Source organism: Streptomyces sp. NPDC051243 (assembly GCF_044455405.1).
In the GTDB taxonomy this organism is placed as follows: domain Bacteria; phylum Actinomycetota; class Actinomycetes; order Streptomycetales; family Streptomycetaceae; genus Streptomyces.
Genome location: NZ_JBITES010000007.1, coordinates 73303 through 130973 on the forward strand (window position 1 = coordinate 73303; position 57671 = coordinate 130973).

The window sequence follows — 57671 nt, forward strand, 5'->3', positions numbered from 1 at the left end:
TTTTTTTTTTTGTGCCCCCCCCCCCGGCGCCCCCCCCCCCGGCCCCCCCCCCCCGCGGGGGGGGGGGGGGCGGCGGCGGGCGCGGCCGCCCCCCCCCCCCCCCCCCCCCCCCCCCCCCCCCCCGCTGCCTCACCTCATGAACCGCCCCCCAAGAGTCCCGCCGCCCGCGCCCACCGGTACTTGGCGCCCAGCACGGCCACCGGCTTCTCCGTCGTGTACGGGTACGCCACGACCCCCCGCTCGTACAGGTACTGGCAGGCCTCCTCGACCTCGACGTCACCCGCGAGTGACGCGACCACGGGCTTTTCGATGCCGCGCTCCCGGAATTCGGCCACCACGCGCGCGGTGAGCTCCGCGAAGACCATCGGGGGAGTGACGATCGTGTGCCAGTAGCCCAGGACCAGTGCGTGGATGCGCGGATCCTCCAGACCGAGCCGGATCGTCGCCTCGTACGTCGACGGCGGCTCGCCACCGGTGATGTCGACCGGGTTGCCCGCCGCCCCGAAAGGCGGGATGAACGTCCGGAAGGCCTCGTCCAGGTCCGGCGGGATCTCCATCAGGGACAGACCGTTGTCGGTCACCGCGTCCGACAGCAGTACGCCGCTGCCGCCGGCCCCGGTGATGATCACGACGTTGTCGCCCTTGGGAGCCGGCAGCACCGGCAACGCGCGCGCGTACTCCAGCATTTCGTTCAGCCCGGGCGCCCTGATGACACCGGCCTGCTTGAGGATGTCGTCGTACACGGCGTCGTCGCCCGCGAGGGCTCCGGTGTGCGACCCGGCGGCCTTCGCGCCGGCGGCCGTACGACCCGCCTTGAGAACCACGACCGGTTTCTTCGGTACGGTCGCCCGCGCGGCCTCGACGAAGGCGCGCCCGTCCTTGAGGTCCTCCAGGTGCATCGCGATGCACTCGGTGTGCGGGTCCTCGCCGAACCAGGTCAGCAGGTCGTCCTCGTCCAGGTCCGACTTGTTGCCGAGGCCCACGATCGCCGACACGCCCGTCTTCGTGGTCCGCGCGAAGCCCAGGATGGCCATCCCGATGCCGCCGGACTGCGAGGTCAGCGCCACCCCGCCCTTGACGTCGTACGGCGTGCAGAACGTGGCGCACAGGTCCTGCCACGTCGAGTAGTAACCGTAGATGTTCGGCCCGAGGAGGCGTATGCCGTGCCGCTCGGCGACGGCCACGATCTCCGCCTGGAGTTCGTGCTCGCCGGTCTCCGCGAACCCGGAGGGGATCAGCACGGCGTTCGGGATCTTCTTGCGTCCCACCTCCTCCAGGGCCGAGGCCACGAACTTGGCGGGGATAGCGAAGACCGCCACATCCACCTCACCGGGAACGTCCGTGACACTCTTGTACGCCTTGCGGCCCAGAATGTCATCGGCCTTGGGGTTCACCGGGTGGATGTCCCCGGCGAAACCGCCGTCGATGAGGTTGCGCATGACCGAATTGCCGATCTTGCCCTGCTCGTTGGAGGCACCGATGACGGCGACCGACGACGGCTGCATCAGCCGGCGCATGGAGGTGAGGATCTCCTCGCGCGAGTAGCGGCGGCGCGGCTTCACCGGCGCTTCGGAGAGGATCACCCGGATGTCGGCCGCGACAGCCCCCTCCGCCGTCGCGATCACCGGATTGAGGTCCACCTCGGCGATCTCCGGGAAGTCCGCGACCAGTTGTGAGACCCGGCGGATCTGCTCGGCGATGGCCCACCGGTCCACGGCCGCCTGGCCGCGCACCCCGCGCAGGATCTCCGCCGACCGGATCGAGTCCAGCATGGACAGCGCCTCGTCGGCGCAGACGGGCGCGAGCCGGAAGGTGACGTCCTTGAGGACCTCGACGAGCACCCCGCCGAGCCCGAAGGCAACGACCTTCCCGAACGTCGGGTCGGTGACCGCTCCGACGATGACCTCCTGCCCCTTGGGGAGCAGTTCCTGGACCTGCACGCCCTCGATGCGCGCATCGGCGTTGTACGCACGGGCGTTGTCGACGATCTTGTGGAAGGCCGCCCGTACGTCCGTCGCGCCCTCGACGCCCACGATCACGCCGCCCGCGTCCGTCTTGTGCAGGATGTCCGGCGAGACGATCTTCATCACCACGGGCCCGCCGAGGCGCGCCGCGTACGCCACCGCCTCCTCGACGTCCGTCGCGAGTTCCTCGCCCGGTACGGCGATCCCGTACGCGTCGGCTACCACCTTGCCCTCGGGCGCGGTCAGCGCGGTGCGTCCCTCGGCCCGCACGGAGTCGAGGAGCGTCCGCACCCTCAGGACGCGGTCTTCGGCCATCACGTCAGATCACTCCGTTCGACTTGAGCAGGCGCAGCTCCTCGTCGCCGAGGCCGAGCTCGCCGATGTAGACCTCTTCGTTGTGCTCGCCGAGCAGCGGTGAACTGGTCACCTCGACGGGGGAGTCGGACAGCTTCAGCGGGCTGCCGACGGTGACGAACTCGCCCCGCTCGGGGTGCGGCACGGTGACGACCATCTCGTTGGCGACCAGCGAGGAGTCCTCGATGATCTCCTTCGTCGACAGGATCGGCCCGCACGGGATGTTGTGCGCGTTGAGCTTCTCCAGCACCTCCCACTTGGGCAGGGTCGAGGACCACTCCTCGATCAGCTGGAACATCTTGTTCAGCTTGGGCAGCCGGGCCTCCGGCGTCGCCCACTCCGGGTCGTCGGCGAGTTCGGGCCGGCCGATGAGCTCACTGATCGGCTGCCAGCCGACGGGCTGCACGATCACGTACACGTAGTCGTTCGGGCCGCCCGGCGCGCACTTGACCGCCCAGCCGGGCTGACCGCCGCCGGACGCGTTTCCCGAGCGGGGAACTTCGGTGCCGAAGTCCTCGTTCGGATATTCAGCGAGCGGCCCGTGTGCCAGGCGTTGCTGATCCCTCAGCTTCACCCGGCACAGGTTGAGTACAGCGTGCTGCATGGCCACGTTGACCCGCTGCCCACGCCCGGTGTTCTCGCGCTGGAACAGCGCCGCGAGGATCCCCGCCACGGCGTGCACCCCGGTCCCCGAGTCCCCGATCTGGGCTCCGGTCGCCAGCGGCGGCCCGTCCTCGAAACCCGTGGTCGACATCGACCCGCCCATGGCCTGCGCGACGACCTCGTACGCCTTGAAGTTGGTGTACGGGCCTTCGCCGAACCCCTTGATGGAGGCATAGACGATACGCGGATTGATCTCCTGGATGCGGTCCCAGGTGAAGCCCATGCGGTCGACCGCACCCGGTCCGAAGTTCTCGACCATGACGTCGGAGCGCCGGATCAGCTCGGTGAGGATCTCCTTGCCGCGCTCGGTCTTGGTGTTGAGGGTGATGCTCCGCTTGTTGCAGTTGAGCATCGTGAAGTAGAGGGAGTCGACGTCCGGGAGGTCACGCAGCTGCTTGCGCGTGATGTCACCGGTCGGCGCCTCCAGCTTGACGACGTCCGCGCCGAGCCAGGCGAGCAGCTGGGTCGCGGAGGGCCCGGACTGGACATGGGTCATGTCCAGGACGCGGATGCCTTCGAGAGCCTTGGTCGACGTACCAGTCATGAAGGCCTCCTCACTTGTACATGGTCTGGTTCATGGTTCCGGGGGCGTACGCGTCCGGGTCGACCCAGACGTTGATCAGCGACGGCTTCCCGGACTCGCGGGCGCGCCGCAGCGCTGGGCCGATGTCGGCGGGGTCACGAACCTCCTCGCCGTAACCGCCCAGCATCTGCGCGAACTTGTCGTAGTGGACGTCGCCGAGGGTGTTGCCGACCCGCTCGCGTTCCACGCCGTACTTCTGGGCCTGGCCGTAGCGGATCTGGTTCATCGAGGAGTTGTTGCCGACGATGCCGACGAAGGGAAGGTTGTAGCGGACCAAGGTCTCGAAGTCCCAGCCGGTGAGGGAGAACGCGCCGTCGCCGAAGAGCGCGACGACCTCCTTGTCGGGCCGCGCCTGCTTGGCCGCCAGCACGAACGGCACCCCGACGCCGAGCGTGCCGAGGGGACCCGGGTCCATCCAGTGCCCGGGCGACTTGGGCTGCACGACCTGCCCGGAGAAGGTGACGATGTCGCCGCCGTCGCCGATGTAGATCGAGTCCTCGGTGAGGAAGTCGTTGATCTCACTGACCAGCCGGTACGGGTGGATCGGTGAGGCGTCCGACTTCAGGCTGGGCAGCCGCTTGCCGAGGGCGGTCTGCTCGGCCGCGCGCAGCTCGTCGAGCCACTCCTTGCGCTTCGAGGCGCCGCCGTTGACGCGTCCGGAGGCGGCCTCGGTCACCGACTTCAGCACGAGCCCGGCGTCGCCGACGATGCCGAGGTCGATGTCGCGGTTCTTGCCGACGGTGCGGTAGTCGAGGTCGATCTGCACGACGGTCGCGGCCGGCGACAGCCGCTTGCCGTAGCCCATCCGGAAGTCGAAGGGCGTGCCGACGATGACGATGACATCGGCGTTCGAGAAGGCGTACCGCCGCGACAGCTGGAAGTGGTGGGGGTCGCCGGGCGGGAGTGTGCCGCGGCCGGCCCCGTTCATGTAGGCGGGGATGTTGAGGGTGCGCACCAGCTCGATGGCCGACTCGGTGCCGCGTGTCGTCCACACCTGGCTGCCGAGCAGGATGGCCGGCTTCTCCGCGTGAACCAGCAGGTCGGCGAGCTTCTCGACGGCCTCGGGGTCGCCGGCCGAGCGCGTGGAGGCGCGGTAGGCGCCCTGCTTGGGCACGCGTGCCTGGCTCGCCGGCACCTTGGCGTCGAGGACGTCGCGCGGGATCTCCAGGAAGGAGGGCCCGGGTGCGCCGTGGTAGCACTCGCGGAAGGCCATGGACACCATGTCGGCCGCGCGTGCCGTGTCCGGCACGGCCGCCGCGAACTTGGTGATCGGCGTCATCATGTCGACGTGCGGCAGGTCCTGCAGGGACCCCATCTTGTGCTGGGTGAGGGCGCCCTGGCCGCCGATGAGCAGCATCGGGGACTCGGCGCGGAAGGCGTTGGCGACACCGGTGACGGCATCGGTGGTGCCGGGCCCGGCGGTGACGACCGCACAGCCGGGCTTGCCGGTGATGCGTGCGTAGCCGTCGGCGGCGTGGGCGGCGACCTGTTCGTGGCGGACGTCGACGACCTCGATGCCCTCGTCGACGCAGCCGTCGTAGATGTCGATGATGTGGCCGCCGCACAAGGTGTAGATGCGGTCGACCCCCTCGGCCTTCAGCGCCTTGGCAACGAGATGACCACCGGAAATGACGTCCTGGGTGTCGTCGGGCATGGCGAAGTCCTGTCCCTTCGTAGGGGGTTGGGAACGCACTCAGCGGTATGTCGTCGGCCGTCGGCAGTACATTGCATACAGTCGACGAATACTGTATGAAGCTTGTTATCCCGCATCCGGTGGGTGGTGTCCAGGGGGCGTGCGGCACTTTTGAGTCAGGAGCCGGAATGGACCTGTACGAACACCAGGCAAGGGAACTCTTCGAGGAACACGGCATCTTGGTGCCGCGGGCAGAGGTGACGGACTCACCCAAGGAAGCCCGTGAGATCGCGCGCCGACTCGGCGGCCGCGTCGTGGTCAAGGCCCAGGTGAAGACCGGTGGCCGCGGCAAGGCGGGCGGCGTGAAGCTTGCCGCCGACCCGGCCGCCGCCGAGATCACGGCACGCCAGATCCTCGGCATGGACATCAAGGGGCACAGGGTCGGCAAGGTGATGCTGGCCCAACCTGCCGACATCGAGGCCGAGTTCTACGTGTCGTACGTCCTCGACCGAGCGGCGGGCGGGTTCCTCGCCATCGCCTCGGCCGAGGGCGGCATGGAGATCGAGGAGGTCGCCGCCGGCCGGCCCCAGGCCGTGGCGCGCATCCCCGTCGACCGGGCCGAGGGTGTCACCTCCGCGAAGGCCGGCGAGATCGCGGAGGCGGCCGGACTGCCCCCGCAGACCGTCGACGTCCTCGTACGGCTCTGGGAGGTGCTGGTCCGCGAGGACGCCCTCCTCGTCGAGGTGAACCCGCTCGTGCGCACACGGCAGGGACAGATCCTCGCCCTCGACGGCAAGGTCACCCTCGATGACAACGCCCGCTTCCGGCAGGCCCGTTGGGGTGCCGAGGGCATGGAGCACGACGACGCACTGGAGGCGGCGGCCGCCGCCAAGGGCCTCAACTACGTCAAGCTGGACGGCGAGGTCGGGATCATCGGCAACGGAGCCGGACTCGTCATGTCGACACTGGACGTGGTCGCGGGCTGCGGTGCCCGTCCCGCCAACTTCCTCGACATCGGCGGCGGCGCGTCGGCCCAGATCATGGCCGACGGTCTCTCCGTCATCCTCTCCGACCCCGCCGTGAAGTCGGTCTTCGTCAACGTCTTCGGCGGGATCACCGCGTGCGACGCGGTCGCCGACGGCATCGTGCAGGCCCTGGACAGCGTCCGGTTGACCAAGCCGCTCGTCGTCCGCCTCGACGGCAACAATGCCGCCCGTGGCCGCGCCATCCTCGACGGACGCGCCCACCCCCTGGTCGAGCAGGCCACCACCATGGACGGCGCCGCGCTGCGGGCCGCCCGACTCGCCGCCGCCACAGCCTGAGGAGACACGACGACATGGCGATCTACCTCACCAAGGAGAGCAAGGTCCTCGTCCAGGGCATGACCGGCGGCGAGGGCATGAAGCACACCCGGCGCATGCTCGCCGCGGGCACGAACGTCGTCGGCGGCGTCAACCCGCGCAAGGCCGGCCGCACCGTCGACTTCGACGAGCGTGCCGTCCCGGTCTTCGGGTCGGTTGCCGACGGTATACGGTCCACCGGCGCCGACGTGACCGTCGTGTTCGTGCCGCCCGCCTTCGCGAAGGCGGCCGTCGTCGAGGCCGCGGACGCCGGTATCGGGCTCGCGGTCGTGATCACGGAGGGCATCCCGGTCCACGACTCCGTGGCCTTCACGGCGTACGCCAAGGCGCGCGGCACCCGCATCGTCGGCCCCAACTGCCCCGGCCTGATCACCCCCGGCCAGTCCAACGCGGGCATCATCCCGGCCGACATCACCAAGCCCGGCCGCATCGGCCTGGTCTCCAAGTCCGGCACGCTCACCTACCAACTGATGTACGAGCTCCGCGACATCGGCTTCTCGACCTGCGTCGGCATCGGCGGCGACCCGGTCGTCGGCACGACCCACATCGACTGCCTCGCCGCCTTCCAGGACGACCCCGACACCGAACTCATCGTCCTCATCGGGGAGATCGGTGGCGACGCCGAGGAACGCGCGGCCGCTTACATCCGCGACCACGTCACCAAGCCGGTCGTCGGCTATATCGCCGGGTTCACCGCACCCGAGGGCAAGACGATGGGCCACGCGGGCGCGATCGTCTCCGGCTCGTCCGGTACGGCGGCGGCGAAGAAGGAGGCGCTGGAGGCAGTGGGAGTAGGGGTCGGCAGCACGCCCACCGAGACGGCGCGTCTGGTGCTGGACCGCCTGGGGGCGCGGGCGTGACGTCACTCCTGGCGGGAGCGAGGTCGTTTTCCGGAGGTTCCCGGCCTCGTCGGCTTCCGTCATAGCCCGGTACGACCGCCCACCCGTCTCCCATCACCGCCCACCCGTCTCCCATCACCGCCCACCCGTCTCCCATCACCGCCCACCCGTCTCCCATCACCACCCTCCCGTCTCCCATCACCACCCTTCCAAGGAAGGGGCCTACCGGTCCCTTTCCTCTCGACTGTGCACCGAGAGCGGAGACCCCGATGGCAACCACCCTCACCCTGAAATCCGGCACCTCCTGGTCCGACGCCTGGCAGCGCTGCCTCGCGGTCGCCCCCGAGGCCTTCCGGGACGACCGTGTCCTCAACCTCTGGAACTCCGACTGGCAGGCGGACGGCCGTGCGCTGCCCGCCACCAGCCCCGTCGACGGCAGCCCGATCGCCGGCCCGCCACGACTGGACCCGGCCACCGCCCACCAGGCCGTGCGCGCCTCGCTCGACCAGCACCGCGCATGGCGGCACATCCCACTGGACGAACGCCGGGCCCGCGTCGCCGCCACCCTCGACGCCCTGACCCAGCACCGGGAGCTGCTCGCCCTGCTGCTCGTGTGGGAGATCGGCAAGCCGTGGCGGCTCGCCCAGGCGGATGTCGACCGGGCCATCGACGGCGTGCGCTGGTACGTCGACGGCATCGAACCGATGGTCGCCGGCCGGGCTCCGCTGGACGGCCCGGTTTCCAACATCGCGAGCTGGAACTACCCGATGAGCGTGCTCGTTCACGCAGTGTTGGTACAAGCAATGGCAGGCAACGCGGTCATCGCCAAGACCCCGACCGACGGCGGTGTCGCTTGTCTGACGCTGGCCTGCGCGCTGGCCGCCCGCGAGGGAGTTCCCGTCACCCTCGTCAGCGGCAGTGGAGGCGAGCTGTCCCAGGCGCTGGTGCGGGCGCCCGAGATCGGCTGTGTCTCCTTCGTCGGCGGCCGCGACACCGGCGCCGCGGTGGCCACGGCCGTCGCCGACCTCGGCAAGCGACACATACTCGAACAGGAAGGACTCAACACCTGGGGCATCTGGAACTGCACGGACTGGGACTCGCTCACGGCGGTCATCCCGAAGCTCTTCGACTACGGCAAACAGCGCTGTACGGCGTATCCGCGCTTCGTCGTCCAGCGTGAGCTGTTCGACGAGTTCCTCGCGGCGTATCTCCCCGCGGTGCGCACGCTGAAGGTCGGCCACCCCTTGGCGGTCGAGAAGCGGGACGACCCCTACCCGCGACTGGACTTCGGGCCGTTGATCAACGCGGCCAAGGCCAAGGAGCTGCAGGACCAGGTCGCCGAGGCGATCGACCGCGGCGCCGTCCCGTTGCACCGGGGCAGTCTGTCCGGCGCCCGTTTCCTGCCCGGGCAGGAAACCTCGGCGTACGTCCAGCCGGTCACACTGCTGAACCCGCCGCCGTCCTCCCCGCTCCACCACGCGGAACCATTCGGCCCGGTCGACACGATCGTCCTGGTCGACACCGAGGCGGAGCTGCTGGCGGCGATGAACGCGTCCAACGGCGCGCTGGTCGCCACGCTCTCCACCGACGACCGGGCGACCTACGACCGTCTGGCACCGCAGATCCGCGCGTTCAAGGTCGGCCACGGAAAACCGCGCTCCCGCGGCGACCGCGACGAACTGTTCGGCGGCTTCGGCGCCTCCTGGCGCGGGGCCTTCGTCGGCGGAGAGCTGCTGGTACGCGCGGTCACGCTAGGGCCGGAGGGCGAGCGGCTCCCGGGGAACTTCCCTGACTACCACCTCATGCCGTGACGAGACCGGCCGGTGGCGCCCGACGGCTTCGGACAAAGCCGGCCGACACCGGGCGCTGCGTGACCAGCTGATCACGTGAGGTGAAGCCCTTCGAGTCGCCTGGTCTCTCGGCTCGCGTCGGCCGTCCGACGGGCGGATATGCAGGTGAAAGGCACTCCGAAACCTTGGTATTGTTGTCCATGTCGCCGCGGGGAACACCCCTGGCAAGGCGGCAGACACCTAGTCCGGGTGGCGGAATGGCAGACGCGCTAGCTTGAGGTGCTAGTGCCCTTTATCGGGCGTGGGGGTTCAAGTCCCCCCTCGGACACAGATCGTTTCCAGCTCATGCGGGTCGAGGACGCCTCGGCCCGCATAGCTGTTCTACGGACCCGGCCGCCGCCCGCGGACGTCGACCGAGCAGGCACCCCTCCCGGTCATGTCCGCGCTCACGCACCGATCCCCTTCCGTTGCCCTCCCGGCCGCCCGACGCCAGCCCGGAATACGCGACGAGACGACGGTCGCCCTCCGTGACCTCGCAGGCCGCCTCGTATACGGGCCTCAGCCGGTACCTCCCGTTCCTCCGACGCCTGACCACCAGGACCACGAGCAGCAGAAGCACCCCCGCCACCACACCGCCGATCAGCATCCGCCCTTCCCGGACTCACCGCAGCCGGGATCCCATCCTGCCGGGCGCGACGGGCGCGACGGGCGCGACTGGCGCGACGGGCGCGACGGGCGCGACGGGCGTTGACGATCGTGGAGTCGCGTAGATCGACTACCTGCTTTCCGTGGACGGGCCGTCGGGCGCCCGCAGCCCCGCCGGGCAGGCTGCGCCGCCCCTTGTCGGCGGCCGTTGTCAGTGGCGTACGGCAAGATTCACACCAAGCACCATCTTTCGGGGGGTACGCGCACATGACCACGGAACAGGCGCCGTTCGTCGGCCGGGAGGCCGAACTCGGGCGGCTGGAGCGGCTGCTGGCCGAGCTGCTGGAGGAGGGACACGACCGCCCGGTCGTGATCGACATCAGTGGCGAGGCGGGCATCGGCAAGAGCCGGCTGGTGCACGAGCTGGGTCTGCGCGCGGTGCGGCGCGGGGCGGCGGTGCTGCGTGGCCGTGCGACGGAGTACGAGTCCCACATCCCGTTCCAGCCGTTCACCGACGCCTTCGCCGACCTCGACCCGGTGACACTCGCGTCCTTCCCGGCGCTCGCCGAGGTCGCCCCCGTGCTCAGCGGCGTCCCCCGCCACGCGGACCGCTTCGACCTGCACCGCGCCACCGCCGCCCTGCTGACCCACGCCGCCGCCTCCCCGCTGGTGATGGTCCTGGACGACATGCACTGGGCGGACGCCGCCTCCCTGGAACTGCTCGACCATTTCGTACGACATCCCCCTCGCGCCCGTGTTCTCCTGGTCGTCGCCCGCCGCGACCGCCAGACCCCGGCCCCGCTCGCCGCGACCCTCGCCCGCGGCACGGACACCGGCGCGGTACGACGGACGGTCCTCGGCCCCCTCGGTGAACGCGAGTGCGTCGAACGGCTCAGCGCCGGCCTGGACGGCGACGAGGCCGCACGGCTCTTCAGGGCCAGCGAGGGCAACCCCCTGTATCTGCTGACCCTGCTCCAGGCGCACCGTGAGGGCGCCCCGGTCAGCCGGCTGTCCACGACCGGACTCGGCGCGCTGCTGCTCGACGAGCTGACCCCGCTGACTCCCGACCAGCGGCGCCTCGTCGAAGTCGTGGCCACACTCGGCGACCACGCCCGGCCGGCCCTGCTCGGCCCGGTGACCGGCTGCGAACCGGACCGACTGGCCGCTGACCTCGCCGTACTCACCCGCCGCGACCTGCTGCGCTCAACCCCTCAAGGACGGCCGGCGCTGCGCCACCCCGTGCTGCGCAGCCTCGTCCACGACGGCACCGACCCCTGGGTGCGCACCGAGATCCACCGGCTGGCGGCGGCCGAACTGGCCCGGTCGGGCGCCCCGTCGGCCGAGCGGGCACACCACGCCGAGCACTCGATGTCCGGCTGGGACCCGGAGGCGGCGGAAGTCCTGATCGAGGCCGCCGAGCAGGCCGCCCATACGGCGCCCGCGAGCTGTGCGCACTGGCTGGACGTGGTCCTCACCCACCTGCCGCACACGTCGGAACACGCGAGCCGCAGACGGGAGCTGATGCTGCGACGGGCCAGGGCGCTGGGAGTCTGCGGTCAACTGCGCGCGAGCCGCGACCTGCTGCACCAGGTGATCGCCATGCCCGACCCGGGCGACGGGACCGCGTCGCGCGCCTCGGCCGTGGTGCTGTGCGCCGTCATGGAGCGGCATCTGGGGCGCTACTCGGAGGCGGTGGCCCTGCTCCGCCGGGAACTGCACCGCACCGACCCGGCACCGTCGCCCGCCGACCAGGTGGCCCTGGGGCTGGAACTGGGTTCGTCGGCTCCGCACGACACGTCGTACCCGACCGTGCGCGAGGACGTGGCGCGGATCCTGGAGGTGGCGCGTTCCCTCGGCGACGAGGAGGGTGTCGCGGGCGCGCTGAGCGTCGCCGCGCTGGGAGAGGTGTACGAAGGGGAGACGGCCGCGGCCGGCGACTTCGCCCGCCGGGCGGCAGCGGTCGTGGACTCGCTGCCGGACGACGACCTCACCGGACTGTGCGAGCCGCTGGCCCGGCTGGGCTGGGCCGAGGCGTTCCTGGAGCGCTTCGCGGACGCCGAGCGGCACGCCGACCGGGGTCTGGCCATCGCCCGCCGCACCGGCCAGGTCTACCTCCTGCCTCATCTGCTGCTGTGCAAGACGCACGTCCGCATACAGACCTGCCGGGTGGCGTCCGCGGTGGAGCTGGCGGACGAGGCCGAGGACATGGCCCGGGGCATCGGCAGCGACGAGTTGCTCGCCTTCGTCCTCGCCACCAAGGCCCAGGCACTGATCGCCGCCTGCCCGCCCGGCGATCAACGGCCCCTGGCCACGGCGGAGGAGGCGGTGGCCGCCGCCGGCCTGGGCGCCAACTGGTGGGCGTCCATAGCCTGGACCGTGCTCGGGTACGCGGCGCTCATCAACGGCGACCCGGCCCGGGCCCGGGAGGCCGTCCTGCACGCGGGCGGTCCTCGGCTGCGGCGGCTCCAGCCCTCGATGCGGCCCTTGTTCCTGGAGATCCTGGTGACCGCAGCGGTCGCCACGGGCGATCCGGACGCGGCCCGCGAGTGGGCCGGGCGGGCGCGTGTCGAGGCCGAGCGGCTCGGCCTGCCGATCCAGCGGGCCTCGGCGCTGCGCAGCGGGGCGCACATACCCCTCGGCCGGGGCGACACCAGGGCCGCGGCCGACCTGTTCGCGGCCGCGGCGGCGGAGAGCGCGCGCGGTGGGGGAGCGTTCTGGGAGGCGTACTCCCTGCTCCTGCGCGCTTCCGTGCCGGGCGACGACGCGGACAGCGCCCGGAAGGGAGAGGCCGCCTGGCATCGCGGGCAGCAACTCGCCGCGACCGGAGGGTCCCGGATGCTGACCGAACTGGCGGAGATGGTCCGTCCGGCGGTGACCGACGCCGCCTTCGGCTCCGAGCGGCGGCTCGCCGAGCTGACCGTTCGCGAGCGCGAGATCGCCGACCTCGTCGCCGAGGGCCTCACCAGCCCCGCGATCGCCGAACGGCTCTGCCTGAGCCGCCGTACGGTCGAGACCCACGTGTCGCGGATCTACCGCAAGACGGGAGTCTCGTCACGGGCCGCCCTGGTGGCGCTGATGGCGGGGCGCACGGCGGCACGGTCGTTCAGCGGGTGAACCACCGGGCGGTGTGCCGTCGGCTTCGGATTGCCGTCGGCCGACGGGGAGTTGGGTGCCGTCCGCATTGGCCGTCGCCGAAGGCGGTGTGCCCTGCGGCGGCCATCGCGGTCACCGAGGATTCGTAGCCGATCCGCACAGGCAGATGGGTCCCGAGGGGAGGGGCCCGTGATCGTGTTCGACGTGCTCACCGTGGTGTTGCTCGTGGTGGTGGGGCTCGTCGTCCTCGTGGCCTGCTGCCTGATGGCGGCCATGTTCCAGGAACACGCCCGGCGCCGCCGCGTCGCCCGCCTGGGCGAGTGCGTTCGAGCCCGCTGCCTGGACTCCCGCCCGCCCGCCGACCCCCGGCCGGCGCGTTCGTCGGAGTGGAGACCTCCAGGCCTACGGGGAGGGCCGGTCCGGAGGCGAGATCTGGGTACTGCCGTGAAATTCGCGTGCCCCGACCTCGCCCGTTTCCCTAAACTCGCCACGCAATCACGCGCCGCCCTCAGCCCGGCGGCGCGTCACCGTGACGAGTCGAGGGGAGCCGCGCCGTGCGTGACCACACCGCTGTCGTCGTCTTCCCCTCCCGGCACGACCGGTACGACGTGATCCTCGTGTCCTCGTCCGCCCGGTGCCCGCTGCGCGGCCGGCACCGGATGCCCGTGACGAACACCTGAGTACCGGAGTACTCGGGTACATCAATTTCCTTGCCCTGCCTGGTCTCTGTCCACAGCGGCAGGTCGTCCTCGCGTGCGCAGACGCGTGCGCCTCGTCCGGGAATCGCGCTGACCCCTTTACCGCTTCCGGATCATCCGAAAGGCCAAGGGCCGTGCGCACCAACCTCAACACCCTCGCCGTCGTCCGCAACCTCGGCATCCTCGCCCACGTCGACGCCGGCAAGACCACCGTCACCGAACGGATCCTGTACGCCACCGGGACCACGCACAAGCGCGGCGAGGTCCACGACGGCACCACCGTCACCGACTTCGACCCGCAGGAGCGCGATCGCGGCATCACCATCTTCGCGGCGGCGGTCAGCTGCGATTGGGACGGTCACCGGATCAACCTGATCGATACCCCCGGGCACGTCGATTTCGCCGACGAGGTGGAGCGGTCGCTGCGCGTCCTCGACGGCGCGGTCGCGGTGTTCGACGCCGTGGCGGGCGTCGAGCCGCAGAGCGAGTCCGTGTGGCGCCAGGCCGACCGGCACGGCGTGCCGAGGATCGCGTTCGTCAACAAGCTGGACCGTGCCGGCGCCGACCTCGACACGGCGGTCGCGTCGATCCGGGAACGGTTGCACCCGGCGCCGCTGGTGGTGCAGTTGCCGATCGGTGCGCAGGACGGATTCCGCGGCGTCGTGGACCTCGTACGGATGCGGGCGCTGGTGTGGGCCGACGACGCCGAGACGGTCGTGGAGGAACCGGTGCCGCAGGACCTGCGCGAGGAGGCGCGACGGCGTCGGCGAGCCCTGGAGGAGGCCGTGGCCGAACTGCACGCCGAGGCGCTGGAGGAGTTCTGCGCACGGTCGACGGTCGCGCCGGAGACCCTCGACACCGCCCTGCGCGACCTGACCCGTAGCGGCGACGGTGTCGTCGTGCTGTGCGGCTCGGCCTACCGCAACCGGGGGATCGAGCCGCTGCTCGACGCGGTCGTGGCGTATCTGCCCTCGCCGCTCGACGTGCCGGCCGTTCGCGGCGCGGGCGACAGCGCCGACGAAGAGCGTCCCGCGGATCCGCGGGCCCCGTTCGCGGCGCTGGCGTTCAAGGTGAACGCGACTCCGACCGGGCGGCTGACCTATCTGCGGGTGTATTCGGGAACGATCGAGAAGGGAGGCACGGTGTACGACCCCGGCGCGCGGCGCACCGAGCGGATCGGGCGGATCCTGCGGGTCCAGGCGGACCGTCATGCCCAGGTGGACCGGGCGGTCGCCGGGGACATCGTGGCCGTGGTCGGGCTGAAGTCGGCCCGAGCGGGCTCCACGCTGTGCGCACCGGACGCCCCGCTGGTCCTCGAACCGCCCGGCGTGGCCGAGCCGGTGGTGTCCGCGGCGATCGAGGCTCGCAGGTCCACCGACACCGAGCGGCTCGCCTCCGCGCTGGGGCGGCTGGCCGAGGAGGACCCGTCGCTGGTGGTGCGGACCGACGCCGAGACCGGGCAGACGGTGCTGTCGGGCATGGGTGAACTGCATCTGGAGGTCGCGGTGGAGAAGCTCCGCCGGGACCACGGGCTGGCGGTCGACGTCGGCCGTCCGAGGGTGTCCTACCGGGAGACGGTCGGCCGCGGGGTGTCCGGCTTCGTCTTCCGGCACGTCAAACAGGACGGCGGGGCAGGGCAGTTCGCGCATGTCGTCCTCGACGTGGAGCCCGCGGAGTCGGAGTCCGGCTTCGAGTTCCGCTCGGCCGTCGTCGGCGGTCGCGTTCCGCAGGAGTACGTCCGTGCCGTCGAGGCCGGCTGCCGGGACGCCCTCGCCGACGGCCCGCTCGGCGGCCACCCGGTGACGGGGCTGCGCGTCACCCTCACCGACGGGGCGACGCATGTGAAGGACTCCTCCGACACGGCCTTCCGCACCGCCGGCCGCCTCGGCCTCCGCGAGGCCCTGCGCACCTGTGCGATGGTCCTCCTCGAGCCGGTCGTCGAGGTCACGGTCACCGTGCCCGAGGACGCGGTCGGCGCAGTGCTCGGCGACCTCGCGGCGCGACGGGGCCGCGTGACCGGCTCGGCCACGCGCGCGGGCGCCGCGGTCGTGACGGCGACCGTGCCACTGGCGGAACTGTTCGGCTACGCGACCCGGTTGCGCAGCCGGACACAGGGGCGCGGAGGCTTCACGGCCCGTCCGACCGGGTACGCACCGGCGCCGGCACAGACGCCGACGACGACGGCGTTGCGGTAGAGCTGGCGGGGCCCTGTTCCATCGAGGAACAGGGCCCTACGCCCTCCACGGGCGGCTGCTCCCCCTGACGGGGAGGAGCAACCCCTCTCGTGCCACCCGGTGATCCGCGGCGACGCCGAAGGGGTCACGGCGTCGCCGCGCGGAAGAGAGCCAGGAGGGCCTGAGCCGGCGCAGTGTCTGCATCGAAGAACTGCGTGGCCAACGCGGGCGGGACGGCTGCCCCGTGCATCCGGACCTCGTGGCAGCTGAAGCAGAACGCCGCTTCGAACAGGGCCAGATCGAGGGAGTCCTCGTAGGCACGAATGCTCCAGCCCGGTGCGAAGCCACAGCGGTGTTGTTTGCCGCCGGGCAGTGTCGCGATCAGGGTCAGGGCGTCGGCCGCTTCGGCCCCGGCCCAGTGGGCGACAGCCCTGCCGGGATACGGGGCGCCCCGCTTGACCGGGAGGGCGGAGATCCGTACGACCTCGATCAACGCGGTGGCGGCCACGGCTTCCTCGGGGAGCTGCATGAGCACAGTCTCCCCGTCGAACTCGGTGTGCCGGATCAGCAGTCCCGGAACTCCGGTGACTGGTTCAGCACCTGCGACCGCACCGAAGTGAACCGCGCGTACTTCTCCCCGTCCCGCGCCTCCGGCCGGAACGCCGCCACCCGGTGGCAGTTCTGGAAGGCGAGGGTCACTCCGAAGTGGCGCTCCAGGCTGCCGCGGATCGCGTCGCTGGCGAGGGCCCGCAGGAGTTGGCCGCGTTCCCGCTCGGACGGGGGAGGGGTCTGGTTGTCGGTGAACTCGGCCGTGCCGTCGCGGAGTTCGGCGGCGAGGGAGGCGATGAGGTCGTAGGCGTACGGCAGGGACGTGCGGACGGTGTCCACGAAGTCCTCCTCGCGGATGTCACCGTGTTCGGCTTCGGCGAGGAGCTTCGGGGAGACGTCGAGAGACATGTGGGTGTGTTCCTGTTCGGGGGAGGTGGTGCGGGGTGCTGAAGGGAGGTGGGGTCGTCGTCAGGCCAGTGCCGCCGGGCCCGGCACGAACTCCGGGTCCACCTGGGCTGCCAGGTCGTGGCCCGTCCTGTCGTCCGCCCAGGCGCGGGCGTTGCGCAGATGGAACTCGACGGCGTGGGCGTGGGTCGTGGGCCAGTCCTGGGGGTGGGCGTCCACCGCCTCGCGCAGGACGTTCAGGGCGTGCACGTTGTGGGATTCCAGCTCGCCCTGCTCCCTGCCCTGTTCGGCGGCGCGGACCCACGGGGAGTGGACCAGGTGGGTGAGGAGGTCGTCGCCCACCTCCTCCTTGAGGAAGAGCAGGTCGTCCTCGCCCGTGACCTTGTTGCCGACGACCGCGATACGGATCCCGAACTCCCTCGCGTGGTCCCGGTACTGGCGGTACACCGAGACACCCTTGCGCGTGGGCTCCGCCACCAGGAAGGTCATGTCGAAGCGGGTGAACAGGCCCGACGCGAAGGCGTCCGCGCCCGCCGTCATGTCGACCACCACGTACTCGCCGGGGCCGTCGACCAGGTGGCCGAGGTAGAGCTCCACCCCACCCAGCTTGGAGTGGTAGCAGGCCACCCCCAGGTCGCTCTCGTCGAACTCGCCCGTCACCATCAGCGGTACGTCGCCCACGCGCCGGACGTGCCGCGCGTGCACCTCGTCGTCGCCGAGGAGGCGCAGGAGACGGGAGCCGCGACCGGGTGGCGTGGTCTTGATCATGGCGTCGGCGGAGGGGATACGCGGGTTGGTGCCGCGCAGGTACTCCTTGATGTCCCGCACATGGGCGCCGAGCGGCGGGGCGTCCAGGGCGTCGCCCTCGTGGCCCAGAGCCTCGGCGAGGTGCTGGTTGATGTCGCCGTCGATGGCCAGCACTGGCGCGCCGGAGTGTGCCAGGTGGCGGGAGAAGAGCGCGGACAACGTCGTCTTGCCGCTGCCGCCCTTGCCGACGAATGCGATGCGCATCAGCAGCGTCCCGCCTTCGTGGCCGGGACAGCCTGCGGGATGACCTGCAGCATACCCTTGTTGAAAATGGATGTCATGTGAGTAGGGTGTCGGCGGCTCGCGATCACTGTCAAATCGTCTGGCCTGTAAGGGGGTTGTGGGGTCCGCGGAGGTCGTCGCGATCACCCCTTTCTCTTAATGCATATGATGTGCAAGTGCACAACTACAGCATCAGGGCGGCGAGCCCGGACGACCTCGACGGTGCGCGAGCCCTGATGCTCGACACCGTCTACCACGACCTCGGCACCGGCTACGTGCCCCGCTGGCACGCGGACATCATCGACCCGGCCGCCGCCTATCTCGCCCCGCCCCGCCACACCCTCCTCGTCGCCCTCGATCCGCGCGACGACGCTGTCGTGGCCACCGCGGCCCTCGACTCCCGCGGCCCGGCCCACCCGCCGAACCCGCGCCACCTCGCCGAGCGTTACCCCTCCGGCGAGACCGCGCAGCTGCGCCGCGTCTACGTCCGCCCCGAGCACCGCAGGCGCGGCCTGGCCCGGCGGCTGGTCGAGGAGCTGCTCGCCTTCGCCTCGGCGGACGGCGGCTACCGCGCCGTGTATCTGCACACCGACCCCGAGGTGTCCGGCGCCGAGGGCTTCTGGCGCTCGCTCGGCAAGGTCGTGCACGACGAACGCGAGCACAGCGGCGGCGCGAACGGCGTCGTCCACTTCGAGATACCGATGGAGCGATAGACCGTGCGACGCCGACTCCGCCCGCTCCTCGCCCTCGTGCTGGCCCCCGTACTCGCCGGCTGCTTCGCCTCCGGCGGCGACGCCGACTCCGCGGGTGACGCCCAGGACGGCTCCCGCCTGCGTGTCGCCCTCGCCTTCCCGCCCGCCGAGAACCTCTCGCCGTACGGCGCGGACGCCACCATCCTCAGCCGCCTCGGCGTCACCGAGGGCCTGACCGCGCTGGACGCCAACGGCGCCGCCGCCCCCGCCCTCGCCGCCTCCTGGCGCCAGGAGAACGACCGCACCTGGCTGTTCACCCTGCGCGAGGCCACCTTCCAGGACGGCTCGAAGGTCACCCCGGCCGCGGTCGCCGCCGCCCTCACCCACGCCACACAGGCCAAGCCCGCCCCGGCCGCCCTGTCCGGCGTCGGCCTCACCGCCGAGGCCGAGGGCGGCACCGGCGTACGGATCAGCACGGACGCCCCCGACCCGATCCTGCCGCTGCGACTGTCCAGCCCCTCCCTCGCCATCCTCGCCGACAAGGCGTACGGCAAGGATGACAGGGTCGACCCGGTCGGCACCGCCACCGGGCCCTTCGAGCTCACCAAGGTCATGGGCACCACCGCGGCCACCCTCGACCGCTACGACGACTACTGGGGCGGCCGCGCCCAGGCCGCGGGCATCGACGTGAAGTTCGTCGCCGACGGCACCGCCCGCGCGAGCGCCCTGCGCACCAACCAGGTCGACCTCGCCGAGGCGATCCCCGTCGCCCAGGCCGCCACCCTCGACAAGGCCACCCGCGAGGCGACCGCCACCACCCGCACCACGAGCCTGCTCCTCAACACCGAGAAGGGCCCCTTCAAGGACGCCGCGCTCCGGGCCGCCGCCCGGCAGTCCGTCGACACGTCCGTGCTGGCCAAGGACGTCTACGAGGGCTACGCCGACGCCGGCACCGGCATCTACGGGCCCGCCGTCACCTGGGCCGCCGGGAAGCGGACCGAGCCGGTCGGGCGGGCGAAGGCGGGCAGGGCCGACGGGACGCGGATCACCCTCGCCACCTACGACAACCGGCCCGAACTGCCGGAGGTCGCCCAGGTGCTGAAGCAGCAGCTGGAGAAGGCCGGGTTCGACGTCACGCTGGAGGTGCGCGAGTACTCCCGGCTGGAGAGCGACGCCCTGGCCGGCAAGTTCGACGCCTTCGTGCTCGCCCGCAACACCCTCGTCGACACCGCAGACCCCGTCTCCGTCCTCGCCGGCGACTACACCTGCGACGGCGGCTACAACATCGCCCAGCTCTGCGACAAGGACGTCGACCGGGCCGTGGCCAAGGCCGAGGACGCCGCCGACACCACCGAGCGGCAGGACGCGGCCATGGCCGCCGAGGCCCACATCCTCGGCACGGACGCCGTGGTGCCGCTGGTCCACCAGCGCATCATCACCGGCGTCGCGGCGTCCGTCCGGGGCGCCCTCCTCGACCCGTACGAGCGCACCCTCGTCGGCACCGGAACCCGGCGCTGAACCATGCGGAGTCAGGCAGTCACGCTCCTGTGGCGTGCGGGGATCGCGGCCGCCCTGGTGGGTGCCATCGGCGTACTGCCCTGGCTCTCGCACACCGACCCGGCGCTCACCGTCCTCAAGGCCCGCTCGGCGGACCGCGACCCCACCCCCGAGGTGCTGGCGGACATCCGCGCCCAACTGGGCCTGGACCACGGCCCGTTGCGACTGCTCGCAGACTGGCTGGGCGGGCTGTGGCGCGGGGACGCCGGCCGGTCGTGGATCTCCGGCAGCGAGGTCACGCCCGCCGTCCTCCAGGCCCTGGGCGTCTCCCTGCTGCTGATGGCGGTGGCCCTCGCGGTCGCCGCCGTCACCGCCGCCCTCATCTGCGCCCGCACCCTCTGGCTGGGCGCACAGCGGCGGCTCGACGGGCGGCGCGCCGGAGGCACCGGTTCCGCCGTCCTCGCCGCACTGCCCGAGTTCCTCACCGCGTCGGTGCTCGCCACCGTCGTCGGCGTGCAGTGGGGCTGGCTCCCGGCCCTCGGCTGGTACGGACCCCGGTGGACGATCCTGCCCGCCCTCGCCCTGGGTCTCCCGGCCGGCGCGGTCCTCGGTCGGCTCCTCGACGACCTGCTGCCCGGCGCCTTCGCCGAACCCTGGGCCCTGGCCGCCACCGCACGCGGGCTGCCCGGCCGCACGGTCGCCCGCCAGGCCCTGCGCCGCTGCCTTCCCGGACTGCTGCCCAACACCGCCCTGTTCGTCGTGGGCATCACCGGCGGAGCGGTCACCGTGGAGCAGGTCTTCGACATCCCCGGCCTCGGCCGCACCACCCTCCAGGCCGCCCTCGCCCAGGACCTGCCCGTCCTCCAGGCCGGCACCCTCGCCCTCGTCCTGCTCGCCGCGGCCGCCGCCGCACTGGCCCACCTCCTCACCCGCCTGCTGATCGGCCCGGCCCTGCGCGACGGCGCGCTGCCGACGCTGCACCGCCGGTCGACGCCCGCACCCAGGCTCCTGCCGATTGCATACGGTGGACTGCTGACCGCCGTCATCGCCCTCGGCCTGCCCCGCGACCCGCTGGCCCTCGACACCGCCGAGCGACTCACGGCCCCTTCCCTGTCGCACCCGTTCGGCACCGACGCCCTCGGCAGGGACATGCTGGCCCGCGTCGCGCACGGCGCACTCGACACACTGCTGCTCGCCTTCGCCATCACCGCCGTCACCCTGCTCACGGGAGTCGCACTGGGCCTGCTGCCCCGGCTGTCCGGCCCGCTCGTCGACACCGTCACCGCGCTGCCGCCGGTCCTCGTCGCCCTGCTCGTCACCGCGGTCGCCGGCAGCGGAACCGCCACACCCGCGCTCGCCGTGGCAGCCGTCGCGTGGGCGCCCCTCGCGGCCCACACCTGCGCGCTGCTCCGGCAGGAGCGTGCCGCCCTCCACCTGACCGCGACCCGCGCCCTGGGCGCCGGCGACCGGTACCTCCTGCGCCACGAACTGCTGCCCGCAGTCCTCCCGCCCGTCACCCGGCACGCCCTGCTCCGCCTTCCCGGCATCGCCCTCGCGCTCGCCTCGCTCGCCTTCCTCGGCCTGGGCGCCCAGCCGCCCGCCCCGGAATGGGGCCTGCTCCTCGCCGAGAACCAGCCCTACGCCGAGCGCGCACCCTGGGCGGTCCTCGCCCCCGCTGCCGTACTCGCCCTGCTGGGTGCGCTGGCGGTGACGGCTGCTGGAGGAGTGCGACGCGGTCGGCGTCGCAGCCGTCAAACGGAGGCCACCGCGCCCGTACTCGACAAGCAACCCGACACAAGGGAGTTGGTGGCCACCCGATGACGGCGCCCCTGATACTCGGCTTCCGCGGGACGGCTCCGGCCCGCCCCCGCCTGTCCCCCCTCCTCCGCCTCCTCATCTTCACCCAGCTCGCCTTCAACGTCGGCTTCTTCGCCGTCCTGCCCTTCCTCGCCGAGCACCTGGGGCAGGCCGTCGGGATGGCGGGGTGGCTGGTCGGGTTCGTGCTGGGGCTGCGGACCTTCAGCCAGCAGGGGCTGTTCGTGGTGGGCGGGGCGCTGGCCGACCGCTATGGGATCCGGCCGGTCGTGCTCACGGGGTGCGTGCTGCGGATCGCCGGGTTCGCCTGGCTGGGATACGCACAGCAGACCTGGGCGGTCATCGGAGCGGTGCTGCTGATCGGCTTCGCGGCCGCGCTGTTCTCGCCCGCCGTGGAGTCCGAGGTGGCCCGGCAGGCCGTGGCGTGGGAGGAGTCGGGCGGCGGCTCACGCACCCACGTCCTCGCGCTGCTCACCGTGGCGGGACAGGCGGGCGCGTTCGTCGGCCCGCTGCTGGGCGCGCTGCTGCTCTCGGTGGACTTCCGTACGGTCTGCCTGGCCGGCGCCGGCATCTTCGTCCTCGTCCTCGCCGGGCACGCGTGGCTGCTGCCGCAGCACATACCCGGGCGCGGCGGCGTCGCCTTCCGCGGCGGCATGGGGAAGATGCTGCGCAACCGCCGCTTCCTCGCGCTGTGCGGTGCGTACGGCGCCTACCTCCTCGCCTACAACCAGCTCTACCTCGCCCTCCCCGACGAGGTGGAGCGCGCCACCGGCTCCCAGACGGCACTGGCCTGGCTGTTCGCCCTGTCCTCGCTGCTGGTGGTGATCGCCCAGCTGCCCGTCACCCGGTGGGTGGGGGAGCGGCTCACCCTGCGCCGGTCCATGGCGGCCGGACTGCTGCTGATCGCCGTGGGCTTCGCGCTCGTGGCGGCGGCACGGCCCGCGGACTGGACCGGTACGGCGGGCCTGTTGCCCGCGGCCGGCTTCGTCGTCCTGCTCACCCTCGGCCAGATGCTGGTCGCCCCGGTCGCCCGGGCCTGGGTCCCCGACCTCGCCGAGGAGGGCCGACTCGGCCTGTACACCGGCGCGTTGTCCTCGGTCTCCGGCCTGATCGTCCTGCTCGGCAGCTCGGCGACCGGAACGCTCCTGGACGCCGGCCTGCCGGCGGCTGTGCCGTGGCTGGTGCTGGCGGTTGTGCCGGTTGCGGCGATCGGGGTGCTGCCGCGCAGGTAGAGACGGTGCACGTCCAGCGGTGACGCAGCAGCGACCGTTTCCGAGGACAGCTGCCTGTCCGCAGCCAAAGCGCAGGGGCGTGTACCCCACTGGACGGCGACGGGCCGCCGCGGGCTACCCACCGCAACCACCGCCTCCCGTTCGACGACCGACCCCTCAGGACGCCACCAGCTCCCGAACCTCCACCACCCGGACCTCCGCCGTGCGCGACGTCCGGTAAAGCCACAGGACATCCCGGCCGAACGACCACACCAGCGCCCCCAGCGCCACCCCGGTGACCGCGAACGTCGCCGCGTACGGGAGGTAGCCGGACGCGGCCAGCAGCAGGAACACTCCCTGCATCGCGGCGACCGTCTTGCGGGCCATGCTCGGCGGGAGCGGGGCGTTCAGCCAGGGCCGGACGCGGGCGGCGGCGACGAAGGCGTAGCGCATGGTGCCGATGAGGAGGACCCAGGGGCCCAGCGAGATCGAGACGTACACGCTCAGGACGAGGATCAGGAACGCGTCGACCTCCATGTCGAACCGCGCGCCCAGGGGAGTCGACGTGCCGGTGCGCCGGGCCACCTTGCCGTCGACGCCGTCGAGGATCAGCGCGACCGCCGTGAGACCGACGAAGAGCGTGACGGGCGGGGAACTCTGGAAGAAGGAGTCCGCCACCAGCGCCGTGACGCCACCGACCAGCGTCGCGCGGCCGAGGGTGACCCGGTTGGCCGGCCCGAACGAGCGGAGCCCGGAACGGTGCAGGGCCGTCGCGAGCAGCGCCCAGGTCGCGATCGCGAAGACGAGGCCGGTCAGCCAGCCCGCCGGCCCCAGGCCGATCGCCGAACCGAGCAGGGCCAGCAACAGGATCTGCACGCCCGCTCCCACAGCGGTCTCCTGCTGGACCAGCCTCGCGTCGTAAGTGTTGTTCAGGGCCACCGCACATTCCTCCGGCCAGGTGACAGAGTCGATCAAGGCCGCGTACTGTGCGCGACCTGTGCACACCTCGGTACGTGCACAGCTTCACGATCGTTCAGGAGGTTTCCGATGAACCGCACCGCACGTGCGTTCTGGCTCAGCTCTCCGGGTGAGGGAGAGCTCCGGGAGGTAGCCCTTCCGGAACCGGGCGAGGACGATGTGCTGGTGCGGTCGCTGTACTCCGGGGTCAGCCGGGGCACGGAGACACTCGTGTTCCGCGGCGGCGTTCCGCGGAGCCAGTACGCGGCCATGCGAGCCCCGTTCCAGGAGGGCGAGTTCCCCGCCCCGGTGAAGTATGGCTACCTCAGCGTCGGGGTGGTGGAGGAGGGGCCGGCAGCACTCGTCGGCCGTACTGTCTTCAGCCTGTATCCGCATCAGACGCGGTACGTCGTCCCCGCGAGCGCGGTCACCGTCGTACCGGACACCGTGCCCGCCGCCCGGGCCGTCCTCGCCGGCACCGTCGAGACCGCGGTCAACGCCCTGTGGGACGCCGCGCCCCTGGTCGGCGACCGGATCGCGGTGGTCGGCGGCGGCATGGTCGGCTGCTCGGTGGCCGCCCTGCTGGCCCGCTTCCCCGGCGTACGGCTCCAGTTGGTGGACGCCGATCCGGGCCGGGCCGAGGTCGCCGGGGCCCTCGGCGTCGAGTTCGCCTCGCCCGAGGAGGCGCTCGGCGAGTGCGACCTGGTCGTCCACGCCAGCGCCACCGAGCAGGGCCTGGCCCGCTCCCTGGAACTGCTCACCGCCGAGGGCACCGTCCTCGAACTGAGCTGGTACGGCGACCGGCAGATCGGCCTCCCCCTCGGCGAGGCCTTCCACTCCCGGCGCCTGGTCATCCGCAGCAGCCAGGTCGGCACCGTCTCCCCGGCCCGCCGCGCCAGCCGCACCTACGCCGACCGGCTCGCCCTCGCCCTGGAACTGCTCGCCGATCCGGCCCTCGACGCGCTCGTCACCGGGGAGAGCGCTTTCGCGGAGCTGCCCGACGTGATGCCCAAGCTCGCCTCCGGGGAGATCCCGGCCCTCTGTCACCGCGTCAGGTACGCGGACACGCCTTGACGGACTCGTTCAATCCGGGACGACAAGAGCGCCTGACCTGAGAAAAGAGTGAGAGAGGGCTGAACAACGGGAAGCGAAGAGCCGTACTACACGACATCCCCGGCAGCCATCAGCGGGGATGAGGAGCGCACCGCACCTGGAGGGTCGTCCGTTGTTCAGCATCACCGTCCGCGATCACATCATGATCGCCCACAGCTTTCGCGGCGAGGTCTTCGGACCCGCGCAGCGCCTGCATGGAGCGACGTTCCTGGTGGACGCCACGTTCCGGCGCGAGCAGCTGGACGACGACAACATCGTCGTCGACATCGGACTGGCCACGCGCGAACTGGGCGCGGTCGTAGGTGAACTGAACTACAGAAACCTCGACAACGAGCCCGACTTCGCCGGGATCAACACCTCCACCGAGTTCCTGGCCAAGGTCATCGCGGACCGGCTGGCCGAGCGGATCGAGAAGGGCGCGCTGGGCGAGGGCGCCAAGGGGCTCGCGGGGCTCACCGTCACGCTGCACGAGTCGCATGTCGCGTGGGCGAGTTACGAGCGTGCGCTGTGACCGACACCGTCGTGGAAAAGCCCGAAACGGCGGGTGGCCCGGGTGAGTCGGGCAAGCCGGTTGGGTCCGGTGGGCCGGGTAAGTCGGAGCAGGTCACCCTCGGCTATGTGCCCGTGCAGCACTCCGTCCTGAAGAACGCCGAGATCATCCCCATGTCCCTGAGCTCCGTGCACTTCGTCATGCCGGGCGGCGTCGACGACGCGGCCGCGCCGAGCGGCGGCAACGCCTATGACCGGCGGGTCAGTCTGGACCTGCCCGGCTTCGGCTGGCAGGTGCACAAGCACGCGGTCGCCGGCAGCTGGCCCAGGCCCGGCGCGGCGGCCCGCGCGGAACTCGCCCGTACCCTGCGCGAGTTCCCGGACGGCACCGTCGTCCTGCTGGACGGCCTGGTCGCCTGCGGTGTCCCCGAGATCATCGTCCCGGAGGCGGAACGGCTGCGCCTCGCCGTTCTCGTCCATCTCCCGCTCGGCGACGAGACCGGACTGGAGCCGGCCGTCGCCGCGGAACTGGACGCCCGGGAGCGCGCGGTGCTGCGCGCCGTCCCCGCGGTCATCGCCACCAGCGACTGGGCGGTGCGCCGCCTCGTCTCCCATCACGGCCTCGCCCCCGACCGGGTCCATGCCGCGGCCCCCGGCGCCGACATCGCGCCCCTCGCCTCCGGCACGGACGGCGTGTCGCGGCTGCTGTGCGTGGCCGCCGTGACCCCGCGCAAGGGACAGCACCGGCTGGTGGAGGCACTGGCGGCGGTGACCGACCTGCCCTGGAGCTGCGTCTGCGTGGGCGGCCTGAGCCAGGACCCCGAGTACGTGGCCGGGTTGCGGTCCCTGATAGCGAAGCACGGCCTCCAGGACCGGCTGATCCTGGCGGGCCCGCAGGCCGGCGCCGAACTCGACGCCAGCTACAACGCCGCCGACCTCATGGTGCTCACCTCCTACGCCGAGACGTACGGCATGGCGGTGACGGAGGCCCTCGCGCGCGGGATCCCCGTGCTGGCGTCGGACGTCGGCGGCCTCCCGGAGGCGGTCGGCGTGGCTCCCGACGGCGGCGTCCCCGGCATCCTCGTCCCGCCGGAGAACCCTGCCGCGATCGCCGCCGAACTGCGCGGCTGGTTCGGCGAGGCGGACGTACGACGCCGGCTCAAGGCGGCGGCCCGGGGACGCCGGGCCGCCCTGAACGGCTGGGCCGGCACGGCCCGCAGCCTGGCCGCGGTACTGGGCCGACTGCCGAACGAACCCCGGAGGGCGGCATGAGGAAGACAGCGACGGCACGGAGCGGGGGGACGATTCCGGCGCAGCCCGGACCGAGCGAGGTTGCCGACGGGGAGGTGGCCTTGCAGCGCGGGATCGTTTCAGCAGGGAGTGACATGAACGGCGTATCCCTACCCGCCGAGTCCGAGTCCGAGTCCGAGTCCGAGTCCGACGCCGTGATCCTCGGCGCCGGGCCCGGCTTCCGTCCCGGGGAACGGGCCACCGTACGGCTGAGGGACGCCGGGCCCGACGACCCGCCCCGGTACGCCCCCGAGTGGCTGGAGCTGCGTGAGGGCGCCGATGCGGCCGCGCGGCCGCACGAGTTGCTCGACCCGCTGCGGATCCGGCTCGCCAACCTGCCGGGACGGGCCGGCGGCCTGGTCATCCACGACGTGGGCTGCGGCACCGGTTCCATGGGCCGCTGGCTCGCGCCCCACCTGGACGGAGCCCAGCACTGGGTCCTGCACGACCGCGACCCGTACCTGCTGCACTTCGCCGCCGTGGCCTCCCCGCGCTCCGCCGCCGACGGCAGCCGCGTCACGGTCGAGACACGCCGCGGCGACATCGGCCGCCTCACCCCGGACGCCCTCCACGGCGCCTCGCTGGTGACGGCCTCCGCACTGCTCGACGTCCTCACCCGCGAGGAGGTCGACACCCTCGCCGCCGCCTGCGCGGGCGCGGGCTGCCCGGCGCTGCTCACGCTCTCCGTCGCCGGCCGCGTCGAACTCACCCCGTCCGACCCGCTGGACGCGGAGATCGCCGAGGCGTTCAACGCCCACCAGCGGCGCTCGGGGCTGCTCGGACCGGACGCGGTCACCGCGGCGGCCGAGGCCTTCTCCGAGCACGGCGCTACCGTCCAGGTGCACCCGAGCCCGTGGCGCCTCGGTCCCGGCGAGTCGGCGCTCACGGCCCAGTGGCTGCGCGGCTGGGTCGGCGCGGCGATCGAACAACGACCCGGACTCCGCGAGCGCGCGGACCGGTACCTGAGCGAGCGCCTCGCCGCCTGCCAGGCCGGCGAGCTGCGGGTCGTGGTCCACCACAGCGACCTGCTGGCACTGTCCCGGCCGACGGGCGGAGCGTCATGAGCGTGGAGACGGTGGCACGGTCACGCCGCGGGCGGCGGGGCACCAAGCCGCGGGACCGGCGAGCGGACCGCGCGGGCGTCGCGGTGGCCGACAGCGCGGGCGCACGCACGGACGCGCCGGTACATATGGACGCCCCTGTGCCTACGCACGCCCTCCTGCCTACGGATGCCCCCGTACGTACGGATGCCCCCGTCTCCCACACCTCCGCCGTGATCAAGGCCCCGGCCGCCCCCGCAGGCGCACCCGCGCCCAAGTCCGAAGCCGTGGCCCCGTCCCGCATCGGCGTCATCGCCACCGAGCCCCGCCCGGAGGCGGACACCCCCCAGTCCCCTCGTAGCCGTCTGCGTACCGTTCTCTCCCGCCTCAACACCCCCGCCGTCCGCACCCACCTGGGCACGGTCGTCGGCGTCGCCATCCTCGTGGTGCTGTTCTGGCGGCTCGGTACCGGCGTCTTCCTCGACGGGCTGCGGCGGATCGACGCGGCGGCGCTGTTCGGGGCGCTCGGGATCGGGGCCGTCACGACCGTGTTCAGCGCGTGGCGCTGGCAGTTGGTGGCGCGCGGGCTGCGGATCAGGCTGCCGCTCGGGCCGGCCGTCGCCGACTACTACCGCGCCCTGTTCCTCAACGCGGCCCTGCCCGGCGGCGTCCTCGGCGATGTGCACCGGGCGGTGCGGCACGGGCAGAGCGCCGGCGATCTGGGGCGCGGCGTACGCGCGGTGGTACTGGAGCGGACGGCCGGTCAGCTCGTGCTCGCGGCCGTCGGCGCCGTCGTCCTGCTGACCATGCCGTCACCGGTACTCGACGAGGCCCGCGACCTCACGCCCGTCCTGCTGTTCGCGGCGGTGGGGGCGTTCGCCGTGGTGGCCGCCGTGCGGATGAACCGCGCGCCGTCCCGCCGTGACCGGTCGAACCCGACGGCTGCGCGCACCACGCTCACCGAGGCGCGGGAAGCCCTGCTGTCGCGGCGCAACGGGCCCGGTGTCGCCGTCTCCTCCGTCATCGTCCTCGCCGGCCACATCGCGACGTTCGTGCTCGCCGCACACATCGCGGGCACCACGGCGTCCGTGGCCGTCCTGCTGCCGCTCGCCGTCCTCGCCCTGCTCGCCATGGGCCTGCCCCTGAACGTCGGCGGCTTCGGCCCCCGCGAGGGCGTCACCGCCTGGGCGTTCGCCGCGGCGGGGCTGGGCGCGGACACCGGACTGGCCGTCGCCGTCGTGTACGGCGTGCTCAGCTTCGTCGCCGCCCTGCCCGGCGCCCTCGTCCTCGTCGCCCGCTGGTACCTGGGCCTGCACACGGGTTCCGGGACCGCCGCCGAGGCGGACCCGGAACCCGGCCGCTACGCCCTTGCGTCTCCCGTGTCCCGTACGGAATCGTCCGCGGAGGTCAGCAGTGACACATACGCGCCGAAGGAATCCGCGAGGCTCGCCAACAGCCGCTTCCCCTTTTCCGCGGAACCCAGCGAAGGACGCCCTATGACACCCGAATCGGTATAGGCGGACATACCGAGGGACAGGAGATGACGGCGGTCGTCCGCCACGAAATCGGAAGTCTCATAACCGGGTCGGATCAATTCGGGATGAGTGTGCAGAAGGATGGAGGTCTCAATTTCCCCCGCGTGCATGTCGGTGAGCAGCGAGGTCTCCACCTGCGCCCGCTCCCGTGCCGCCTCCCAGTCCTCCGGGGCCGGGAACAGCGCCATCCGTTCGCCGCGCGCGGAGGACTCCTGAACGACATTGCCCAGTACGTAGTTGCCGCCGTGCCCGTTGACCAGCACCAGGACGTCGACGCCGGACCGGCGGAGCGAAGCCGCTATGTCCCGTATCACCGCATGAAGGGTCACGGAGGAGATGCTGACGGTCCCCGGCCAGGCCGCGTGCTCGTGCGAGCAGGAGATCGTCACGGGCGGAAGGAGGTGCACGGGGTGCACTGCGGCGATCTCGCGCGCGATGGCGCAGGCCACGAGCGTGTCGGTGGCCAGGGGCAGGAACGGGCCGTGCTGCTCGAAGCTCCCGACGGGAAGGACCGCGACCTGTCGTGAGACGCCCGCTCCTCGCGTCCGTACGTCCTCGGTGGTGTCCGCCGGCACCAGCGAGTGGACCGCCGGCCGCGTCTGCGAATCACTCATCTTTTTCCGGCCTTTCGTCTCTGCTTAGGAACTGAAGAATCATGACAGAAAAAATTGGTGTCCTCGGCAAGAAGTCCGCACAGCGGACGCAGCGTTCCGGAGCGGAACGCGTGGTGAATGCCCCCCTGCCCACCGTCTACGGGGAATTCCGCGCGGTCGGTTACCTCGACCACGACCGCGGTGACGAGCAAGTCGCCCTCGTCTACGGCGAGATCGGCACGGAGGACGTGCTCACCCGGCTGCACTCCGAGTGCCTCACCGGCGACGCTTTCGGTTCCCAGCACTGCGAGTGCGGCGACCAGCTCGCCTCGGCGCTGCGCGCGGTCGTCGCCGAAGGCAGCGGCATCGTCGTCTACCTGCGGGGCCACGAGGGCCGCGGCATCGGACTGCTCGCCAAGCTGCGCGCGATGGCCCTGCAGGCGGAGGGCCTGGACACCGTCGAGGCCAACCTCGCGCTCGGCCTGCCGGTGGACGCCCGAGACTACGGTGTGGCCGCGGAGATCCTGCACGACCTGGGCGTCAACTCCGTCCGGCTGATGTCCAACAACCCGCGCAAGCGGGAGGCGCTTGTGGAGCACGGCATCAAGGTGGCCGAGCAGGTTCCGCTGCTGATACCGCCGTGCGAGAACAACATCACGTATCTGCGTACGAAGCGGGAGCGGCTCGACCATCACCTGCCTCATCTGGATGCGGTGGCGCATCTGTCCTGACGAGGCGCTCCGCCCGGTGGGGTCGCGAGAGAAAGCGCCGAGGAGTGCCGTCGGTCGTCTGCGCCTCCGTCGTGGCTGGTCCCGCCCACGCGGCGGAGCCGCATATCGATACCGCCCCGCGCCCCTTCGGGGCGCGGCACCACCGACGAGGCCAGGAAGGTGGGTCTGTGCATACACACGCGAGCGTCGTCGTCATCGGAGGCGGCGTGATGGGCACCAGCATCGCCTACCACCTCGCCCGTGCCGGCGTGCGGGACGTCCTCCTCGTCGAGCGGGACGAACTCGCCTCCGGGTCCACCTCGAAGGCGGCCGGCGGGGTGCGGGCGCAGTTCTCCGACGAGCTCAACATCCAGCTCGGGGCGCGCAGTCTGGAGGCGTTCGGCAGGTTCGAGGAGGAGACCGGGTACGACATCGGGCTGCGCCGCGTCGGCTATCTGTTCCTCCTCTCGAACCCCGAGGACGTCGCCGGTTTCGAGGCCAGCGTCCGGCTGCAGAACTCCCTCGGAGTGCCGAGCCGGATGATCGACCCCGCCGAGGCGCAGCGGCTCTCCCCGCTGATCACCACCGACGGCCTGCTCGCGGCCGCGTTCTCGCCGGACGACGGCCACTGCACCCCCGAATCCGTCGTCCACGGCTACGCGTCCGCCGCCCGCCGGTACGGCGCGCGGATCTTACGTCACACCGACGTCACCGGCATCGAAGTGCACGGCGACCGCATCACCGCCGTCACGACGACCCTCGGCCGTATCGCCACCGACACGGTGATCTGCGCGGCCGGCGCCTGGTCGCGGGCCGTCGGCGCGATGGCCGGCGTGGACCTGCCGGTGGTGCCGCTGCGCCGTCAGATCGCGGTCACCGAACCGGTCGAGCACCTGCCGGAGCACCTGCCGATGACCATCGACTTCAACACCAGCCTCTACTTCCACGGCGAGGGCCCCGGGCTCCTGCTCGGCATGTCCGACCCCGACGAGCGGCCCGGTTTCGCCACCGACACCCACGACCGCTGGATCCCTCGTCTGGCCGCGGCCATGGAGCACCGCGCCCCCGCCCTGCTCGAGCTGCGCCGCACGGCAGGATGGGCGGGCCTGTACGAGGTCACCCCGGACCACAACGCGCTGATCGGCGAGGCCACTTCCGTGTCCCGTTTCCTGTATGCGACAGGTTTCTCCGGCCATGGCTTTCTGCAGGGACCGGCCGTCGGCGAGGTCGTCCGCGACCTGTACCTCGGCCGCGTACCCTTCGTGGACGTCAGCCCCTTGAGCGCCGGCCGGTTCGCTGCCGACGCCCCCCGCCCGGAGGCCAACCGCGTATGACCGATCTCCACCTGTGGCTGCGCCACGAGGTCCGTTCCACCGAGCGACGCACCCCGATCGTGCCGTCCGACGCGCGCCGGCTCGTCGAGAGCGGGGTGACGCTGACCGTCGAGGAGTCACCGCAACGGATCTTCCCGGTCGAGGAGTACGCGGCGGCCGGCTGCCGGATCGCGCCGGCCGGCTCGTGGGTGTCGGCGCCTGCGGACGCCGTGATCCTCGGCCTGAAGGAACTCCCGGACGACCCGGCGGAGCTGACGCACCGGCACATCTACTTCGGGCACGCCTACAAGCAGCAGCCCGGCGCCGAGAACCTGCTGCGGCGGTTCACGGCCGGGGGAGGAGTGCTGCTCGACCTGGAGTACCTGGTCGACGACAGCGGCCGCCGACTCGCCGCCTTCGGCTTCTGGGCCGGCTACCTGGGTGCCGCCCTGGCCGTCCTCCAGCACCGCGGGAAGCTCGTCGCGCCGCTCACCCCCACGTCGAAGGAGGAGCTGGACCAGCTCCTGCGACCGGCAGCGCAGGGCGAGGGTTTCACCGCGCTCGTGACAGGAGCTCTGGGCCGCAGCGGCCGGGGCGCCCGCCTCGCGTTCCTGACCGCCGGGGTCGAGGCGACACCCTGGGACCTCGCCGAGACCCGCGACCTGGACCGCGCGGCCCTGCTCGCGCACGACGTGATGGTCAACGCCGTCCTCGCCACCACCCCCGTCCCGCCCTTCCTGCGCGAGGAGGACCTCGACGCCCCGGCCCGCCGCCTGCGCACCCTCTGCGACGTCACCGTCGACGTCGGCTCCCCGCTGAACGTCCTGCCGATCTACGACCGCACCACCGAGTGGACCGACCCGGTGCGCCGCCTGCGCAAGGAACCCCCGCTCGATCTGATCGCGATCGACAACCTGCCCTCCCTGCTGCCCCGCGAGTCCAGCACCGACTTCTCGTCGGCGCTGCTGCCCCGGCTGCTGGAGTTCGAGACCGGCGGGCCGTGGGGGCGCTGCCTCGACCGGTTCCGCCAGGCCTGCCGTGAACTCGGCATCGTGGGAGGGGAGATCCGAAATGGCTGAGAACGCCGGCAGGGTTCCCGCGAGCGGTACCGTCCACTGGGTGGGTGCCGGGCTGTCCACGGGCAGTGGTCTGACCCGGCTGTGCGAGACGGCCGACCGCGTACGGCTGTGGCACCGCACCGAGGACCGCGCCGCCGACGCCCTGGCCCGGCTCGGCCTCACCGGGCGCGCCGAGCCCCGCGCGTACACGCTCCCCGCGCTCACGGCCGAACTGGTGCCCGGCGACATCGTCGTATCGATGCTGCCCGCGCCGGAGCACGCCGGGATCCTGGCGGCCTGCATCCGGCAGCGGGCGCACTTCGCCTGCTCCAGCTATGTGTCGGAGGCGGTCCTCGACCAGGTGCCCGCGGCTGCCGCGGCCGGGGTCGTGGTCCTCACCGAGGCCGGCCTGGACCCGGGCATCGACCACCTCTTCGCCCACTGCCTCGTCGGTCGCGCCCGGGAGAGCATCGGCGGCGACACGGCGGCCTCGTACAGCCTCACCTCGTACTGCGGCGGGGTCCCCGCGATCCCGAACAGCTTCCGGTACCGGTTCAGCTGGGCACCCGCCGGAGTGCTGGGCGCCCTGCGCTCACCGGCGCGTTACCTGACGGACGGCGCCGAGACCGTCGCCGAGCGGCCCTGGGAGGCGACCCGGCGGCATGTCGTCGACGGCGAGACGTTCGAGGTCTACCCGAACCGCGACAGCGTGCCGTTCGTCGAGCAGTACGGGCTGCCGCCCGCCTGGAAGCCGCGGACCTTCGTACGCGGCACCCTGCGCCTGGAGGGCTGGCTGCGCGCCTGGGACGCCGTCTTCGAGGAGCTGAAGACCGGCGACGACGCGCGGATCGCCGCGCTGGCGGAGGAGTTGGCGGCCGCCTACCCCACCACGGACACCGACCGCGACCGCGTCGTCCTCGCCGTGTCGCTGGACGTGCGCGGCGGGGCGGGGCAGTCGTGGTCCGGCAGTTACCTCCTGGACCTGGTGGGGGACAGGGAGGAGAGCGCGATGGCCCGCTGTGTCTCCCGCCCCCTAGCGCTCGGCGTCCGCCACATCCTGGACGGCTCCCTGCCGGCGGGCCTGAACCGAGCCGCCGAGACGGCGGCCCGCTCGGAGGAGTGGCTGCGCGAACTCGCGCTGGAGGGACTGGAGTTCACCCTGCGCGTGGACCAGTAGCGAAGGCTCAGGCCCCGGTGTCGGCCTCGTGCACGAGCCGCTTCAGGTCCTGGAACATCGTGTGCGAGGTCCTCGGCCGCACCTGCGTCATGAACTGCACCGTCAGGTCGCGGCCCGGGTCGACGAAGAACGTCGTGGTCGCCACCCCGCTCCAGCCGTAGGTGCCGAGGCCGGCCGGGGCCTTGGTGCGGGCCGGGTCGATCACCACGGAGACGCCGAGGCCGAAGCCCAGGCCGTCGTTGCCCGGTTCGTCATGGGCGGGACGGCTGCCGAAGGCGCGCAGGTCGGCGCCGCCCGGGAGCTGGTTGGACGTCATCAGGTCCACGGTCTCGGGGGACAGCAGGCGGGTGCCGTCGAGTTCGCCGCGGCGGCGCAGCAGCTCCATGAAGCGGTGGACGTCGTGCGCGCAGGCAGCCATGCCGCCGCTGCCGGACAGGAAGCGGGGCCTGCCGCGCAACGGAAGCCCGGGGATCGGCTCGATGCCGCCGCCCTCGGTCTCGCCGTACAACTCCGCCAGCCTGCCCGCCTGTTCGTCGCTCACGCAGAAACCGGCGTCGGTCATCCCGAGCGGCCCGAAGATCCGCTCCGCGAAGAACTCGTCGAGCGGCTGCCCGGACACGACCTCGATGACCCGGCCCAGGACATTGGTGGCGACCGAGTAGTTCCACTGCGTCCCCGGCTCGAACTGCAGCGGCAGGCTCGCGTACACGTCGACCGTCTCGGCCAGGTCGGAGCCCGGCAGCACCGCGGCCTCCAGGTTGGCGTCACGGTAGAGGGCGTCCACGGGGTGCGTGTGGTAGAAGGCGAAGGTCAGTCCGGCGGTGTGGGTCATCAGGTGCCGGACGGTTATCGGCCCGTCGGCGGGACGGGTCACGGTGTCCGAGCCGGACCCGCTGACGTACACCCGGGGCTCGGCGAACGCGGGCAGATGGCGGTCGACCGGGTCGTCGAGGGACAGCTTGCCCTCCTCCACCAGCAGTAGCGCGGCGACCGAGGTGACCGGCTTGGTCATGGAGTAGATCCGCCACAGCGTGTCCGCCTCGACGGGCAGCCCGGCCGCGCGGTCGCGCCGGCCGTGCGTGGTGAGGTGGGCGACGCGTCCACCGCGTGCGACGGACACCAGGAAGCCGGGCAGCCGTCCCTCGTCGACGTAGTGGGCGAAGTACTGGTCGAGGCGGTCCAGCGCCTTCGTGTCCAGCCCGACCTCGCCCGGGTCGACCTCTTGTGTCAGCAGTGCCATCGCTCTCCTCCGCATGCTTACGACGAGGGTGCGCTCCGGCATACCCCGTGGGAACGCCCTCTGACCTCATCGTCCCGCAGGAACACGTGTACGGTCCTTCGATTGGCCATGATCGTCGATTGTCCCGCCGGTCGGTCCCGGCAGGCGACGGCCCAGGGCCGCACCGGCCAGGGCGAGCCCGGCGAGCACGCCGAGCGCCGGCTCGGGGTCACCGCCCGCTCCCATCAGCGCGGTCGCGGCGGCCACGCCCAGCGCCGGCCCGACGTTCATCGCGGTCTGCTGGAGCCCGCCCGCCACCCCGGCCGAAGCTGCGTCGGCCTCCCGTACGACGACATGGGTCGCCGCCGCCATCACCGTGCCGAACCCCGCTCCCACCAGGGCGAACGCCAGGCACAGGACCGGTGTCGCCGACGCGCGGGAGAGGACGAGGATCCCGAGCGCGAGCACCGCCATCGCGGCCGCGGTCGTCCGCCGGGCACCGACCCGGCGCAGCAGCACCGCGCACGTGGGCGCCGAGAGCACCATCAGGGCGGCCAGCGGCAGGCTGACCAGGGCGCTCCGGAGCGGGGCCAGGGCGAGCGCGCCCTGCAGCAGGAACGTGCCGGCGAAGAGGCTGCCGGACAGCGCCGCCGAGGCCGCCACCAGCATGCCGAGCGCCGAACCCACCGCCGGTGACTCGATGACGTCCGGTGGCAGGAGGGGGCTCGCGCTACGGCGTACGTGCCGGACGAAAGCGGCGCCGGTGACCGTCGTGATCGCGGCGGCCCAGACCCACCCCGGCCGCCCGACGAGTGCGTGGACCAGACAGGCCAGGGACACCGCGAGAAGGAGGGCGCCGGGGATGTCCAGCCGGGCGGGGGACGCCGCGCGCGGGGGCCGTACGGCGAGGGCGAGCAGGCCGAAGACGACGGCGGGCACGACGTTCAGCAGGAACACCACGCGCCAGCCCGGCCCCGCCACCAGCGCCCCGCCCACGACCGGCCCGGCAGCCGCCGCCACCCCGATCGCGGCCGTCCGTACGGCGATCGGCGTCCGCAGCCGGTCGGCCGGGAACGCGGCCCGCAGCATCCCGAGCGTGGCCGGCTGCAACAGCGCCCCGAACACGCCCTGCGCGACCCGCAGCCCGATCACCCACCCGATACCCGGCGCCAGCGCTACGCCCGCCGACGCGACCCCGAAGCCGAGCATGCCCGTACCGAAGATCCGATGGTGCCCGTACCGGTCGCCGAGCCGCCCGGCGAACACCAACAGGGCGGCCACCGCGATGAGATAGCCGGTACTGGTCCACTGGACCTGCTCGAAGGACGCGCCGAGTTCGTGTCGCAGGGTGGGCTGGGCGACCGTCAGCACGGTGCCGTCGAAGGCGACGATCACGGCCCCGGCGACGCTCCCGGCGAGGGTGAGCCGTGGGTTCACCTGTCCTGCGGCCCGAGGTGGGCGTCCAGGGCCGAACGCAGCAGCGGTGCGAAGTCGTCGGCCCCGGTGGCGAGTTGGAGGCTGCCCCAGCCCCACAGCTGGGCGATGCCGTGCAGGTTGGCCCACAGCGCGCCCGCGACGAGCCGGGCGTCGGCGTCGGGGCGCGCCCGGCCGACCAGGTCCACCAGACGGCTGAAGAGGGGAAGGCTGGTGTCGCGCAGGCCCAAGTGCCCGCTCGCCAGCAGGTCATGGCGGAACATCAGCTCGTACATGCCGCGGTTGCCGAGCGCGAACTCCAGGTAGGCCCGCCCCAGCGCGCCCAGCCGGGCACGCGGATCGGCCGCTGCACCGCCGTCGCCGTCGTCTTCCTCGGCGGCCGCCGCCCGACGGGCCAGGTCCTCGAAGCCGCGGCGCGCGATGGCCGAGAGCAGTTCCAGGTGGGTGGGGAAGTGGCGACGCGGGGCGCCGTGCGAGACGCCTGCCCGGCGGGCGATCTCCCGCAGGGTGAGCGCCTGGGCGCCCTCCCGGGCGACGAGGTCCACGCCGACGTCGACCAGCCGGGCCCGCAGCCCCGTATCGGATGCACGCAAAGGCATGGACACTGTCTACCATGATCGAGTAGACAGTGTCTACGCCGGAATGCGCGGCCCGCCGCCACGGTTGATCCAGGTATGACTGAGGACGCCACCCAGAACGCGTTGCTTGCACTGCTCTCCGAGGGGCACGGCGGGGTGCTGGTCACCCTCAAGCGCGACGGCCGGCCGCAGCTGTCGAACGTCAGCCACGCCTACTACCCCGACGAGCGGACCATCCGCGTCTCGATCACCGACGACCGCGCCAAGACCCGCAACCTGCGCCGGGACCCCAGGGCGTCGTACCACGTCACGAGCCCCGACCGGAGCGCCTACGTCGTGGCCGAGGGCACGGCCGACCTCACGCCGGTCGCGAAGGACCCGTACGACGCCACGGTCGACGAACTCGTCCGCCTCTACCGGGACGTCCTCGGCGAGCACCCCGACTGGGAGGACTTCCGGGCGGCGATGGTCCGGGACGGGCGGCTGGTGCTGCGGTTGCGCGTCGAGCGGGCGTACGGGATCCCGAAGGGCGCCAACCGCGGCTGAGTGACCGTCACCTTCCCTTCCTCCCGCTAGGGTTGATCCACTGCGGGCGACGCGAAGTCTGGGACGGGGGAGTGCGCGGCATGGTGGATCCGATCTCGCTGGGCGCGATCGCGGCGGTCCTCGGCGCGGTCGGATCGGGCCTGGCCAACGAAGCCGGCAAGTGGGCCTGGGAGACGGCCGGCGGGCTCGTACGCCGTATCGCGGGACGCGAGGTCGCCGCGCCCACGACACCGGGCGAACTGGACGACGTGGCCCGCCTGGTGCACGAACGTGTCCGGGCGGATCCCCAACTCGCCGCATCATGGGCGCAGTTCGCCCGAGGTGTACGGCTTCCCGGAACGCCCGGCTCGCTGGACCGCCCGTGTCTGCCCACCGCGCCACGCTTCTTCACGGACCGTCAGCAGGCCCTGAAACTCCTCGACAAGGAGGCCTCCCGGCCCTTCGAGGGGCGCCCGAGACTCGCCCTCCTCCACGGACCCCAGGGCATCGGCACCAGCACGCTCGCCCTCCACTGGGGCTGGCGGCAGACCGCCCGCTTCCCCGACGGCCAGCTGTACGCCGACCTGGGCACCCTCACCCCCGACGCGGCCCTCGGCACGCTGCTGCGCCGACTCGGGCTGCCGGACGAGGAGATACCCCCGGCCGCCACCGACCGCACCGACCTCTTCCGGCGCTGCCTGGCCGGCCGGCGCCTGCTCCTCGTCCTCGACCACGTCCGGTCCGCCACACAGGTGCGGCCGCTGCTGACCTCGTCGCCCGACGTGTTCACGATCGTCGTCGCCCGCCAGCTCCTCACCGGCTTCGACGCCCTGCGGATTCCCGTCGGCCCGCTGGCCCGGCGCGACGCCACGCGGCTGCTCACCGAACTGGTCGGCAAACCGGCGGTCGGCGCGGCCCGCGCCACCCTGCCCGCCGTCCTCGACCGTTGCGCCGGCTCGCCCTACGCCCTGCGCGCGGCCGCACCCCGTCTTTCCTCCCCGCCCGAGCGCCAGGAGGCCCCCGCCGTGCCCGGCACCGACCCGGTCCAGGCCGCCGCCGACGACGCCTACCGCGCGCTCGCACCGGCCGCGGCCCGCCTCTACCGACTCGCCGGCCTGCGCGACTGGCCCGCCCTCGACGCCAGGGCCGCCGCGCGAGCCGCGGACTTCGACGAGACAACGGCCGCCGGGCTCCTGGAGGACCTCGCCGACGCGCTGCTCCTGGAACGCACCGAAACCGGCCGCTACCGCTACCGTCCCTCGGTCCGCGCCCACGCCGAGCGCATGGCGGCCGGCGTCGACGGCATAGCGGCCTGCTCGGCGGCGGTCGCCCGGGTCGTCGAGGGCTACCGCGACCTGGCCGTCGGCGCGGCCCGCGCCGCACTGCCGGAGAGCTGGCGGGTGCCGTCCGCCGACTCACCGGTCACCTACCCGGACCGGGGCGCCGCCGTCGCCGCCCTCACCGCGCAGGCACCCGGCCTGGTCGAGGCCGTGCACGCGGCCGAGGAGTTCCGTGACCGGGACACCGCGCTGCTGATCTGCCAGTCCCTGTGGCCGCTCCAGCTGAAGGCAGGCCACCACGAGATCCTGCTGCCCGCCCTCAGGGCCGGCGCGCGCGTCGCCGACGAGCAGGCCCCCGGCACCCGTACGGCCGGTGCCCTGCACGCCCAACTGGCCCACACCCTCACCGAATTGCGCCGCTGGGACGAGGCCGAACCCGAGGCGCTCGCCGCCGCCCGCGACGAACGCTCCGCCGGACATGTCCGCGGCCACGCCTCCGCCGTCGAGTTCCTCGGCCTGCTGCGGCTGCGGCAGTGGCGGTTCGCCGAGGCGTACGCCTGCTTCGAGGAGGCGTACGGCATCCTCGACGCCATCGGCCCCGGCGACGAGGGCGCGGCCGACCTCCCGCGCGCCCGCGCCCTGCTGGAACGCCACCGCGGCCGTGCCCTGCGCGGCCTCGGACGCCGGGCAGAGGCGACCGAACGCCTGGAGCGCGCCCTGCGCTTCTTCCGGTACAGCGGCGAGGCCTACAACACCGCCCGCACCCTCACCGACCTCGCCGAGACCCTCCTCGACGGGGGAGAGTCCGACGCCGCGCTGCCCCTGATCGACGAGGCGCTCGCGGCGCTCGGACGGGAGAACGCCGCGTATCACGTGGCGCGGCTGCGGGTGCTGCGGGAGCGGTGCGTCACGCCGGGGTGACCCTCACATCCGCGAGATGTCCACGGGGTGGGCCGTCGCCCCTGTCCGGACGACCAGCCCCCGCCCGAACACCTCCTGCGGCGCCTTGCCCGCCCCCAGCCACGCATGCAGCGCCGAGGCGTACACCGCCGGGTCGGCGTCCGCGCCGGGCCCGGCGACCAGCCGCAGCAGCGTCCCGGCGCGCGTGCGAACGACGCAGGCCCGGGGCCCGGTGACGTATGCGGCGAGGGCGCAGTGCGGATGGCGGTCGAGGACCTCCGCCGTCCAGTCGGCCGGGGACCCGAAGCGTGGGTCGTCGGCGGACCCGTACCTGAACACCACGTCGGCGATGGCGAGCCGGTCGACCTCACGGGTGTCCTCGTTGACGGCCGTGTGCGCCGCCTCGCCGGTGGCGTACGGAGCCGGGTGCGGGCCGGCGTAGCGGGTGACCGCGACCTCGCGGGAGCCCGGGAACCGGGTGAGCACCGACAGCGGCACCGAGTGCGCGGCGGGCTCGTAGAGAGGCAACAGGAGGGGTTCGAGGCGGGCCGGGCCGTCGGGTTCGGGGATGCCGATCAGGTCGTAGAAGAGGTGCCGCAGCCGGGTTGCCGCCTCGCCGGGGACGGAGCTGACGAAGTCGGCCGGTTCGGGCGAGGGGCGGTGGCGGGTGAGGAGTTGCTCGATCTGCGGGCGCAGGGGAAGTGAGGGGTCGAGGCGGGGTGCCGTGCGGACGAAGGCGTGGACCGGGGCCTCGGGGGCGAGGCCGGCCAGGGGTGCGGCGCCCAGCAGGACCGGTGTGCCGAGGGCGGCGGCGTAGTAGGTGACGGAGCCGTGGTCGCCGATCACTGCGTCGGCGGCGATCAGCGCCTGCCGCCAGCCCTCCAGGGGGTCGATCAGGGCGAGGCCCGCGCGCCGGGCGCGGTCGAGCCAGGCGCGGAGCTGGCCGGGGCCGTGTCCGTGCCAGATGTTGGGGTGCAGCACGGCGGCGAGACGGTACTCGTCGGCCGGGAACTCCGAGGTCAGGCGGGGCAGCAGGGAGGGCAGTACGTCGTCGCCGTCGCCGTCGCCGAACAGCGACTCCGGGTTCCAGGTGGAGTTGAGGACGAGCAGGCGTTGCCCTCGGCCCACACCCAGGGCCCGGCGGTAGCGCTCGCGGAACGGGCGGGCCGCCAGCAGGCGGTCCCAGCAGGGGTCCCCGGCGAGCACGGCGGCGGGTGCGGCCTCGGGACAGGCCGTGCGCAGCCGCTCGTACTGCTCGGGGTGGGAGAGGACGAGGGCGTCGACGATCGGTTTGCCGGTCTCGTCGAGGAGCCACTCCGGTGACAGCCCGAAGACCGGATCCGACCGCGTCCGCCGCTCGCCGACCGTCGGGTGTCGGGTGTCGGGTGTCGCCAGCCTCTTAGTGTATCCGGCCCCGTGCGACAGGACGGCCAATACACCGGAAAACGCCCGGAGTTGACCGCCGAAGCTCGCCGAGACCGCCAACGCGACCGGTGTCCCGATCGCCTGCTCCCACGGCACCACGGGCACGCCGGTGTCCGCCAGCAACTCCGCGATCCCCGCCCGGAACGCGGACGATCCGGGGCAGGTGGCGAGCAGCTGCACCCGGAGGTCGTCGTGGAACAGCGGGAGCACATCCAGCAGCCGGGTCGCCGCGGTCACGTTGTGGACGATCAGCAGCACCTTCCGGGTCCGCCCCCGCGTGGCCCACCGTGCCGCGTCGTCCCCGACCGGCACCCGTATCCATCCGGCCCCCGCCACGCCCTCGCCCGCCTCTCGCACCCGCTCATGTGATCGGGCAACGATAGTCACGGTCCGCTCCGCGCGTGCCGGCCGCCCCTGAAACCGGCCGGTACGCGCGAAGCTCCCCGTCTGCGGCTAGCGCAGCGCGCGGAGCGCCAGATCCGCCCCCTGCGCACGGAGGTTCACGAAGGCGGGTGTGACGGCGAGCGAGGTGGCGTACGACTCGAGGGTCGTCGGGCCCTTGATCGTCCTGCCGCGGTTGACGTCGTACCACGTCCCGGGCGGCAGACGGATGTCCCGCGACGGCGCCTGGGTGAGGTTGGGCGCGGCGAGCACCGCCGGGCCGAGCATCCACTGGTCGGCGACGGTGTAACCCGCCCTGTCCTGCGGGAAGTCGAAGAACAGCGGCCGGACGATCGGATCGCCGGTGCTGAGTGTGTGCCGCACCTGCTCCCAGATGTAGGGCGCGAGCCGCTCATGCCGGGCGATCGCCTCGCGGTACAGGGCGACGGTCTCCTCGTCGTAGTCGACCTTCTGACCGGTCGTCGCGTCGATCGTGTCCACGGGGGACGTCGAGGCGTACATCAGCGGCATGTACGACGCCGACTGCGCCCAGCGCACCAGCACCTCCTTCGTCGGCGGGGGCTGGCCGAGGGAGCCGCCGATCATGTCGGTCCCGACGAAGGGGTAGCCGATGGTGGACAGAGCGAGGTTCTGCGTCACGGACGCCTTGAGGGAGTCCCAGCCGGTGGCCTTGTCGATCTGCCGGGTGACGAAGCCGGCCTCGTGCGCCGCCCTGCCCCAGTGCACGCGGATTCCGGCGCCCTGGAGGTCGTAGGCGTCGGCGAGTTCGGAAGCGAGGCGCTGGTAGTCGGTGCGGGTGTGCCCGCCACGGCCGGCGCAGGAGTCGTCGAAGAAGCGGGTGTCGAACTTGAGGCCGTCGACCCGGTAGGTGTCCATGAGCTCGCGCAGCTTGGACCGGTACCAGGCCTTCGCCTCGGGATTGGCGAGGTCGACGATGCCCGCCGTGCCGTTCCACCAGGTCACCGTGCAGGGCTTGGTGGGGTCGGCGGCGTCCCGCAGGAGGTAGTCGTGGTCGGCGGCGTACCGGTAGTTCGTCGAGTCGAGGTTGATCCAGAGGGTGACCCAGAGGCCGAAGTCGTAGCCGAGGTCGTGGATCCGGTCCGACATGGCCCTGGGGTCGGGGTAGGCCTTCGGGTCGAAGGTCATGTTGCCGTAGTTCGACTCCCACTTGTCGTCGAGCTGGACGGTGTGGCCGTCAACTCCGTTGTCGTGCAGGTCGGTGGCGTAGTCGAGGAGCTTGTCCTGGTCGACCTCGGTGTAGAACTGCGCCCAGGAGTTCCACAGCGGCTCGGCGTACTGCTCGTAGGTCGCGTCGCTCTGGCGGGGCTTGCCCACGATGCCGATGTAATCGCGGTAGACGGCGCGCGGGGTCGGCTCCACGAAGACGGTCGCCCGGTACGTCGCCCCCGACTCGACGGTGAAGCGCCCGAGTCCGTCGCCGCCGGCGTTGAGGGACACGTCCATCGTGTCGCCCGTGTCGACGTACAGGCCGGCCGAACTCGCCGTGAACCAGAAGGGGTCGACCATCTGGTACGACGCCGCGCTGAAGTCCTCCTGCTCGACCCGCCCGGAGTCCAGCGGCCAGGGCTGGTCGGTGTACGGGCCGCCGGAGGGGGTGGCGGTCTCGCCGTGGCCGTACCAGTGGCCGGCGGAGGACAGGTCGTAGGTGAGGCCGAGTTCGGTGGCCTTGGTGCCGGTGACGTCCCAGTCGAGCTGGTAGCGGTCGGGGCCGGGGGTGAGGCGTGCCTCGACGTGTGCGCCCGGGAGCGTCGTGTCGGCGGTCACCGTGAGAACGCCGTTCTGCCAGCGCCAGTCGGTGATCCGCGTGGCGTGCTGCCAGGTGCCGCCGCTCAGGAAACGGAGGGCGGTGGGGCCGGTGGCGAGCACCGTGCGGCCCGATCTTCGTGTGGTCAGGGCGAGGTGGCCGTCGGTGCGGACGGTGACGGAGTAGGCATCGGCGTCGAGGCTCACCGCGTCGGCCGACGCGGAGACTTCGGCGATGGCGCTCGGCTCGGTCGTGCCGTGTGCCCCGGAGGGCAGGAGTGTGGCCGCCAGCGCGGCGGCCGGCAGCCAGACGGACTTGCGGGAAAGGATGCGCACACTCACGTCCTTCGGCGGGAGACGGGGGAGCCATGGGGAGCGCTGTGCCGCAGTGCTGTTCTTTTGTGCTCGTTCTGGCCGATGTTCTTGCGTGAAACGTCACCTGTCAACGGGGGCATGGGGCGGCGCGCCGGGCCTGGGACGCTGGGCCCAAGGCGGACGGCCGATGGCCGCCGCGCAGGCGAGCTGCCTAGGCTGCGGAACGGATCGACGCAGCTCGGAAGGACACTTGGAGGAGCATCATGCCGGTCGACGGCCGCAGCCACATCCGCATCGCCCGCCCGTCCCGGAATCTCGCCGCGGCGGAGCGCTTCTGGGTCGAGGGGCTCGGACTCGGCGTCGTATGGCGATCGGACGGCGGCCCGGAACCCGGCGAGCACGACCTGCTGATGCTGGGCTGGCCCGACGCCGACTGGCATCTGGAACTCGTCCACGAGCCCGCCCGCCCCGTCGAGCCCCGGCCCACCGAGGAGGACCTCCTCGTCGTCTATGTGGACGGTCCCGTGCCGGACGACCTGGTGGCCAGGCTGGAGGAGAGCGGCGGCAAGCGGGTGTCGTCGCCCAACCCGTACTGGAACGAGTGGGGCGTCACGATCGAGGACCCGGACGGGTACCGGCTGGTGCTGTGCCGGAGGGGCTGGTCCAACGCCTAAAAGGTCGGGCGCCTGGCGGGTCGGGCCGTACACGTGGTCAGGCCGTACGAGCCGCGCCGCCCGCGACCGTCGCAGCGGTATCGGCGTCGGCCGCCGAACCTGACGCCTCCTTCACCCAGGCCTCCAGGCACATCACGAACTCGGCCGCCCGGTCGGCCCAGTTGAGGTCGGCGAGTGCCGCCTCCCAGCCGCGGGCGGCCGCGCGCAGGCGTGTCTGCGGGTCGGAGCGCAGGCGCCGCACGGCGTCCGCGGCCGTGGCCGGGTCCTCGTACGGCACGACGAGACCGCAGCCGTAGCGCTCGACCAGGTCGGCCGCGAGCGGGGTCGGTGTGGTGACGAGGGGAACGCCGTGGGCCATGTACTCCACGACCTTGGTGGGGCGTGAGTGGCGGTAGTTGGGCTGGTCGTGCAGGAGGGAGAGGCCGGCCAGGGCGCCGGAGAGCCGGTCGAGGGCGCGGTCGTTGGGCAGATAACCGTGCCAGCGCAGCACACCGTCCCGGTCGGCCTCGGTGAGCGCGCCCCGCACCTCGGGGTCCGCCGCGCCGATCACCTCGACGTGGACGTCGGGCGCCAGCAGCCGTGCCGTCTCGATGAGGTCCAGCGCGCCGCGCGCCCGGGAGAGGTGCCCGAGGTAGACGACCCGGTCGTCGCCCGGCGGCTCGGGCCGCTCGGGCGACACCGCCGTGAGGTTGGCCACCACGGGATGCGGGCGGCGGAAACGCCGCTGGTAGGCGTCCTCGGCGAGCAGCAGCCGCAGGTGCCGCTCCGCGAGCCGTTCGGCCGCCCGCACGGCCAGCCGCAGCGGCGGCCGCAGCGGTCGTGGCAGCCAGCGCTTCATCTCCAGTGCCGCCGCCGTGTCCTCGTGCACGTCCCACACGGTGACGGGGCTGCGTCCCGCGCGCCGCCAACGGCGCAGCGTACCGGGCAGGGCGAGCAGCAGTTCCGGGTCGTGCAGCAGGACGACGTCCGCCCGCGGTCCCCGCTCGGCCAGCAGGGCGCGGGCCGCGCGCAGTGCCGCCCGGCGGTCCCGGCCGGCGGCCCTCGGCAGGTCCACGCCCTCGACGTACGGCCTTGGCGTGACCTGATGGGCCGCGAACGGCGCGGCGTGGACGACGCGGTGACCGTGCTCCCGCAGCGCGGCGATCTCCCGGTGCAGGATCCGGGCGTCCTCGGGGTGGTGGACGACGGTGACGACGAGTATTCGCATCAGAGCACGTACCTTTCGACTGCCCCGAGAACGACGGAACCGAAGAGGGCCGGCTAGAGCACTTCCACGTCCGGCCGGAAGATCCGACCCCGGGTGTCGAACAGCAGCCGGGCCGCGTCTCCGAGGGCCGGCAGGTCGTAGGCCGAATGGTCCTGGAGCAGGATCGTCAGGTCCTGCTCGCGCACCGCCGCCATGACGTCGTCGACCCGCGGCACGCTCGCCCCGTCCACCGACCAGAGCCGTACATGCGGGTCGTGGAAGGAGACCTCGGCCTCCCGCTCCCGCAGTAGCCGCGCCACCGGCACCGCGGGCGACTCCCGCTGGTCCGCCACGTCCGCCTTGTAGGTGACCCCGAGCAGCAGCACCCGGGAACCGCGCAGCGGCCGGCCGGCGGTGTTGAGGAGGTCCTGGGCCCGGCGCACCACGTACTCGGGCATCCGCCGGTTGATCTCCTGGGCGAGTTCGACGAACCGGAACTCGTAGCCGAGCGACGAACGCACCTTGTACGACAGGTAGTTGGGGTCGATCGGGATGCAGTGTCCGCCCACCCCGGGACTCGGCCGGAACGCCTGGAAGCCGAAGGGCTTCGTGCCGGCGCAGCGGATCGCGTCCCACAGGTCGACGTGCAACTCGTGGCTGATCACGGCGAGTTCGTTGACCAGGGCGATGTTCACATGCCGGTAGGTGTTCTCCAGCAGCTTGGCCATCTCGGCCTCGCGGGTGCCCTTCGCCTGGACGACGGTGTCGACGAGCTTGCCGTAGAAGGCGACCGCGCGCGCCGCGCAGGACGGGGTGCAGCCGCCGACCACCTTGGGTGTGGTGCGCAGCCCGTGTGTGGTGTTGCCCGGGTCGATGCGCTCGGGTGAGAAGGCCAGCGCGAAGTCGACGCCGGCACGCAGCCCCGACTCCTCCAGGAGCGGCCGTACGACTTCCTCGGTGGTTCCCGGATAGGTGGTCGACTCCAGCACGACCAGCTGCCCGGGCCGCAACCGCCCCGCCACCGTGCGCACCGCGGCCCTGACGGCGCTCAGATCCGGGCCGCCGTCCTCGCTGAGCGGGGTCGGCACACAGATGACCACGGTCTGCGCACGCGCCAGACAGGCGTCGTCCGTGTACGCCGTGAAACCGGCCGCCCGCATCCGGCGGACGTCCTCGTCGGAGACGTCGTCGACATGGGAGTGCCCGGTGTTGAGCGCCTCCACGACTCGGGGGTCGCGATCGAGGCCCACGACTCTCAGGCCGATCGACACGGCCTCACGCGCGAGCGGCAATCCGACGTACCCGAGCCCGATCACCGCGAGCTCCACGCGATCGGGCGGCTCCGCTTCCCCGAGGGGTTCGCTCTCCTTCCCGAGGGGTTCACTCTCCCCGACAGGTTCGGTCTCTTCCCCGAGCGGTCCGGTCTGTCTGTCCTGCATGGGACTCACCCGCCTCAAGGCATCCAAGGGCGCGGTACGCCTCACGGGTTGTGGCGGCGACCCGCTTCCAGGTGCGGTCACGCGCGACTTTCGCGCGGGCGGCCGCTCCCCATTCGATCCGCCACCTTTGACTGTAAATGAGCATTTCAAGCTCATCAGCCCAGGAATGTGGCGATTTGCTCGAAATCAGCCGTCCGTTCACCTCCGGTTCGATCAGCTCTCTCAGTGCGGCGAGATCACTGGCGACGACGGGGACACCGCTCGCCATCGCCTCCACCGGCTTGAGAGGGGTCACCAGCCGGCAGACCCGCTCGTCGGTGCGCGGCACCGCGAACACGTCCAACACGGCGTGGAACTCGCGGACTTGGGAGTGCGGCACCCGGCCGGTGAACAGCGCGGTCCCGTCGTCGAGGCCCAGCCGGGCTGCCAGCCGCTCCAGCGCCGGACGCTCCGGACCGTCCCCGACGATCAGCAACCGAACCGGCGCATCACGCCGCCGCAGTTCTTCACCCGCTTGGAGCAATGTGCCGATCCCCTCGTGCGGGGTGAGACTGCCGACCGTGCCGACCACGAACTCGTCCGGCGCGATCCCCAGCCGGGCGCGCACGGCGGCCCCGTCCGGCAGCGGGGCCAGGAAGGCCTCGTCCACGGCGTTGGGCACCAGGACAACCCGCTCCTCCGGCACCCCGCGCCCCACGATCTCGGCCCGCATCGCCTCGCCCAGCGTCAGCACCAGATCGGCCTCGCGCATGCAGAACGTCTCCAGCGCGCGGCGCGCCCGGTAGGTCTCGTCGTCCCGGCCGCGGCCCGGAGCCTGTGTCAGCCAGGTCTCCTCCAGAAAGCCCCGCACCTCGTAGACCACCGGCAGCCCGTAGGTCTCCCGCAGGGCGAGCGCCACACGCCCGTTTCCGTGGTCGGTCGCGGCATGCAGTACGGCGGGCCGCAGCCGCTCCACCAGCCGTCCCGCCAGCTCGGCGTTGCGCGCCAGCGCGGCCGCCTGCCCGTACGGCAGCCGTAGGGGCAGCAGCCGATGCTGTGGCACCCCGCCCACGTGCTGCGTCGGGCGGGCGTCCAGTACTCCCGCCGTCACGGGAAAGCCGATCCGGGTCACCACGTGCGGGTCCAGCCCGGCCGCCGACTGGGCCTCGGTCAGCTTCTGCGTGCGCACGGTGTAGCCGGCGTGCCGGAACGGCAGCCCGTTGGTGACCAGATGGAGCACCCGACCCGGCACGGGACGAAAGGGCCGGCCGGGCGGTGCGGGCACTCGTACGGCCGACGGTGCCGCGGTCGGTCCGGCGGTGCGGGCGCGCCCCGCGAGCCGCACTTCGAGCGGCCGCAATCCACGCCGGATGCGCCCCGGCATCAGGCGCACGGCAAGCAGAGCAGCCCGCTGCGGATCCTGGCGCAGTTCGCCAAGAGCCACAGTGACGGCCAGACTGAGGGCAATAGGGATATTTCGGGACATATCGCAAAGGTAGGCGGCAACGCCGGGCAAGTGCCCACCAACCGAACTGTCCCGACGACACCGGCCGCGAGGGAGCCGAAGGGCGCGCCGGTGTCGAGACGGCTGGGGGTCCCCCCTGCTCGAAGAGCTTGGGGGAGCGCCCAGGCCCGAAGGGCCGAGCACGATCGCCGTCTCGACACCGGCTGAAAGCGCCTGTAGGCGACCGAGCCATCACCACGGGAGCTTGATGAACGGCTGCGTACTTCATGTGGTCGGCACCCGGCCGAACTTCGTCAAGGCCGCCCCGGTCGTGGCCGCCCTCGGCGCGGCGGGCTGCGAGCAGGTGCTGGTGCACACCGGGCAGCACTACGACGAGCGGATGTCGGACATCTTCTTCCGGCAGCTGGGCCTGCCCGAACCCGACACCGATCTCGGCGTCGGCTCCGGCAGCCACGCCCGGCAGACCGCCGACCTGCTGGTAGCCCTGGAGGGTGAACTGACCGCCCGCGCACCCGCGCTCGTCACGGTGTACGGCGACGTGAACTCGACGCTGGCCGCGGCGCTGGTCGCCGCCAAACTGGGCGTTCCGGTGGCGCATGTCGAAGCGGGGCTGCGCAGTTTCGACATGACGATGCCGGAGGAGGTCAACCGGCGTCTCGTCGACCAGTTGGCGGAGCTGCTGTTCGTCACCAGCCCCGAGGCCGTCGGGCATCTCGCCCGCGAGGGCGTCGCCGCCGGGCGGGTGCACCTCGTAGGCAATCCCATGATCGACACCCTGCTCACTCATATGGAGCACTTCGACCCGGTCACCGCCCGCGCGGCACACGCACTGCCCGAACGCTACGGCGTCGTCACCCTGCACCGGCCCGCCAACGTCGACGACCCGGAGGCCGCCGCGGCCGCCGCACGCGTCCTCGCCGAGGCCGCCCGCCATCTCGACCTGGTCGTACCGCTGCATCCGCGCGGCCGGGCGGCGCTGCGGGCGGCGGGCCTCGCGGACGCGCCGGGCATCCACCTGCTCGACCCGCTGGGCTACGTCGAGTTCATGAGCCTCGTGCGCGGAGCCGCCGCGGTGATCACCGACTCGGGCGGCGTCCAGGAGGAGACGACGGTGCTGGGCGTCCCGTGCCTGACCCTGCGCACCACGACCGAACGCCCGGTCACGGTCACCCACGGCACCAACAGGCTGGTCGGACACGGGGAGCTGGTGCCCGTACTGCGCAAGGTACTCGACGGTGGGGGAGCCGCGCCGGAGGAGGGGCCACCGCTGTGGGACGGCAGGGCGGGCGGCAGGATCGCCCGTGTCATCACCGCGTGGCTGGACCGCCATGGCTGACGAAGCACGGACGTACGGCGACGCGGGGACATGCGGCGACGCGGGGACATGCGGCGACGCGGGGACATGCGGCGACGCGGGGACATGCGGCGACGCGGGGACATACGGCGACGCACAGACGTACGACGACACCCGGACCTACTGGGACACCCGCCACGCCGACCACGACGACCTCGCCTCCGGCGCGCACATCGGGCTCGACCGTCCGGGCAACGAGATCTTCTACGCCCAGCGGCTCGGCACGCTGCTCTCCCTCATCGGCGACCTGTCCAGCACCGCCGCCCCGCTGTTCGTGCTCGACGCCGGCTGCGGCAAGGGGTACTTCGCCCGCGCGCTGGCCCGCTGCGGCCATCGCGTCGACGCCTTCGACACCAGCCCGCACGCGATCGACCACGCCCGCGCCGAGGGCGGCGGCCCGCGCTACGCACTGTCCGCGCTGGACGAGTGGCGCAGTGCCTGGCCGTACGACATCGTTGTCTGTGTCGACGTCCTGTTCCATGTGCTCGACGACGAGGAGTGGGCGGCCGGTCTGCGCAACCTGGCCTCCCTGGTCCGTGTCGCGGGCCGGCTGATCGTCACCGACACCGTCACCTACACCGAAGCCGCAGGCGGCGAGAACACCGCCGGGCCCGCCCCCGACGGCGACTACATCACGTACCGCCCGGCCGCCGCCTACCGTGCCGAACTCGAGCCGCTCGGCCTGCGGCACGTCCTCTCCAGGCCGTACGGCTTCCGGGAGGACCGGGTCGGCTTCCACGTCTTCACGAGGACCCACTGATGCGTCTGACCGATCTGCTCCATCCGCACCTCGACGGCGTCACGACAGTGGTGGACACGACGCGCGGCGGCCTGCGCCTGGAGCCGTATCTGCATCTGCCGCCGGGCGTCGCCCTGCGCGACGGCGGTGGAGGCGGCGAACAGCCTGTAGGCGAGGGCGAGTTGATCCTCCTCTCGTACGGACCCGACACCGAGCTGCACGGGAGCGAGGACGCCTGCCGCGCCGTACTGGCCCGGATGCGGCCCGGCGCACGCGGGCTGATCGTGTTCGGTCACCGCGGCTGCGAGCTGCCCTACCACCGGCTCCTCGACGACCTGGTCGCCCACCGCTGCCAGGTCCTGCGTGCGGCGCCCCTCGACTACGTCCAGCTGCACGCGGGCGCGGTCATCGCCCGCACCGACGAACTCCTGCCGCCGCACGACTTCTTCGGCCGTACCGTCCCCTCCGACGGCTACGCCACGGCGCTGCGGATCGCCGACGAGTACGTCTTCGCCGACCTGGCCTCCCGGTCCCTGCGCGCCCGTGCGCTCGATCTGGAGCGGACGGTCGAGGAGGCGGAGCGCCTGCGGGGTGCGAGCGGGCAGGACGGGCTCGCCGAGCGACTCGCCGCCGCCGTACGGGAGAAGGAGCAGCTGGCCGGCGCGCTGCGGGCCGCCCGGGACCGGGTCGAGGTGCTGCAGGCGCGCGTGGCCATGCTGGAGGGCTCGACCTCGCTGCGGGTGGGCAAGGCGCTGGTGTCGGCCGCGCGGTCGCCGAAGCGGGGTGCGGCGCGGCTGCCGGGGGAGTTGTACGGGCTGTGGCGCGGGCGGCGCCGTTCCACCGGGCGGGCGCCCGACGGCGCGCCGCGGCCGCAGGCCGAGCCGGAGGCGCCCGTGGACGAACGGTTCCACCTCGCCCATCGCGCCCTGACCGCGGCGCCCCGCGACCGACTCGTCATGGCCGGTGTGCTCACCGCGGCCACGGCCGAGGACTTCGCGGCGGACGTGGTCGTCAACCGGCTGCTGCCGCACGACGGACGGCTGCTCCTGCGACGCACCGACCCCGATGTGCTCGTCGTCCAGCTGAGCGCCTGCACGGGCGACGGGCCCTGGTGGCAGACCGGCACAGGTCTGGCCCCCGACCTGGACCGGACGCTCGCCGAACTGCTCGCCGAGGCAAGGGTGCTGGAGCGGCCGGCCGTGCTGTGGCGGGACGGTCCCGCCTCCGGCGCGCCCGGGCTGGCCCGGCTCGCCTGGGACGCCGTCGTCGACGCGGACACCGGCGTACGGCTCGCCCGGCTCGACCCGGCCGCGGAGGGCCGGGAGCGGCTGCGTGAGCTGTTCCGGGAGGACAGCACGCGGGTGCGGCTGTCGCGGCTCGCGCGGTTGGCGGGCGCCCCGGATCCGCTGGACGAGCGGCGTGTCGCGGTGCTGGCCGCGCCCCGGGACCGTACCGATGTCGCCCGGCTCGTCGGGCAGGTGCTCGGCCAGCTGCACCGCCCGGCCGAGGTGGTCGTGCCCGAGCCGGCGGGGCTCGACGAACTCACCGCCGCCGGGGTCACGGTACGCCGGGGGCAGCCGCTCGCGCCCTGGGTCGCCGACTGGACCGACCTCACCGAGGACCGGCCGGACACCCTGCTGCTCGATCTGATGTGCGCCCAGGAGCACTCGGGCGCCGACGCGGTGGGCCACACACCGGCCGCCGACGACTACGTCTTCGTACCGTCGCTGCGACCGCTGCTGGTACGCCGCTCGCTGCACATGTCCGGTACGGATCCCGGCAGTTGGTCCGGGCGAGGGCACCGGCTGTTCGCGGTGCGCGGGAAGGAGCCGTCATGACGCAAGAAGGAGCCGTCATGAGCCGTACGCTGCGGGCGCTCGTCTACGGCGACGTCGACCTCAACCTCATCGACGGCTCCGCCGTGTGGGCCCAGTCGACGGTGCAGGCGCTGTCGCGGGCGGGTTGCGAGGCCCGGCTCGTCCTCAAGTCGCCGGTCCGCACCGGACGGTTGACCGATCCGCTGGCCGAGCTGCCCGGGGTCACCCTGGTGCGCCCGCACGAGGAGCGGCTGCTGCCGGGGCTCGCCGACCGGCCCATGTCGCCGGTGCAGGCCTCGGAGGTGCTCGCCGGGCTCGACCGGGACGAGCCTTGTGACCTGCTGGTGCTGCGGGGTCGGCGGCTGGTCACCCGGATCGTGGCCGACGGTGTCTTCGAGGGGCGGATCTGGGCCTACCTCACCGACATCCCTCAGTCGGCCGCCGAGATGACCGAGTCGGCCCGCGCGGACCTCGTCCGGATCGCCGAGGCCTCGCACCGGCTGCTGTGCCAGACCGAGGAGCTGCGCTGCTTCCTGGAGACCTGGGTGCCCGAGGCCTGCGGCAAGTGCGTGCTCAGCCCGCCCGCCGTGCCGGAGCCGGACTTCCCGGTGCCGGACCGCGACGGCCCGCACGAGCCGCTGCGGCTCGTCTACACCGGCAAGTTCGCGCCCCGCTGGAACACGCTGCCCATGACCCGGCTGCCGGAGTTGCTCGCGGAACGGGGTGTCCCCGCCGAACTGCACACCGTCGGTGACAAGATCCACGACGACCCGGGCCACCCCGGCTTCCAGACCGAGATGGCACGCGCGCTCGCCGCCACGCCCGGCGTCCTCCACCACGGCGGACAGCCGCGCGAGGAGGCCATGCGCATCGCCGCGGACTGCGACGTCGGCCTCGGCTGGCGGGACCCGGTGCTCGACTCCAGCCTCGAACTGTCCACCAAGGTCCTGGAGTTCGGGGCCCTGGGCCTGCCCGTGATCCTCAACCGCACTCCGGCGCACGAGGCGTTGCTCGGCACCGACTATCCGCTGTTCGTGCCCGGACGCGCCGGACTCGACGACGCCGCCGAAGCCGTCGCGCGCTGCGTCCGTGAGCCCGAGGCCCGGCGTCTGGCGGCCGGCCGCTGCCGCGAGGCGGCCCGGCAGTACACCCTGGACGGAGCCGCCGCCCGCTGGCGCGCCCACCTCGGCCGTGCCTTCCCCGCGGCACCCACTTCGGTGACGGCCCGTCAGCAGCCGCTGCGGGTGGGTATCGCCGGGCACGATCTGAAGTTCCTCACCCGGCTGCTCGACCACTTCCGCGCCCTGCCCGGTCTGGACGTACGGGTCGACGCCTGGCCCGCGCTGGCCCGCCACGACCCGGACGCCGGCCGTGAACTGGCCGACTGGGCCGACGTGGTGGTCGTCGAGTGGTGCGGCCCGGCCGCCGTCTGGTACAGCCGCCACAAGCGGCGCGGCAGCCGGCTGATCGTACGCCTGCACCGCTTCGAGCTCGACGCGCCGTGGCCCCGCCAGGTCGACATCGACGCCGTCGACCGGGTGGTGTGCGTCAGCCCGTACTACGCCCGCCGCACCCGCGAGCACACCGGCTGGCCCGCCTCGAAGGTCGTGGTCGTGCCGAACTGGGTCGACACCGACCAGCTCGACCGCCCGAAGGCACCCGGCGCCCACCACCGCCTCGGCATGATCGGCATCGCGCCCAGCCGCAAACGCCTCGACCTCGGCCTCGACGTGCTGGAGGCGCTGCGCGCCCGAGACCGCCGCTGGCATCTGTCGGTCAAGTCGAAGCCGCCGTGGGAGTACTGGTGGATCTGGAACAAGCCCGAGGAGCGCGCGCACTACGACGCGGTGCTGCGCCGTATGCAGACCTCGCCGCTGCTCGAAGGGGCCGTCGTCTTCGACACGTTCGGGCCGGATGTGGCGGGCTGGCTGCGCCGGGTCGGGCACGTCCTGTCCACCAGCGACGACGAGAGCTTCCACCTGGCGCCCGCCGAGGGGATGGCCTCGGGCGCCGTGCCCTCGCTGCTGCCGTGGCCCGGGGCCGACGAGATCTACGACAAGCGGTGGATCCACGACGACCCCGAGGCGATGGCGGACGCGATCGCCGCGCTGGACGAGGACGACTGGCGATCCGCCGCCGAGCTGGCCCGCACACAGGTGCGGGAGGGGTTCTCCCTGGACCGCGTTGCCCAGACCTGGACGGAGCTGCTCGTAGCGCGCTGATGCCCGGGTCCCCGAAGCCGTGACGGCTCCGGGGACCCGGTGGCCGGCGCCCGAGCGGGATCAGGCCGTGACCGTCTCCGGCTGTGCGGCCTCCCGCGGCTTGCGCCCGCCCAGCAGTTCGGTCGGGATCCTCGCGGTCTCGCGGGCCGACAGCGCGGCCACGACCGGCGGCACGCACAGCGCGGCCGTGAACAGGGCGACCGCGGACCAGTCGTCGCCGTCCGGGCCCGCGATCCGCGCGGCGAAGGTCACCGCGAAACCGGCGACCGCGAAGCCGATCTGGGTGCCGATGGCCATGCCGGACAGCCGGACCCGGGTGGAGAACATCTCGCCGTAGAAGGACGGCCACACGCCGTTCGCGGCGCTGTAGACGACACCGAAGGTGACGATGCCGAGCAGCAGGGTCAGCGGGTAGGAACCGGCGGAGATCGACCACAGGTACAGGAACATCATCACCGCGCTGCCGGCCGCGCCGATCAGGTACACGGGGCGGCGGCCGATGCGGTCCGACAGCGTCGCCCACAGCGGGATCGCGCCGAGCGCGACGAGGTTGGCGAGGGCGCCCACCCACAGCATCGAGGACTTGCTCATCCCGACCGCGTCACTCGTGGCGTACGACAGCGCCCACACCGTGAAGATGGTGCTGACCGAGGCGACCAGCGCACCCCCGATCACCCGCAGCACGTCCGCCCAGTGCTCGCGCATCAGCAGCGCGAGCGGCAGCTTGGCGACGCCCTCGCCGGCCGCCTGCCGCTCGAAGGCCGGCGTCTCGTCCAGCTTGCGGCGGATGACCCAGCCGACGACGGCGACCGCGACGCTCAGCCAGAACGGGACCCGCCAGCCCCAGGACATCAGCTGCTCCTCCGGCAGCGCGGCGACCGGGATGAAGACCAGGGTGGCCAGCAGCTGCCCGCCCTGGGTGCCGCTCAGCGTGAAGCTGGTGAAGAAGCCGCGCCGGTGGGGCGGCGCGTGTTCCAGGGTCATCGAATTGGCGCTGGCCTGCTCACCCGCCGCCGAGATGCCCTGGAGCACCCGGCACAGGACCAGCAGGACGGGCGCGAGGGTGCCGACCTGGTCGCGGGTCGGCAGACAGCCGATGAGGAACGTCGACACGCCCATCAGGATCAGCGTGAAGACCATGATCTTCTTACGGCCCAGCCGGTCGCCGAAGTGACCGAGGAACAGCGCGCCGACCGGCCGCGCGGCATACGCCACCCCGAACGTGGCCAGCGACAGCAGGGTGGCCGTCGCCGGGTCCGACTCGTCGAAGAAGACCTCCGGGAAGATCAGCGCGGCCGCGCTGCCGTAGATGAAGAAGTCGTAGTACTCCAGGGCACTGCCGATCCAGGCGGCCGTGGCCGCCTTTCTCGGCTGGCCGGCGGGGGTGTCGGGGACGGACACAGGGGTGCTCCTTCGAGGGAACTCCACCATACGGGGAGTGCGTGGAGAGGAAGAGGCGCCGGATCCCTGGGGTGACGGGTCGGCCGCGCCGGGAGCTACCCGGCTAATTAACCCACTGGATAGTTAGTAGCGGATGGCTACGGATGTTGCGCCCACGTTTCCCGGGTGTCAAGAGGTCGCGGCGAAGGATCTTGCCGCGGCGGGTGTGCCGATCAGTCCTCGGCCCGCGGCGCCGTCAGATAGGCGATCACCATGTCGCCGAGCATCGCGCGGTAGTGCTCACGCCGGGCCGGATCCACCAGGTCGCGGCCGAACAGGGCGCCGAAGGTGTGCCGGTTGGAGACCCGGAAGAAGCAGTAGGAGCTGATCATCGCGTGCAGGTCGACGGCGTCGACGTCGGCCGTGAACAGCCCGGACTTCTGGCCCGACGCCAGGATCCGGCGGATCACGTCCAGGGCCGGCGAGCCGATCCTGCCGAGCCGCTCGGAGGCGGCGATGTGCTCGGCGCCGTGGATGTTCTCGATGCTGACCAGGCGGATGAAGTCGGGGTGCTGCTCGTGGTGGTCGAAGGTCAGCTCGGCCAGGCGGCGGATGGCCGCGACCGGGTCCAGGTGGTCGACGTCGAGCTGCTGCTCGGCCTCCCGGATCACGCCGTACGCCCGCTCGAGGACGGCCGTGAACAGCTGCTCCTTGCCGCCGAAGTAGTAGTAGATCATCCGCTTCGTGGTGCGGGTGCGGGCGGCGATCTCGTCGACACGGGCGCCGTCGTAGCCGGCGCGGGCGAACTCCTGCGTCGCGACGTCGAGGATCTCGGCCTTGGTGCGGGCGGCGTCACGGATCCGCCCGTTCGTGCGTGCCGGCTCTTCGACGCTGGTCATCGGGGTTCCTTCGGCGAGGGCGAGCGCGCCCCGGTGGCCCACCCGCGTGCCGGTGATTGTAGAAGCCCGATCGCCCGAGGTGTCGGGACAGGCCTTCCCAATCTGCCGTACCGCCTGCTATGACTAACTCACCAGTTCGTACATTAGTGAGTCGCTCAGGAGGTCCCCGGTGGCCAAGGACGCCAAGGACTCGTATCTCGTCGGGCTGATCGGTTCCGGCATCGGTCCCTCGCTCAGCCCCGCGCTGCACGAGCGGGAGGCCGACCGGCAGGGCCTGCGCTATCTGTACCGGCTCATCGACATCGACACCCTCGGCGTTCCGCCGGAGGCGGTGGGCGACCTGGTGCGGGCCGCCCGTGACCTGGGCTTCGACGGGCTCAACATCACCCACCCGTGCAAGCAGCT

At 72.4% G+C, this 57671-nt stretch carries 44 protein-coding genes, 1 tRNA gene and 1 pseudogene (1 of these 46 running past the window's edge); 28 read left to right on the plus strand and 18 right to left on the minus strand.

Features of this window, described 5'->3' with window-relative positions; all coding sequences use genetic code 11:
* Nucleotides 1-134: 134 nt before the first annotated feature.
* From ACIBAG_RS18965 to ACIBAG_RS18975, 3 genes are read right to left on the minus strand one after another with little or no spacing between them, the layout of a single operon-like run.
* Nucleotides 135-2279, minus strand: a complete 2145-nt coding sequence (locus tag ACIBAG_RS18965) for an acetate--CoA ligase family protein (protein ID WP_399106467.1) — start codon at nt 2277-2279, stop codon at nt 135-137.
* 4 nt (nt 2280-2283) lie between these two features.
* Nucleotides 2284-3525 (minus strand): formyl-CoA transferase, encoded by a 1242-nt coding sequence (gene frc / locus ACIBAG_RS18970; RefSeq protein WP_399106469.1) that lies wholly within the window; start codon nt 3523-3525, stop codon nt 2284-2286.
* Between the two features lie 10 nt (nt 3526-3535).
* Nucleotides 3536-5218 carry a thiamine pyrophosphate-binding protein gene (locus tag ACIBAG_RS18975; RefSeq protein WP_399106471.1) on the minus strand — a complete coding sequence of 561 codons (1683 nt, stop codon included), beginning with the start codon at nt 5216-5218 and terminating at the stop codon, nt 3536-3538.
* Nucleotides 5219-5385: 167 nt separating this feature from the next.
* Between ACIBAG_RS18975 and sucC the strand changes: the two genes are divergently transcribed.
* The 7 genes from sucC (at nt 5386) to fusA (ending at nt 15818) form a co-directional block, all read left to right on the plus strand.
* On the plus strand, nt 5386-6519 hold the full coding sequence (sucC, locus tag ACIBAG_RS18980) for an ADP-forming succinate--CoA ligase subunit beta (RefSeq protein WP_399106473.1): 1134 nt from the start codon (nt 5386-5388) through the stop codon (nt 6517-6519).
* Nucleotides 6520-6533: 14 nt separating this feature from the next.
* Nucleotides 6534-7418, plus strand: a complete 885-nt coding sequence (gene sucD / locus ACIBAG_RS18985) for a succinate--CoA ligase subunit alpha (RefSeq protein WP_399106475.1) — start codon at nt 6534-6536, stop codon at nt 7416-7418.
* 248 nt (nt 7419-7666) lie between these two features.
* The gene (locus ACIBAG_RS18990; protein ID WP_399106477.1) at nt 7667-9208 is read left to right on the plus strand and encodes an aldehyde dehydrogenase family protein; all 1542 of its coding nucleotides are present in this window, start codon (nt 7667-7669) and stop codon (nt 9206-9208) included.
* A gap of 222 nt (nt 9209-9430) precedes the next feature.
* Nucleotides 9431-9515: transfer RNA gene (locus ACIBAG_RS18995), tRNA-Leu, on the plus strand.
* Between the two features lie 584 nt (nt 9516-10099).
* Nucleotides 10100-12946: an AAA family ATPase gene (locus ACIBAG_RS19000; RefSeq protein ID WP_399106479.1), complete on the plus strand. Its 2847-nt coding sequence runs from the start codon at nt 10100-10102 to the stop codon at nt 12944-12946.
* A 533-nt stretch (nt 12947-13479) separates the two neighbouring features.
* The gene (locus tag ACIBAG_RS19005; protein ID WP_399106481.1) at nt 13480-13605 is read left to right on the plus strand and encodes a hypothetical protein; all 126 of its coding nucleotides are present in this window, start codon (nt 13480-13482) and stop codon (nt 13603-13605) included.
* Nucleotides 13606-13757: 152 nt separating this feature from the next.
* Nucleotides 13758-15818, plus strand: coding sequence for an elongation factor G (gene fusA / locus ACIBAG_RS19010; protein ID WP_399106483.1), 2061 nt, complete (start codon nt 13758-13760; stop codon nt 15816-15818).
* 124 nt (nt 15819-15942) lie between these two features.
* Here the strand turns inward: fusA and ACIBAG_RS19015 are convergent, their stop codons facing one another.
* The 3 genes from ACIBAG_RS19015 to ACIBAG_RS19025 are packed head-to-tail and all read right to left on the minus strand — an operon-like array spanning nt 15943 to nt 17762.
* The gene (locus ACIBAG_RS19015; RefSeq protein WP_399106485.1) at nt 15943-16326 is read right to left on the minus strand and encodes a hypothetical protein; all 384 of its coding nucleotides are present in this window, start codon (nt 16324-16326) and stop codon (nt 15943-15945) included.
* Nucleotides 16327-16361: 35 nt separating this feature from the next.
* Nucleotides 16362-16754 (minus strand): SCO5389 family protein, encoded by a 393-nt coding sequence (locus ACIBAG_RS19020; RefSeq protein ID WP_399106487.1) that lies wholly within the window; start codon nt 16752-16754, stop codon nt 16362-16364.
* 60 nt (nt 16755-16814) lie between these two features.
* Nucleotides 16815-17762, minus strand: coding sequence for an ATP-binding protein (locus tag ACIBAG_RS19025; protein ID WP_399106489.1), 948 nt, complete (start codon nt 17760-17762; stop codon nt 16815-16817).
* A gap of 194 nt (nt 17763-17956) precedes the next feature.
* Here ACIBAG_RS19025 and ACIBAG_RS19030 point away from each other — a divergent pair, with 194 nt between their 5' ends.
* Genes ACIBAG_RS19030 through ACIBAG_RS19045 form a run of 4 tightly spaced genes read left to right on the plus strand, consistent with a single transcriptional unit; the run spans nt 17957 to nt 23016 of the window.
* Nucleotides 17957-18493, plus strand: a complete 537-nt coding sequence (locus ACIBAG_RS19030) for a GNAT family N-acetyltransferase (RefSeq protein ID WP_399106491.1) — start codon at nt 17957-17959, stop codon at nt 18491-18493.
* Between the two features lie 3 nt (nt 18494-18496).
* Nucleotides 18497-19990, plus strand: coding sequence for an ABC transporter substrate-binding protein (locus ACIBAG_RS19035; protein ID WP_399106493.1), 1494 nt, complete (start codon nt 18497-18499; stop codon nt 19988-19990).
* 3 nt (nt 19991-19993) lie between these two features.
* Nucleotides 19994-21790 carry an ABC transporter permease subunit gene (locus ACIBAG_RS19040; RefSeq protein ID WP_399106495.1) on the plus strand — a complete coding sequence of 599 codons (1797 nt, stop codon included), beginning with the start codon at nt 19994-19996 and terminating at the stop codon, nt 21788-21790.
* On the plus strand, nt 21787-23016 hold the full coding sequence (locus ACIBAG_RS19045; RefSeq protein ID WP_399106497.1) for an MDR family MFS transporter: 1230 nt from the start codon (nt 21787-21789) through the stop codon (nt 23014-23016). The genes ACIBAG_RS19040 and ACIBAG_RS19045 overlap by 4 nt, the downstream gene beginning before the upstream one ends.
* A gap of 156 nt (nt 23017-23172) precedes the next feature.
* Here the strand turns inward: ACIBAG_RS19045 and ACIBAG_RS19050 are convergent, their stop codons facing one another.
* Nucleotides 23173-23934, minus strand: coding sequence for a CDP-alcohol phosphatidyltransferase family protein (locus tag ACIBAG_RS19050; protein ID WP_399106957.1), 762 nt, complete (start codon nt 23932-23934; stop codon nt 23173-23175).
* A gap of 108 nt (nt 23935-24042) precedes the next feature.
* Here ACIBAG_RS19050 and ACIBAG_RS19055 point away from each other — a divergent pair, with 108 nt between their 5' ends.
* The 5 genes and pseudogenes from ACIBAG_RS19055 to ACIBAG_RS19075 form a co-directional block, all read left to right on the plus strand.
* Nucleotides 24043-25026 (plus strand): zinc-binding alcohol dehydrogenase, encoded by a 984-nt coding sequence (locus ACIBAG_RS19055; protein WP_399106499.1) that lies wholly within the window; start codon nt 24043-24045, stop codon nt 25024-25026.
* Between the two features lie 151 nt (nt 25027-25177).
* Nucleotides 25178-25576, plus strand: coding sequence for a 6-carboxytetrahydropterin synthase (locus tag ACIBAG_RS19060; RefSeq protein ID WP_031475993.1), 399 nt, complete (start codon nt 25178-25180; stop codon nt 25574-25576).
* Between the two features lie 107 nt (nt 25577-25683).
* The gene (locus ACIBAG_RS19065) at nt 25684-26826 is read left to right on the plus strand and encodes a glycosyltransferase family 4 protein (protein WP_399106958.1); all 1143 of its coding nucleotides are present in this window, start codon (nt 25684-25686) and stop codon (nt 26824-26826) included.
* A gap of 113 nt (nt 26827-26939) precedes the next feature.
* Nucleotides 26940-27908, plus strand: a complete 969-nt coding sequence (locus tag ACIBAG_RS19070) for a class I SAM-dependent methyltransferase (protein WP_399106502.1) — start codon at nt 26940-26942, stop codon at nt 27906-27908.
* Nucleotides 27909-28033: 125 nt separating this feature from the next.
* Nucleotides 28034-29101: pseudogene (locus ACIBAG_RS19075) on the plus strand (lysylphosphatidylglycerol synthase transmembrane domain-containing protein); the annotation flags it as partial.
* Nucleotides 29102-29244: 143 nt separating this feature from the next.
* Here the strand turns inward: ACIBAG_RS19075 and ACIBAG_RS19080 are convergent.
* Nucleotides 29245-30033 carry a creatininase family protein gene (locus ACIBAG_RS19080; RefSeq protein WP_399106504.1) on the minus strand — a complete coding sequence of 263 codons (789 nt, stop codon included), beginning with the start codon at nt 30031-30033 and terminating at the stop codon, nt 29245-29247.
* Nucleotides 30034-30074: 41 nt separating this feature from the next.
* Here ACIBAG_RS19080 and ribA point away from each other — a divergent pair, with 41 nt between their 5' ends.
* The 4 genes from ribA to ACIBAG_RS19100 all read left to right on the plus strand — a co-directional run bounded on the left by ribA (nt 30075) and on the right by ACIBAG_RS19100 (nt 34270).
* Nucleotides 30075-30743: a GTP cyclohydrolase II gene (gene ribA, locus ACIBAG_RS19085; protein WP_399106506.1), complete on the plus strand. Its 669-nt coding sequence runs from the start codon at nt 30075-30077 to the stop codon at nt 30741-30743.
* Nucleotides 30744-30910: 167 nt separating this feature from the next.
* Nucleotides 30911-32056, plus strand: coding sequence for an NAD(P)/FAD-dependent oxidoreductase (locus ACIBAG_RS19090; RefSeq protein WP_399106508.1), 1146 nt, complete (start codon nt 30911-30913; stop codon nt 32054-32056).
* Complete coding sequence (locus ACIBAG_RS19095) at nt 32053-33114, plus strand: saccharopine dehydrogenase (protein ID WP_399106510.1); 1062 nt, start codon at nt 32053-32055, stop codon at nt 33112-33114. Before ACIBAG_RS19090 ends, ACIBAG_RS19095 begins: the two co-directional genes overlap by 4 nt.
* On the plus strand, nt 33107-34270 hold the full coding sequence (locus ACIBAG_RS19100) for a saccharopine dehydrogenase family protein (protein ID WP_399106512.1): 1164 nt from the start codon (nt 33107-33109) through the stop codon (nt 34268-34270). Before ACIBAG_RS19095 ends, ACIBAG_RS19100 begins: the two co-directional genes overlap by 8 nt.
* Nucleotides 34271-34277: 7 nt before the next feature.
* Here ACIBAG_RS19100 and ACIBAG_RS19105 read toward each other — a convergent pair whose 3' ends face one another.
* The 3 genes from ACIBAG_RS19105 to ACIBAG_RS19115 form a co-directional block, all read right to left on the minus strand.
* Entirely contained in the window at nt 34278-35510 is a 1233-nt protein-coding gene (locus ACIBAG_RS19105) for a serine hydrolase domain-containing protein (protein WP_399106514.1), read from the minus strand.
* Between the two features lie 66 nt (nt 35511-35576).
* Nucleotides 35577-36926 carry an MFS transporter gene (locus ACIBAG_RS19110; protein ID WP_399106516.1) on the minus strand — a complete coding sequence of 450 codons (1350 nt, stop codon included), beginning with the start codon at nt 36924-36926 and terminating at the stop codon, nt 35577-35579.
* Nucleotides 36923-37522: a TetR/AcrR family transcriptional regulator gene (locus ACIBAG_RS19115; RefSeq protein WP_399106518.1), complete on the minus strand. Its 600-nt coding sequence runs from the start codon at nt 37520-37522 to the stop codon at nt 36923-36925. The genes ACIBAG_RS19110 and ACIBAG_RS19115 overlap by 4 nt, the downstream gene beginning before the upstream one ends.
* A gap of 75 nt (nt 37523-37597) precedes the next feature.
* On the opposite strand from ACIBAG_RS19115, the gene ACIBAG_RS19120 reads away from it, so the two are divergent.
* Nucleotides 37598-38047, plus strand: coding sequence for a PPOX class F420-dependent oxidoreductase (locus ACIBAG_RS19120; RefSeq protein ID WP_399106520.1), 450 nt, complete (start codon nt 37598-37600; stop codon nt 38045-38047).
* An 80-nt stretch (nt 38048-38127) separates the two neighbouring features.
* Nucleotides 38128-40227 carry a tetratricopeptide repeat protein gene (locus ACIBAG_RS19125; RefSeq protein ID WP_399106522.1) on the plus strand — a complete coding sequence of 700 codons (2100 nt, stop codon included), beginning with the start codon at nt 38128-38130 and terminating at the stop codon, nt 40225-40227.
* 3 nt (nt 40228-40230) lie between these two features.
* On the opposite strand, the gene ACIBAG_RS19130 is transcribed toward ACIBAG_RS19125, so the two are convergent.
* Nucleotides 40231-42012: a hypothetical protein gene (locus tag ACIBAG_RS19130; protein WP_399106959.1), complete on the minus strand. Its 1782-nt coding sequence runs from the start codon at nt 42010-42012 to the stop codon at nt 40231-40233.
* Nucleotides 42013-42084: 72 nt separating this feature from the next.
* Nucleotides 42085-44133 (minus strand): glycoside hydrolase family 31 protein, encoded by a 2049-nt coding sequence (locus ACIBAG_RS19135; protein ID WP_399106524.1) that lies wholly within the window; start codon nt 44131-44133, stop codon nt 42085-42087.
* Nucleotides 44134-44375: 242 nt separating this feature from the next.
* On the opposite strand from ACIBAG_RS19135, the gene ACIBAG_RS19140 reads away from it, so the two are divergent.
* Nucleotides 44376-44786 (plus strand): VOC family protein, encoded by a 411-nt coding sequence (locus ACIBAG_RS19140; protein WP_399106526.1) that lies wholly within the window; start codon nt 44376-44378, stop codon nt 44784-44786.
* A 37-nt stretch (nt 44787-44823) separates the two neighbouring features.
* On the opposite strand, the gene ACIBAG_RS19145 is transcribed toward ACIBAG_RS19140, so the two are convergent.
* From ACIBAG_RS19145 to ACIBAG_RS19155, 3 genes are read right to left on the minus strand one after another with little or no spacing between them, the layout of a single operon-like run.
* The gene (locus ACIBAG_RS19145; RefSeq protein WP_399106528.1) at nt 44824-45993 is read right to left on the minus strand and encodes a glycosyltransferase; all 1170 of its coding nucleotides are present in this window, start codon (nt 45991-45993) and stop codon (nt 44824-44826) included.
* 53 nt (nt 45994-46046) lie between these two features.
* The gene (locus ACIBAG_RS19150; RefSeq protein WP_399106530.1) at nt 46047-47411 is read right to left on the minus strand and encodes a nucleotide sugar dehydrogenase; all 1365 of its coding nucleotides are present in this window, start codon (nt 47409-47411) and stop codon (nt 46047-46049) included.
* Nucleotides 47353-48906 (minus strand): glycosyltransferase, encoded by a 1554-nt coding sequence (locus ACIBAG_RS19155; protein ID WP_399106532.1) that lies wholly within the window; start codon nt 48904-48906, stop codon nt 47353-47355. Before ACIBAG_RS19155 ends, ACIBAG_RS19150 begins: the two co-directional genes overlap by 59 nt.
* Before the next feature lie 196 nt (nt 48907-49102).
* Between ACIBAG_RS19155 and wecB the strand changes: the two genes are divergently transcribed.
* The 4 genes from wecB to ACIBAG_RS19175 are packed head-to-tail and all read left to right on the plus strand — an operon-like array spanning nt 49103 to nt 54987.
* Nucleotides 49103-50191: a non-hydrolyzing UDP-N-acetylglucosamine 2-epimerase gene (gene wecB / locus ACIBAG_RS19160; protein ID WP_399106534.1), complete on the plus strand. Its 1089-nt coding sequence runs from the start codon at nt 49103-49105 to the stop codon at nt 50189-50191.
* Complete coding sequence (locus ACIBAG_RS19165) at nt 50184-50969, plus strand: class I SAM-dependent methyltransferase (RefSeq protein ID WP_399106536.1); 786 nt, start codon at nt 50184-50186, stop codon at nt 50967-50969. Before wecB ends, ACIBAG_RS19165 begins: the two co-directional genes overlap by 8 nt.
* Nucleotides 50969-52786, plus strand: coding sequence for a hypothetical protein (locus ACIBAG_RS19170; RefSeq protein ID WP_399106538.1), 1818 nt, complete (start codon nt 50969-50971; stop codon nt 52784-52786). Before ACIBAG_RS19165 ends, ACIBAG_RS19170 begins: the two co-directional genes overlap by 1 nt.
* Complete coding sequence (locus ACIBAG_RS19175) at nt 52783-54987, plus strand: glycosyltransferase (RefSeq protein ID WP_399106540.1); 2205 nt, start codon at nt 52783-52785, stop codon at nt 54985-54987. Before ACIBAG_RS19170 ends, ACIBAG_RS19175 begins: the two co-directional genes overlap by 4 nt.
* Before the next feature lie 60 nt (nt 54988-55047).
* Here the strand turns inward: ACIBAG_RS19175 and ACIBAG_RS19180 are convergent, their stop codons facing one another.
* The gene (locus ACIBAG_RS19180) at nt 55048-56388 is read right to left on the minus strand and encodes an MFS transporter (RefSeq protein WP_399106542.1); all 1341 of its coding nucleotides are present in this window, start codon (nt 56386-56388) and stop codon (nt 55048-55050) included.
* Between the two features lie 212 nt (nt 56389-56600).
* A complete protein-coding gene (locus ACIBAG_RS19185; RefSeq protein WP_399106544.1) occupies nt 56601-57266 on the minus strand; it encodes a TetR/AcrR family transcriptional regulator in 666 nt (221 codons plus the stop codon).
* Nucleotides 57267-57435: 169 nt separating this feature from the next.
* Here ACIBAG_RS19185 and ACIBAG_RS19190 point away from each other — a divergent pair, with 169 nt between their 5' ends.
* Nucleotides 57436-57671 carry the 5' portion of a shikimate dehydrogenase gene (locus ACIBAG_RS19190; protein ID WP_399106546.1) on the plus strand. It continues 661 nt past the right edge of the window, so the window shows 236 of its 897 coding nt (coding positions 1-236); it begins with the start codon at nt 57436-57438; its stop codon lies beyond the right edge, outside the window.

Bases quoted from the DNA above. Each gene is read 5' to 3' on its own strand.
- ACIBAG_RS18965 (WP_399106467.1), bottom strand. From the start codon at position 2,279: ATGGCCGAAGACCGCGTCCTGAGGGTGCGGACGCTCCTCGACTCCGTG.
- frc (WP_399106469.1), bottom strand. From the start codon at position 3,525: ATGACTGGTACGTCGACCAAGGCTCTCGAAGGCATCCGCGTCCTGGAC.
- ACIBAG_RS18975 (WP_399106471.1), bottom strand. From the start codon at position 5,218: ATGCCCGACGACACCCAGGACGTCATTTCCGGTGGTCATCTCGTTGCC.
- sucC (WP_399106473.1), top strand. From the start codon at position 5,386: ATGGACCTGTACGAACACCAGGCAAGGGAACTCTTCGAGGAACACGGC.
- sucD (WP_399106475.1), top strand. From the start codon at position 6,534: ATGGCGATCTACCTCACCAAGGAGAGCAAGGTCCTCGTCCAGGGCATG.
- ACIBAG_RS18990 (WP_399106477.1), top strand. From the start codon at position 7,667: ATGGCAACCACCCTCACCCTGAAATCCGGCACCTCCTGGTCCGACGCC.
- ACIBAG_RS19000 (WP_399106479.1), top strand. From the start codon at position 10,100: ATGACCACGGAACAGGCGCCGTTCGTCGGCCGGGAGGCCGAACTCGGG.
- ACIBAG_RS19015 (WP_399106485.1), bottom strand. From the start codon at position 16,326: ATGCAGCTCCCCGAGGAAGCCGTGGCCGCCACCGCGTTGATCGAGGTC.
- ACIBAG_RS19020 (WP_399106487.1), bottom strand. From the start codon at position 16,754: ATGTCTCTCGACGTCTCCCCGAAGCTCCTCGCCGAAGCCGAACACGGT.
- ACIBAG_RS19025 (WP_399106489.1), bottom strand. From the start codon at position 17,762: ATGCGCATCGCATTCGTCGGCAAGGGCGGCAGCGGCAAGACGACGTTG.
- ACIBAG_RS19040 (WP_399106495.1), top strand. From the start codon at position 19,994: ATGCGGAGTCAGGCAGTCACGCTCCTGTGGCGTGCGGGGATCGCGGCC.
- ACIBAG_RS19045 (WP_399106497.1), top strand. From the start codon at position 21,787: ATGACGGCGCCCCTGATACTCGGCTTCCGCGGGACGGCTCCGGCCCGC.
- ACIBAG_RS19055 (WP_399106499.1), top strand. From the start codon at position 24,043: ATGAACCGCACCGCACGTGCGTTCTGGCTCAGCTCTCCGGGTGAGGGA.
- ACIBAG_RS19070 (WP_399106502.1), top strand. From the start codon at position 26,940: ATGAACGGCGTATCCCTACCCGCCGAGTCCGAGTCCGAGTCCGAGTCC.
- ACIBAG_RS19080 (WP_399106504.1), bottom strand. From the start codon at position 30,033: ATGAGTGATTCGCAGACGCGGCCGGCGGTCCACTCGCTGGTGCCGGCG.
- ribA (WP_399106506.1), top strand. From the start codon at position 30,075: ATGACAGAAAAAATTGGTGTCCTCGGCAAGAAGTCCGCACAGCGGACG.
- ACIBAG_RS19095 (WP_399106510.1), top strand. From the start codon at position 32,053: ATGACCGATCTCCACCTGTGGCTGCGCCACGAGGTCCGTTCCACCGAG.
- ACIBAG_RS19100 (WP_399106512.1), top strand. From the start codon at position 33,107: ATGGCTGAGAACGCCGGCAGGGTTCCCGCGAGCGGTACCGTCCACTGG.
- ACIBAG_RS19105 (WP_399106514.1), bottom strand. From the start codon at position 35,510: ATGGCACTGCTGACACAAGAGGTCGACCCGGGCGAGGTCGGGCTGGAC.
- ACIBAG_RS19115 (WP_399106518.1), bottom strand. From the start codon at position 37,522: ATGCCTTTGCGTGCATCCGATACGGGGCTGCGGGCCCGGCTGGTCGAC.
- ACIBAG_RS19120 (WP_399106520.1), top strand. From the start codon at position 37,598: ATGACTGAGGACGCCACCCAGAACGCGTTGCTTGCACTGCTCTCCGAG.
- ACIBAG_RS19125 (WP_399106522.1), top strand. From the start codon at position 38,128: ATGGTGGATCCGATCTCGCTGGGCGCGATCGCGGCGGTCCTCGGCGCG.
- ACIBAG_RS19140 (WP_399106526.1), top strand. From the start codon at position 44,376: ATGCCGGTCGACGGCCGCAGCCACATCCGCATCGCCCGCCCGTCCCGG.
- ACIBAG_RS19145 (WP_399106528.1), bottom strand. From the start codon at position 45,993: ATGCGAATACTCGTCGTCACCGTCGTCCACCACCCCGAGGACGCCCGG.
- ACIBAG_RS19150 (WP_399106530.1), bottom strand. From the start codon at position 47,411: ATGCAGGACAGACAGACCGGACCGCTCGGGGAAGAGACCGAACCTGTC.
- wecB (WP_399106534.1), top strand. From the start codon at position 49,103: ATGAACGGCTGCGTACTTCATGTGGTCGGCACCCGGCCGAACTTCGTC.
- ACIBAG_RS19165 (WP_399106536.1), top strand. From the start codon at position 50,184: ATGGCTGACGAAGCACGGACGTACGGCGACGCGGGGACATGCGGCGAC.
- ACIBAG_RS19170 (WP_399106538.1), top strand. From the start codon at position 50,969: ATGCGTCTGACCGATCTGCTCCATCCGCACCTCGACGGCGTCACGACA.
- ACIBAG_RS19175 (WP_399106540.1), top strand. From the start codon at position 52,783: ATGACGCAAGAAGGAGCCGTCATGAGCCGTACGCTGCGGGCGCTCGTC.
- ACIBAG_RS19185 (WP_399106544.1), bottom strand. From the start codon at position 57,266: ATGACCAGCGTCGAAGAGCCGGCACGCACGAACGGGCGGATCCGTGAC.